The organism is Limnohabitans simekii (SeqCode) (genome assembly GCF_965234735.1).
GTDB lineage: Bacteria > Pseudomonadota > Gammaproteobacteria > Burkholderiales > Burkholderiaceae_C > Limnohabitans > Limnohabitans simekii.
Map to the genome: position 1 here is coordinate 1 of NZ_OZ248542.1, position 55,177 is coordinate 55,177.

The window sequence follows — 55,177 nt, forward strand, 5'->3', positions numbered from 1 at the left end:
GAAGATGGATTGCGACAGTACATTCATTACTACAACCACGAGCGCATCAGGAGCAAATTAAAAGGGCTGAGTCCTGTGCAATACAGAACTCAGCCATCTTTGGGTTAACCGCCCGTTTCAACTGTCCAACTAATTGGGGTCAGTTCAACGCGGGGCTTTTTTGGTTGGGTGAGGGACTTTAAGCCGCCGTCAAGCCAGCCGGTGGTGTGCTGGTGGCGCGGCCTTTGTAGTCGGTCCAGCACTGGCGGGTGAAGTCGTACAGCTTGCAGTCGCGAGCGGTTTGAAAATACCAGCGCCAAGAGAACGGCTGCACGATGATGCGCCCGGGCAGCAAGGTTTCCAGCTTGGTTTGCGCTTGCTTCAAGCGGTACAGCGGAATGCTCATGTCCACATGGTGGGCGGTGTGCTCCATGATGTGGTGCATCAGGGCGCCAATTTTCAGTGGGAATGTGAGGTGCACCGTGGTGGACACGAAGGGCTGGGCTTTGGCCCAAGCGCTGCGGTCATCGTGCCAAGACACTTTCACATGGGTGTGGTGCACATAGACCACGAAGCCAATCATGCCGCACCAGAACAAGAACGGCACGACAAAACTGCAAAACAGCAACCACAGCACCGACTGGTTGGTGGCCAAAGCGGCGAAAACGATGCCGCCAATCCACAAGGCGGCAAAGGCGGTGATCAGCCAGCTGTCGCGCACAAAAATGGGGCGGCGAGTGGGCATTTCTTTGGCGGTGGGGAAGACCATTTTTTTCCACCAAATTTCAATCATGTAGTACAGACCGGGTGCCCAGCCACTGCGGTAGATGCGGTCCAACAAACGACCCATCCAAGACAGCTTGGCAAATTCTTCCTGTGTGAGCGGGGCCCAAACAAAGTCGAAACCTTTGAGGTTGGTGTAGCCGTGGTGCACCACGTTGTGGCCGATGTCCCACAAGCTGTAAGTGGTGAGCGAGGGCAGGAAGGCAATGCGGCCCAGCCATTTGTTCAGGCCGCGGTGGGGTGTCAGGCTTTGGTGGCAAGCGTCATGGCCAATGATGAACAAGCGGCCAATGGTGAAACCCATGGCCACGGCGCACAACAATTTGGCCCACCAGGCTTCAAAGAACACGGTGCCGGCCAAAAAACCGGCCCAAATGGCGTAATCCATCAGCAGCAAGGCGATGGCGCCAAACGTGACGCGGTCAGACAAAGGCACCAGCCACTCGCGGATCACCTTGCGGTGCGGCATGGGTTCGTCAATAGGAATGGGTTGTTCAAGGTTGGTCATAAAGCAGGTGCTTTGGCGCACCAAAAAAGGGGTAATGCGCAAAGAAAAGCAAGTTTGTTGTTTTTCTCAGTCCGTGGGGGCGATTGTAGCCAGTTGAGGCCCGCCGGGACCAACCCCTACCAGCGGGCGGGCAATCGCTTGCGAACCCGGTAAACCTTGTCGGGCTCGCGCACCACATAGCCGCCCATGACCAACTCTTTCAGCAAACGGCTGACCATTTCCCGACTGCAACCAATGTGCTGCGCCATCTGGGCGTGGGTCATGGCCGGGGCTGCACACCAAGCCTCGCGTTCAGCCTCTTGGCGCTGCAACAAGGCGCTGAGTCGGCTGTAGGCGTCGGAAAACAAGGCCAGCCGGGTGGTTTCGGTGGCCATGCGCACCCGCTGCAAGGCCAGTTGCAAGACATCCAGTGCCAGCCCGGGGTTGTGGCGCAACACGGCCAAGGCGGCATCGCGGCTGACCACGGCGCAGACCACCGGTGTCAAAGTGACCACGCTGGCGCAATGCGGCCCTTCATCCAAAGCCAGCGCACCCACCAAGTGCCCGGCACCCACCACGGCCAAGGTGATTTCGCGCGGCTTGCTGTCGTCAGAAAGCGCATATTCCCGCAGCCGCCCACTCAACACCACATAAAGCACATGGCCGCTGTCGCCTTGCTGAATCAACAAGGTGCTTTTGCGGTAATGGCGCACTTGACCTTGCCGCGCCAGCATTTGCAAGCCCGGCAGATGCTGGCCATGAATCAAGGTGTCAAAGCTGAAACTGTCGATGTTCATGGCTGCACTTTAGTGTCAGATACCCTGGCCATGTGTCAGCCCCACTTTCGCAATGCGTGAGTGCGACTCGCGCTGACCGACCCCGCCCAACCAAGCCAATCTGACTTGTCAGCGTGTGACAATAGCGGCTCATTTCAAGGACTTCCATGCCGCTGCACGCCACCAAAATCGTTGCCACCCTCGGCCCCGCTTCCAGCGATCTGGCGGTACTGGAGCAAATGATCAAAGCCGGTGTGAATGTGGTGCGCTTGAATTTCAGCCACGGCCAAGCGCAAGACCATGTGGACCGTGCCAACCTGGTGCGCGAAGCGGCCAAGCGGGCCGGCAAGGTGGTGGCGATCATGGCCGATTTGCAGGGCCCCAAAATCCGCGTCGGCAAATTCGCCCAGGGCAAAGTCATGCTGGAAAACGGTGCCAAATTTGTGCTGGACGCCTCGCGCACCGAGCCCGGCGATTTGCAAGGCGTGGGCTTGGATTACAAAGAATTGCCGCGCGATGTGAAAGCTGGCGACTTGCTGCTGCTCAATGACGGACTGATTGTGCTCACCGTCGACGCCGTCAAAGGCGAGCAAGTCCACACCACGGTGAAGATGGGCGGCGAACTCTCCAACAACAAAGGCATCAACAAACAAGGCGGTGGCCTGACCGCACCTGCCCTCACGGGCAAAGACATGGAGGACATCAAAACCGCCATGGCCTTTCAAGCCGACTATGTGGCGGTGAGTTTCCCGAAAAGCGCCACCGACATGGAAATGGCCCGCCAGTTGTGCAACGTGGCCGCCGAGCCGTTCAAACACAAGCCCGGGCTGATTGCCAAGATCGAGCGCTTTGAAGCCATTCCCCACTTGGAAGACATTTTGCGTGCCAGCGACGGCATCATGGTCGCGCGGGGCGACTTGGCGGTCGAGGTGGGCAACGCAGCCGTGCCCGCGCTGCAAAAGCGCATGATCAAAATGGCCCGCGAGATGGACAAAGTGGTGATCACTGCCACGCAAATGATGGAGAGCATGATCACCAACCCGGTGCCCACCCGCGCCGAGGTGAGTGACGTGGCCAACGCCGTGCTCGATGGCACCGACGCCGTCATGCTGAGTGCCGAAACCGCTGTTGGCAAATACCCCTTGGAGACAGTGCTGCAAATGGCTCAGATTTGCAAAGCCGCCGAAGAGGCCGAAGACGTGGCGCTGGACGCCGACTTCACCGGCAAGCAGTTTCAGTTCATCGACCAAACCATTGCCATGGGCGCCTTGTTCACCGCGCACCATTTGGGCGCCAAGGCCATCGTGGCCCTCACTGAATCGGGCTCCACGCCTTTGTGGATGAGCCGCCACCGCATCCACATTCCCATTTACGCCCTGACCACCACCGAGCGCACCCAACGCCGCATGGCGCTCTACCGCAATGTGCACGCTTTGCTGATGGACACTTGCACCGATCGAGATGCCGCTTTGGCCCAGGCCGAAGTGCATTTGAAAAAACGTGGCATCGTCAACGCCGGCGATGTGTATGCCATCACCTGTGGTGAACCGATGGGCTCACCCGGCGGCACCAACATGCTGAAAATCAGCCGCGTCGTCTAATTTTTTTAGTTTTCAAGGACTTGTTTCATGGCTTTAGTTTCAATGCGCGAACTCTTGGACCATGCCGCCGAAAACGGCTATGGCATCCCCGCTTTCAATGTGAACAACCTCGAGCAAGTGCAAGCCGTCATGGCTGCGGCTGATGAAGTGGGTGCGCCCGTCATCCTGCAAGCCAGCGCGGGTGCACGCAAATACGCCGGCGAGCCCTTCATCAAACACCTGATTCAAGCGGCCACCGAGTCTTATCCCCACATTCCTTTGGTGATGCACCAAGACCACGGCACGTCGCCCGCCATTTGCCAAGGCGCCCTGAACCTGGGTTTTGGTTCGGTGATGATGGACGGCTCCCTCATGGAAGACGGCCAAACACCTTCAAGCTTTGACTACAACGTGAGCGTCACACAAAAAGTGGTGGCCATGGCCCATGCCATCGGTGCCACGGTGGAAGGCGAACTCGGTTGCTTGGGCTCGTTGGAAACCGGCGAAGCGGGCGAAGAGGACGGCGTGGGCGCAGTGGGCAAACTCGACCACAGCCAAATGCTGACCGACCCCGAAGAGGCGGCGCAGTTTGTCCAAGCCACGCAACTCGATGCTTTGGCGATCGCCATTGGCACCAGCCACGGCGCCTATAAATTCACGCGCCCGCCCACCGGCGACGTGTTGGCCATCAGCCGCGTCAAAGCCATCCATGCCCGCATCCCCAACACGCATTTGGTGATGCACGGCTCGAGCAGCGTGCCCCAAGACCTGCTGGCACGCATCAACCAATTCGGCGGCAAGATGAAAGAAACCTACGGCGTGCCGGTGAGCGAGATTCAAGAAGCCATCAAACACGGTGTGCGCAAGATCAACATCGACACCGATGTCCGCTTGGCCATGACCGCCGCGGTGCGCCAATTCTTGGCCGAAAACCCCGAGAAATTTGACGCCCGCGAATGGCTCAAGCCCGCCCGCGAAGCCGCCAAAGCGATTTGCAAACAGCGCTACCTCGAGTTCGGCTGTGAAGGCCAAGGCAGCAAAATCAAGGGCACGCCTTTGCAAATGATGGCGGCCAAATACCAACAAGGTTTGTTGGCGCAATTGGTGCACTGATCACCAAGATTTGGTGACATATACACAAAAAATGTGTATAAAATCCCCTTCTCTTTGAACAGGAGGAGCACCATGGAAACCCGCACCAACATTGTTTTGGATGACGAATTGGTCCACCAGGCCATGCTTCGCGCTGGCGTCAAAACCAAAAAAGCGGCCATCGAAGCCGCCCTCAAAGCCTTCATCCGCAAGCCCGACTACAGCGCCATCACGGCCTTGCGCGGCAGCGGCGTGCTGGCCGACGACTATGACCCGAATGAAGCCTTCGCCCTGCCTTCTGGGTTCAGTTTGATGGCCGCTGAAGCGCCGCCTGCCAAGACCAAGCGACTGGCCAAACGCCCGTGAGCAACCCTGTCTTGATCGACACCTCGGCCTGGGTCGAGTACTTGCGCGCCACCGGCTCGCGGCACGACCTGGCCGTGGCCAGCGCTTTGCGTTCACCGCAAGGTGTGCTGATGCCCGCCGTGGTGTTACAAGAAGTGCTGCAAGGCGCACGCTCGCCCAGCCACTTCATGGCCTTGCAAACGGCACTCGAAGCCATCGATGTCTTTGAGCCTGAAGACTGGCCTCATTTGCACGCGCAAGCGGCCTTGCTGTATGCGCGGTGCCGTTGGCAAGGCTTGACGGTGCGCAACCCGACCGACTGTGTGGTGGCAGCCTGCGCTTTGGAAGCTGAGTTGCCTTTGCTGGCGCGAGACGCCGACTTTGTGCACCTGCAACGCATTGCACCCGCTTTGCAATTGATGTAAGCCCCGCCCTCGCCCGACAATGCTTTTTTGAAAACAGCCCCATGAACCCCACCCTGCACACCCACACCCTCGGCTCTCTTCCTTTGCTGGCTCGCGGCAAGGTGCGCGATAACTACGCCGTGGGCAACGACCGCATCCTGATGGTGGCCTCGGACCGCATCAGCGCGTTTGACGTGGTCATGGGCGAGCCCATCCCCGGCAAGGGCGCATTGCTCACGCAAATGGCGCTGTTTTGGTTCGACAAACTTGGCCACATTTGCCCCAACCACCTGACCGGCGACGCGCCCGAAACCGTGGTCTCGGATGCCGAAAAACCCTTCGTGGTGCAACGCTCGATGCTGGTGCGGCGCTTGAAACCCATCCCAGTAGAGGCCGTGGTGCGCGGCTATTTGGCGGGCAGCGGGTGGAAGGAATACCAAGAGAGCCAATCGGTGTGCGGCGTGCCGCTGCCCGCGGGTTTGAAGAATGCGTCTCGCTTGCCCGAACCGATCTTCACGCCCGCCGCCAAAGCCGAGATGGGCGAGCACGACGAGAACATCAGCTTTGAGCAAGTGGTGGCCATGATCGGCCCCGACTTGGCCGAGCGCATCCGCAGCATCAGCATTGCCCTGTATGAAGCGGCTTATGACATTGCAGCGGCCAAAGGCATCTTGATCGCCGACACCAAGTTTGAATTTGGCTTGAGCCCCGAGGGCACCTTGGTGCTGATGGACGAGGTGTTAACGCCCGACTCGTCACGCTACTGGCCCGCTGATGCCTACCAAGAAGGCGCCAACCCACCGAGCTTTGACAAACAGTATTTGCGCGACTGGTTGGAAACCGCGCAAATGAACGGCGCGGCTTGGAACAAACAAGCACCTGCGCCCACATTGCCTTCCGAGGTGATTTCGCTCACGGCGGACAAATACCAAGAGGCGTGGGCGAGGTTGAAGAATTAATCAGCTCAGGCGGTTATCAACGCCGCCGATTTGATTCATTGCTTTTCCATGTGCGCCCTTTCTTGGTGAGTGGGTGATTGGATCATCAAAAAAGTGATCAGTACTTCACCTCTGCAAACTTCGGGCGGCTTAATCTAGACATCTTTCCCTCCAAAGGATGTCCATCCAAGCGCGGGTGAACTCTGATTTTTGCCCCTACAATAAATGCCGCTTTACTTCTTTATCTTTGATCCAGACAAAGACCGTCGAAACGTCTTGAAACATGGTTTGTCATTGCGCGAAGGTATTGCGGTTTTTACTTCGCCCCACAAATTGACGCTCGCATCTGCCAGGGTGGGCGAAGATCGTTTGATGGATATTGCTGATGTGCATCAGCTGGTGTTGATATTGGTTTACGTCGAGCGGTCTGCACAAATCAGACTCATCTCTTTACGTCCAGCTTCGAAACAAGAAAGGTTGCTGTATGCCAAATGGAAAAACAAAGCTTAAAACTCAGCCTGTTCGACTTATGGGCCCACGCAAGCCCGCAGTGCCCCAAAGCATTCCCTGCGATGCCGCGTCAGATTTGTACGACCCGAATGACCCGGCCGCGGTGGATGCCTTTTGGCAAACGGCAAGCATCAAGCGTGGGCGGCCTGCCGCCGTTGTGAAGCGACCCACTTTGAATATGCGGGTGGATGCTGATGTGTTGGAGGCTTTCAAAGCCACAGGCCCGGGTTGGCAAACCCGCATCAACGCTGTGTTGGTCAAAGCGGTTCGAAAAGGTCTTTGACGCCCATACTTTGACTCAGTTCAAGGCCATGCTCAAACGGCGGCGGTACTTGGACACCAACTCGGCTTGCGGGTCTTCCAGGGCCGTGGCTTTGCCGGTGAGTTCAATGCCACCGGCGGATTTGCCGGGCACGGGCTGATCACCTTTGGCCTTGGGCGGGGTCAACAACTCCAAAATCGCCACGATGTTTTTACGCGCAGCCTCTTCCGCCCAGGTTTTGTCGCGCATCACAATTTCCAGCAACTCGTCCATGGCCGCGGTCCATTCGGCTGAGGCCATCAACAAACGCGCCTTGGCCAAGCGGGTGTCGAAATCGCGTTTGTTCTTTTCAATCAGCGCATCGAATTGGTCCAAGGTCCATTGCGCACGCTCGTCGGTGGTGGCGAAGTGCAGCGCTTCCCACCAGTGCTTCAAAGCTTCAAAACGCAGCTGCAACGGGATTTGCACCAGCGCGGGTGCCAAGGCGGCTTTGGCCTGGTCCAACTCGCCCATGGCCATCAAGAGCTTGATGTAATCAAAACGGGCGTCATCGTTGCCAGGGTTCATGGCCAAGGCTTCTTGCAATTTGGCCAGCGCTGTGCTGGTGTCGCCTTGCGCCAGCAAGGCTTCGGCTTCACTCAGGTCTTCTTGCGCGATCATCTCGCCCTCACTGGGCAGGTGCTTGTCTAAAAATTCACGCACCTTGACTTCGGGCAAAGCACCCATGAAACCATCGGCGGGCTTGCCGTCTTTGAGCAAAACGCAGGTGGGGATGCTGCGGATGCCAAAAGCTTGCGAGAGTTGCTGCTCGTCATCCGAGTTGATCTTCACCAACTTGAAGCGGCCTGCGTATTCCACTTCCAGTTTTTCCAAGATGGGGCCTAAGGATTTGCACGGGCCGCACCACGGTGCCCAAAAATCCACCAACACAGGCACTTGGGTGGAAGCGGCAATCACTTCGGCTTCAAAATTGGCAACGGTCACATCAATCATGGGGGTCGGTTCCAGGGGAATAAAATCAGCTCACCAACACGCCAAAGCTCAAACGAGCCTTGGCATTCTGTCAACGCATAAGCTTACCCGCAGTTCACTGCCTCTTCATCATGAACCCCATTCTTGTCGGTGTGGTCATGGGCTCCAGCTCTGACTGGGACACCATGCAACATGCCACCCAGATCTTGCAAGACTTCGGCATTGGTTTTGAGGCCCGGGTGGTGTCAGCGCACCGCATGCCCGACGACATGTTTGCCTATGCCGAAGCCGCGCACGGACGCGGCCTCAGAGCCATCATCGCGGGGGCTGGCGGTGCGGCGCATTTGCCAGGCATGTTGGCCGCTAAAACCACGGTGCCCGTGTTGGGCGTGCCGGTGGCCAGCAAGCATTTGCAAGGCGTGGACTCCTTGCACAGCATCGTGCAAATGCCCAAAGGAATTCCAGTGGCCACCTTCGCAATTGGTGCAGCAGGCGCGGCCAACGCGGCCTTGTTCGCAGTGGCCCTGTTGGCGCATGACAACCCCAAACTGCAGCAAGCGCTGCAAGCGTTTCGCCAACAACAAACCGACGCCGCACGTGCCATGACCGTGCCGCCTGCACTTTGAAAACCTTGTTGCCAGGCGCCACCTTGGGCGTGTTGGGTGGCGGTCAATTGGGCCGCATGTGGAGCCACGCGGCACAAGCTTTGGGCTACCGCACCGCTGTCCTTGACCCCGATGCACACAGCCCGGGAGGCTTGGTCAGTCATCTTCATGTGGCGGCCGATTACCTCGACCCTGTGGCCTTGCAACAGATGGCCGCGCAATGCCAGGCCATCACCACCGAGTTTGAAAATGTGCCTGCTGAAGCCTTGCGCCAATTGGGCTTGAGCTTGCCTTGCGCACCGGGTGCCCAGCCGGTGGCGGTGGCGCAAGACCGTGCAAAAGAAAAAGCACACTTTGTGGCTTGCGGTGTGCCTGTGGCCCCGCATGCAGTGCTGCACAGTGAAGCCGACTTGGTTTCGGTGTCCCCAGCTTTATGTCCCGGCATTTTGAAAACCACACGCTTGGGCTATGACGGCAAAGGTCAGGTGCGGGTGACGTCGCTTGCTGACTTGCCCGCCGCATGGAAGCAGCTGCAAAGCGCTGGCCCCGCTGTGTGCATTTTGGAAAAACGCCTGCCCTTGGCCGCAGAATGTTCTGTGGTGTTGGCGCGGGGCTTTGATGGTCAGATGGTGCACTTGCCGGTGCAGGTGAATTTGCACCGAGACGGCATCTTGGCAGTGACCGAGGTGTTTGCAAACGCCTTGCCTGCCGCCACCGAACAACAAGCCTTGAAAGCGGCCCATGAGGTGGCGCGCGGCTTGAACTATGTGGGTGTGCTGTGCGTCGAGTTTTTCTTGCTGCAAGACGGCCCTGAACGTGAGGCCTTGGGCCCACTGGTGGTGAACGAAATTGCACCGCGCCCTCACAACAGCGGACACCACAGCATCAACAGTTGCGATGTGTCGCAGTTTGAATTGCAGGTGCGTTGCATGGCCGGTTTGCCATTGGTACAGCCACGCTTGCACAGCCCCAGCGTCATGCTGAACCTGTTGGGCGACTTGTGGTTTGCACAAGGTGACCAAGCCATTGAGCCGCCTTGGCCGCGCGTGTTGGCTTTGCCTGGTGTGCATTTGCACCTGTATGGCAAAACCCAAGCACGCGAAGGTCGCAAGATGGGCCACCTCGCGGTCACGGCCGCCACGCCCGAAGCGGCCAAGCAAGTGGCCCTGCAAGCCGCCGCCATCTTGGGTATGGCTGCGTGGTGAAAACTTCATCGGATGCGGTGCTGCAAGCCGCCCACGTGTTGTCACAAGGCGGCTTGATTGGTTTGCCCACTGAAACGGTCTATGGCCTGGCAGCTGATGCTTTGAACCCGCAAGCTGTAAGTGCTATTTTTCAAGCCAAAGGCCGACCCGCAGATCACCCGCTCATCGTGCATGTGGTCGATGCGGCGCAAGTGGCTTTGTTTGCGCAGGATGTCCCTGAATTTGCCGTGCACTTGATGACGGCGTTTTGGCCCGGTCCTCTGACGCTGATCTTGCCGAAAAAAAGCGGTGTGGCCGATGCTGCTGCCGGTGGCCACCAAACCATTGCGCTGCGCTGCCCTGCACACCCGATGGCGCAAGCGGTGTTGCAAGCGGCACAAAGCTTGGGCGTTCAAGGTGTGGCGGCCCCCAGCGCGAATCTGTTTGGCAGCGTCAGCCCCACCACAGCCGCGCATGTGCGCGAAGCATTTCCATCGCTCTTGGTGTTGGATGGCGGCGCGTGTGATGTGGGCATCGAATCCACCATCGTCGATTGCAGCCGTGGTGCGCCGGTGTTGTTGCGCCCGGGCATGCTGAGCTTGTCGCAGCTCTCTCAAGCCTGTGGTGTGGCCGTGTTGAATTCAACCAGTCTTGAAACCACGTCAGCAACTTCTGCTGATGCCTTGAACGAACAAACCCCCGCAGCACCGGGCAGCTTGGCGTCGCACTATGCACCGCGTGCGCGGCTGCGATTGCTGTCGGCTGATGAGATGCTGTCCCGCTTGCCACGAGTGGCGGTGCAAGTGGCGTTGTGGACCCGCTCTGTGTTGGATGTGCCTGCGGGTGTTTGGTGGGTGAAGATGCCCTCGGATGCAGCGCAGTGCGCCCATGAATTGTTTGCGCAGCTGCGGGCCATGGATGCCAAAGGTGTGCAAGAGATTTGGGTCGAGACGCCGCCTGAGGGCGAGGCCTGGGATGGTGTGCGGGACAGGTTGCAGCGGGCAGCGGCTTTGAAGTGAAGTGTCAGCGCCCAGCCGCCCAGTCGATCAAGGCGTCCATCACCGGCCTGCCTTGGTTCGCGTTCGGGTGGTTCAGCATGGCCACCAGCACAAAGCGCTGGCCGTTTTGTCCGTCCACATAGCCCGCAATGCCCATGCTGTCGCGCAAACTGCCGGTTTTCAGGTGGGCACTGGCGCTGCTTTTGCTGCGCTTGAGGGTGCCGTCCACGCCGGTGAGCGGCAGTGAGGCCATCAGTTCTGGCATGAAGGACTGCAACCAGGTCCATTGCAGCAAACGCGCCAAGGTGTGGGCGCTGATACGCATTTCCCGGCTCAAGCCTGAGCCCTTGTCGATCAAGGGTGGTTCGCCGCCGATGCGGTCACGCCACCACACCTCCATCACCTCTTTGGCCGCAAGGGGTGTGGCTTGACCGCGTTTGTGCGCGGCCAGAGTCAAGAACAACTGATCGGCCATGACGTTGTTGCTGAACTTGTTGATGTCGCGCACCACCTCGCCCAACGTGGCGGACTCTGCAAAAAACACCGGCTTCAAGGCTGTGGGGACGCTGCCATCGCGCACGCTGCCACTGAGTTGACCGCCGAGTTGTTGCCACATACCCAACACCGCGCGGGACGCAAATTGATCAGGGTCGGCATACGCCACAGGCCAGAGTTTGTCGCTGCAGCTGGCTGGAAATCCACCCATGAATCGAATGCTCAAGGGGTTGCCAAACTCGGGCTTCAAACTGGCGCGGTAATCGGCGCAGTCACCTCCCATCAAGGGCACACTGGCTTGCAATTGCACCCCAGCCAGCGGGGGCTCCCAATGCACCCGCGCCACTTTGTGCGCCGGGTCGGGCACGAAGTGAAACATCAGCGACTTGTAGTTCAGCAGCAGCGCATCTGGTGCGGCGTTGTAGGGGCGCAGGGGTTCGCCATCAAAACTCGCCGGGTCGTGCGGCGGCAATGCAAACAAGCTGCGGTCGAGCACGATGTCGCCTTGAATCTGCCGAATGCCCAGGCCTTGCAAGCGGCGCAACAGCAACCAAAGTTGCTCCACCCCCAGCTTGGGGTCGCCACTGCCTTGCAAATAAACCTGTCCGTGCCACACATCGCCGCGCAACTGCCCCTCCAAATACACCGGGGTGCGCCAAGTGAAGGCCGGGCCCAACATGTCCAGCGCCGCACTGGTGGTGACCAACTTCATGAGCGATGCTGGGTTGCGCGGTACATCGGCCTGGTGTTGCAAGCGCGGCGTGCCGGGCGCAGCCACCGGCCACACCACCACGCTGAGCGCGTCCCGCGGCAACTTGGCGCGTTGTAAAGCGTCTTCAACGGCGGGTGGCAAACTGGTTTGACCCTGGGCGGCACCTAGCCCACACAAGAGCGATAAGACCATGCCGACAAAACGGCTTGTCTTGATTGCATTGGGCTTGCAAGCGAAATGGGGTGAGGTCGGCGTTGGTGTCATGACCCGATTATGAAACTGTGCTTGGCGCTTGCCACGGATAATCCACGGATGCCAGCTCTCATTCAACGCCTGCGGCAATTACCCCCGCAAACCATCGGCCTGTTGGCCGCGGTCATCACAGTCTCTATTTGGAGCGCCTTCATCGTCATTGCACGTGCCTCGGCCTCGGGGCATTTGCTACCGCTGGACATTGCCTGGGCACGCATCATGGGCGCCAGCATCGTGTTGCTGCCTTGGGCTTGGTGGCTGAATCGCCAAACACCTGACCGGCCCTCTGGTTCTTTCGGCGGACTCTCGCCGCTGCCCTTTCGAACCACCGTGATCGTGGGTCTGTTTGGAGGTTTGAGTTATTCGATGTTCGCCTACAGCGGCTTTTTCTTTGCACCTGCGGCCCATGGCTCGGTCTTGATGCCTGGGTTTTTGCCAGTGTGGACAAGTTTGTTGGCGCTGGCTTTGTTAGGCGAGCGCTTGCATGGCAACCGGTTGATGGGTTTGGCCCTCATCATCAGCGGCGGGATGTTGGTGGGCGGCAGCAGCATGTTGCATGCGTTTGATGGTGGCAGCTTGTGGCTGGGCGATGTTTTGTTTTTGTGCGCCAGTTTTTGCTGGTCCACCTACAGCGTGCTGAGCCGTCGCTTCAACCTGCAAGCCATCCCCGCCACCATCGCCATCACTTGCTTTGCGTTTTTCAGTTTTGTGCCGCTGTACACCGTGTTGGCTTGGCTACAAGTTGTGCCCAGTCATTTGTTCACCGCGCCTGTCTCAGAAGTCTTGTGGCAGGCGCTGTTTCAAGGCGGCGGTTCGGTGGTCATTTCGGGCATCACCTTCACGCAAATGATCCGCCACTATGGGCCTGTGCGCTCGACCATGATCACCTCCTTGGTGCCCGGCTTGTCGGCCTTGGGTGCGGTGGTGTTTTTAGGTGAACCGCTGGGCTGGCACTTGCTGTTGGGCCTGTCTCTGGTGACCGGCGGCATTTTGTTCGGTGTGCAAAAGGCACCCGCGGTGTTAGCCAAAGCATGAAGTTCTTGGCGATTGAGACCAGCACCGAGCGGCTGTCGTTGGCCGTGCAAAACGACGGGCACATCTGGGCCTTTGAAGGCGCAGGCGGCGCACAGTCTTCGGCCGCGCTGATTCCCGCCGTCATGGATTTATTGCAGCAAGCGAACCTGTCCTTGCCAGATTTGAACGCTATCGCCTTCGGTCGCGGCCCCGGGGCTTTCACGGGTTTGCGCACCGCCTGTGCCGTGGCACAAGGTTTGGCCCTGGGCGCAGATTTGCCGGTGCTGCCCATCGACACCTTGCTGTGCGTGGCTGAAGCAGCTCGCACAAGTTCTGAACGGGTATTGGTGTTGATGGATGCGCGCATGCAACAGGTGTATGCGGCGGCGTATGAATGGCAAGACGCGCAATGGCATTGCGTTCAAGCACCGCAATTGCTCTATCCTGCGGCTGTGGCATTGCCTGATGGCTGGACGCCGTCAACATGTGTCATCGCTGGCAATGCATTGACTTCTCCAGATTTACAAGACGGCCTGCAACACTTACACACCTCTCAAGCACTGAAGGCCGCGCTTTGGCCGCAAGCCACGCCCATGCTGCGATTGGCCCATGCGGCGTGGCTTCGCGGCGACGCCGTGGATGCTGATCAAGCACTTCCCGTTTATGTGCGCGATCAAGTCGCGCTCACCACGGCCGAGCGCTTGGCTTTGAAAGCTGCTGCGGCATGAAATCTCCTGTGGCCATGCAAGCACACCATCTGCCTGATGTGCTGCGCGTCGAGCAGTCAGCCTATTCGCACCCGTGGACGCATGGCAACTTCATCGACTCCATCGCTTCGGGCTACCACTTGCCTTTGTGGCTTGAACAAGACCAGATCGCTGCTTACCTGGTAGCGATGCGCGGTGTCGACGAAGTGCATTTGCTCAACCTCACCGTGGCGCCAGATTTCCAGCGCCAAGGTTGGGCGCGGATGCTGTTGCAGCATTTGCGTGACTGGAGCATTGAACGCGGTGCCCACAATCTGTGGTTGGAAGTGCGGGCCAGTAACCTGCGGGCCATTCAGGTGTATCAAGCCCATGGTTTCACCACCGAGGGTTTGCGCCGAGACTACTACCCTGTGCACATGGGACGACGCGAGGACGCGGTGGTCATGTCTTTGCAGTGGTAAGGTTGCCGCCATGAACGCTCCACTCGATCCTCGGCAACGCGCCATGCTGGCCGAAATGGGTGTGCGTGTGTGGGCACCGATACCGACACCCGCTGCTGAGATCCAGACACCTGATCTGCCTTTGTCGCCCTTGCCCGACGGTTTGGCCGACAAGGATTGGGCGACCTTGAAAGAGGCCGCTGCGAGCTGCCAAGCCTGTGGTCTGTGCCAAGGTCGTCACCACAGTTTGTTTGCCAGTGGTTCTGTCGTTCAAGGTCCTGCGGATTGGCTGATCGTTGGCGACGCCCCCACCGATGCCGAGGACTTGGCGGGCGAGGCCTTTGTGGGCGAAGAAGGTTTGTTGTTCGACGCGATGCTGCAAGCCATGGGTTTGTCACGCAAAACCGACGTTGCAAACCCAGCTTCTTTGGTGATCACCAGCGCCGTGAAATGCCATCCGCCGGACAATCGCAAGCCGACCGCTGATGAAATCAAACAATGCAGCGCTTTTTTGCAACGGCAAATTGCACTGTTACAGCCCAAAGTGATCTTGGCCCTGGGTCGCTTGGCCGCACAAACATTGTTGCAAGACAGCTTGGGCGATGCGGCCAGTCAACCCTTGGGTAAATTGCGCGGCCAGGTGCACCAGGTTTCAGGCCGCCCGCTGGTGGTGAGTTACCACCCGGCTTATTTGTTGCGCAGTCCGTCGGACAAGGGCAAGGCTTGGGCGGATTTGATCTTGGCCCTGCAGCAAGTGCGTCCCATCAGCGCTTAGTGCCTCTGCGCAGCTTGGCAACTGCAACCCAGAACAGCCCCTGCCTACAATCTGACGCATGAACTTCACCGACATGCTGCAACACGCGAGCCACCGCCAACAATCTCTGCTGTGCGTGGGCTTGGACCCTGAGCCCAGCCAATTCCCACAGCATTGGCGCGGCGACAGCCAACGCATTTTTGATTTTTGCGCCCAGATTGTGGACGCGACACACGACTTGGTGTGTGCATTCAAGCCGCAAATCGCGTACTTCGCGGCGCACCGCGCAGAGGACCAGTTGGAGCAATTGATCGCTCACATTCGAGCTGTGGCGCCGCATGTGCCGGTGATTTTGGATGCCAAGCGTGGGGACATTGGCTCCACAGCGGCGCAATATGCCGTGGAAGCCTTTGAGCGCTATGGTACAGATGCGGTCACACTGTCGCCCTTCATGGGCTTTGATTCTGTCGCGCCCTATTTGAAATACCACGGCAAAGCTGCGTTCTTGTTGTGCCGCACGTCCAACCCGGGGGGCGACGATTTTCAAAACCAACGATTGGCTTCGGTTGAAGGTCAACCCTTGCTTTATGAACACATTGCACGCTTGGCGCAAGGGCCATGGAATTTGAATGGTCAATTGGGTTTGGTGGTGGGCGCCACCTACCCAGCAGAGATTGAGCGGGTTCGGGCACTGGCACCGACGCTGCCTTTGTTGATCCCAGGCGTGGGTGCGCAAGGCGGTGATGCCGCAGCCACCGTGAAAGCAGGTTTGCGTGCGACGAATGGTCAGGTGAGTGGCAACATCATCGTCAACTCTTCACGCGCGGTGTTGTATGCCTCTGATGGCCCGGATTTTTCACACGCGGCAAGAATGGCTGCTTTGCAGACCCGGGACGCATTGGCTGTGGCGCAGGCGGCCAACTTTGTTTGACACAAATCAAATATCTTTTGAAAACAGTTTTTATTTTAAAAACCCTGCTACTTTAAAAGCCAATTTATCTGGTGGACTAATGCGCGGCGCGGCCATTTAAGCTATGGTTTGAGGGTAACTATTAGAGTTTTCCATGTCAAACAGAGCCGGGTTTTTTGAATTGATCGCTAGAGTCAATGCAGTTGAAGATCGACACCACGAGGTGCTACCCGACATCAATGCCCAGTTGTTGCTGATGCGTGTGGCCATGGCCCACCATGCAGGCTCATCCATGAACGTGACCCAGGCCATGAACTTGGCTCACATCGGTTCGCCCGCCATGCTGCACCGCAAAATCAACGACCTGCTGAACCAAGGCTTGATTGAATTGACCTTTGAAGGCAACAACCGCCGCACCAAGTTTTTGGTGCCCACAAACCAAGCCTACGCCATCATTGACGAGCTGGCCGATGCCGCCGCCTCGGTCTATGAGACCGTCAACTGATCAGCGTTCAGTCAACAAGCGTTTCAAGTAACGCCCGGTCATGCTGGCCGGGTTGGCCGCCATATCTTCGGGTGTGCCGACGGCCACCACTTGGCCGCCGCCACTGCCACCTTCGGGGCCCATGTCGATCACCCAGTCGGCGGTTTTGATCACGTCCAGATTGTGCTCGATGACGACGATGGTGTTGCCCGCCTCCACCAACTGGTGCAACACCTTCAATAACAAATTGATGTCGGCGAAATGCAAGCCGGTGGTGGGCTCGTCCAAGATGTAGAGCGTGCGACCAGTGTCTCTGCGCGACAGCTCCAGGGCCAATTTCACGCGCTGCGCCTCGCCGCCACTCAAGGTGGTGGCCGCTTGGCCCAACCGGATGTAACCCAAGCCCACTTCCATCAAGGTTTGCAGCTTGCGTGCCAAGTTGGGCACGGCGCCAAAAAACGCCAGCGCATCTTCCACCGTCATGTTCAATATGTGCGCGATGTTTTTGCCCTTGTACTGCACCTCCAAGGTTTCGCGGTTGTAGCGCTCGCCGTGACAAACATCGCAAGGCACATAGACATCGGGCAAGAAGTGCATTTCCACTTTCACCATGCCGTCGCCTTGGCAGGCGGTGCAACGACCACCTTCCACGTTGAAGGAAAAACGACCGGCGCCATAGCCGCGTTCGCGGGCCATCGGCACCTCGGCCATCAACTCGCGCAAGGGCGTGAACAAGCCGGTGTAAGTGGCCGGGTTGGAACGTGGCGTGCGCCCAATCGGGGACTGGTCCACGTTGATGACTTTGTCGAAGTTGTACAGCCCCAAGATGTCGTCATGCGCTGCGGGTTCTTCATGGGCACGGTGAATTTGCCGCGCTGCTGCGGCGTACAAAGTGTCGTTCACCAAGGTGGATTTGCCCGAGCCCGACACGCCCGTGACACAGGTGAGCAGGCCCACAGGGAATTCAGCGTCCACGTGCTTCAAGTTGTTGCCACGTGCACCTAAAATGGTCAGGGATTGCTTGGCGCTGTTTGAAGTTGGCGCGACAGGCATGGCACCAAACACGTTTTTGCTGGGTGCAGCTTGTGGGATGGCGGGTTGTTGCAAAAGCCAAGAGCGCCGCTTTTTGGGCACCGCAATTTGCAAGGCGCCCGACATGTAGCGCCCCGTCAAGGAGTTGGGGTTGGCTTCAATATCAGCCGGTGTGCCCTGTGCCATGACACGACCGCCATGCACACCCGCACCCGGCCCCATGTCCAAGCAATGGTCGGCGGCGCGGATCATGTCTTCGTCATGCTCGACCACCAACACACTGTTGCCAATGTCGCGCAAATGTTTCAGGGTGTCGATCAATCGGTCATTGTCGCGTTGGTGCAAACCGATACTGGGCTCGTCCAACACATACATGACGCCTGTCAGGCCCGAACCGATTTGCGAGGCCAAGCGAATGCGCTGCGCTTCGCCGCCGGACAAAGTGTCTGCACTGCGTGACAAACTCAAATAAGTGAGGCCGACATCATTGAGGAATTTCAAACGGTTTGCAATTTCACGAATCACCTTGTCGCCAATATCGGCCTTGTTGCCTTGCAAATGCAGGTCTTGGAAATACGCTTGGCATTCGGCCAAGGTGATGTGGCTCACATCGTGCAAGGTGCGGGCTGACAAGCCTTCGCCCAAACGCACATGCCGTGCTTCCACACGCAGTCGGGTGCCTTCACATTCCAAACAGGGCCGGTGGCCACGGTAGCGCGACAACTCTTCGCGCACCAGCGCCGAGTCGGTGTCGCGGAATCGGCGCGTCATGTTGTTGACGATGCCTTCAAACGGATGCAGTTTGCTGGTTTTGCGCCCTGCTTTGGCACCGGATTCCAGCACATAGCTGAACTTGATTTCTTCCTCGCCCGAGCCAAACAACAGCACGTTTTGAATTGCTTCAGGCAGATTTTCAAACGGCGTTTCCAAATCAAAGCCATAGTGCTTGGCCAAGCTTTGCAGCATGGCGAAGTAATAAGCGTTGCGCTTGTCCCAGCCCTTGATGGCACCACTGGCCAAGCTGATGCTGGGGAAGGCGACGATGCGGGCGGGGTCGAAAAAAGTTTGCTCGCCCAAGCCTTCACACGCCGGGCAGGCCCCCAAGGGCGAGTTGAAAGAGAACAAACGTGGCTCGAGTTCGCCGATGGCGTAATTGCAATGCGGACAGGCAAAACGCGCATTGAAAGCCCGCTCGGTTTGGCTGTCCAAGTCCAGCACCACGGCGCGGCCATCGGCCAGGCGCAACGCGGTTTCCAAGCTCTCGGCCAAACGGGTGGCCATGTCTGGTCGCACCTTGAGCCGATCAACCACCACATCGATGTCGTGCTTTTCTTTTTTCTCAAGGGTAGGCAAGTCCGCCAACTCAACAACATTGCCATCGATGCGAAAACGCACAAAGCCCTGGGCCTGCATTTGGGTGAACACCTCGGCGAACTCGCCTTTGCGTTCACGCGCCACTGGGGCCATCACCATGATGCGGGTTTCTGGCGGCATGGCCAAGACCGCATCCACCATTTGCGCCACGCTGGAAGACTGCAAGGGCACACCGTGCTCAGGGCAATGCGGCGTGCCAGCACGGGCAAACAACAAACGCAGGTAATCGTGGATTTCAGTGACCGTGCCGACCGTTGAACGCGGGTTGTGGCTGGTGGCTTTTTGCTCGATGGCAATGGCTGGCGACAAGCCTTCGATCAAATCAACATCGGGCTTGTCCATGCGCTGTAAAAACTGCCGTGCATAGGCCGACAAACTTTCCACATAGCGCCGCTGCCCTTCGGCATACAGCGTGTCAAACGCCAAACTGGACTTGCCCGACCCCGACAACCCGGTGATGACCACCAGTTGGTTGCGTGGGATGTCGATGTCAATATTCTTCAGGTTGTGGGTGCGAGCTCCACGAATGCTGATCTGGCCGAACGCGCCTCGTCCTGCAAGGTGATGTGACAGGTAATTGGCGTCTTGGGGTGAGTTCACAGCGTTGGTGGTATCGATGGGCAACCTGCCATCATAGTCAAGCTGGGTTTCCAACAAGCCCGATTGGCAAAATGCCATCGGCTCAGAAGGGCGCTGTCAAGCAGCCTTTGTGGACTCAGTGCCCCGCCACATGCTCACCCTCCTTCAAGCGGTACTCGGTGCTGCAATAAGGGCACTTGGCATGGCCTTCATGCGAGAGGTCGAGGAACACTTTGGGGTGGGTGTTCCACAACTGCATGTCCGCCTTGGGGCTGGGGCAGAACACGCCGCCGTGGCTGTTCAAGTCTTTGGCCAGCAACTCGATGGTTTTCATGTCAAACCTTGGTCAGCCAATGGGCGTACTTGGGATTGCGGCCATTGACGATGTCAAAGAAGGCGCTTTGGATTTTTTCGGTGATCGGGCCGCGGCTGCCGATGCCAATCTCAATGCGGTCCAATTCGCGAATAGGTGTCACTTCTGCAGCGGTGCCGGTGAAGAAAGCTTCGTCGGCGATGTACACCTCGTCACGGGTGATGCGCTTTTGCACAATCTCGAGACCCAAATCTTTGGCGATGTGGAAGATGGTGTTGCGGGTGATGCCGTTCAAGGCGCCAGCCGACAAGTCGGGCGTGTAGATCACGCCACCTTTCACCACAAAAATGTTTTCACCCGCGCCTTCAGATACAAAGCCGGACGCGTCCAACAACAAGGCCTCGTCGTAACCGTCGTCCAGGGCTTCCATGTTGGCCAAGATGGAGTTGGTGTAATTGCTGACCGCCTTGGCCTGGGTCATGGTGATGTTCACGTGGTGGCGCGTGTAGCTGGAGGTTTTCACGCGGATGCCGCGCTTCAGACCTTCTTCACCCAAATACGCGCCCCAGGTCCATGCGGCCACCATCAGGTGAATCTGGTTGCCTTTGGGCGACACGCCCAGCTTTTGTGAGCCGATCCAAGTGAGTGGGCGCACATAGCCGCTTTTCAAATTGTTTTCCCGCACCACGGTGCATTGGGCGTCGTTCACCTGCTCAGGGGTGAATGGGATTTTCATGCGCAAAATTTTGGCGCTGTTGAACAAGCGCTCGGTGTGTTCTTGCAAACGGAAGATGGCGGTGCCTTGGGCCGTGTCGTAGGCACGCACACCCTCGAAAGCGCCGCAGCCGTAGTGCAGGGTGTGGCTGAGGACATGGATCTTCGCGTCACGCCAGTCGACCAGCACGCCGTCCATCCAAATTTTGCCGTCACGGTCGTGCATGGGAGGGGGCAGGGCGCTCATGAAAATCCTTTCGGGGAAGCACAAATGGAGACCGGCGATTCTAAGCGCCAGCCACTTTGTCCTCTTCCTCGGGGTGACGGCTCAAGACCCAATCCATCAAGCGGCCTTCTTGAAAGCTGCATTGCACTTCGCTCCCCGCCTCGTCCCGCCAAACAAACACCTCGGGCTGTTGGCCTTGAGGTGAATCCAAACGGCCCAAGCTGCCGGCCAAAGACAGCACTTGGAGCAAACGCAAACCGTTGTGCAACTGGGCATGGAACATCACCGCGTTGAGCACGGTGCCCATGGGCTGATCGGCGGCTCGCTGAAGACTCAACAGCAAACGGCTGGTGTGCTGCAGCAGCCAAAAAACAATGCCGCTGGCCACCAATGAAAAGCCCCACCAGCCAAAGGCTCGGAAGGACAAATACAAGAGCCCCGCCAGGGCGAAGGGTATCCATAGGTTGCGCCAGTTCATGGCCTCATTTTGGCACCCTCGCCGTCTTGGCGTTGTACTCGCCATTGGCCGCAGCTTGATGGCAGGTGACGCAAGACGCGCCATTGCTGACCGACGGTTTTTTCCAAACGGCGGCTGATACCTTGGGGTTGTTCATGTGGATCTTGGTCCACCAAGCGGATTGGGTGATGCGTTGTTGCGGCGGCTCTTCGGCCACCAACGGGAATGTGCTGGCATGGGCTTGCAGCCAGTTGGAAATCTCTTCCTGGGTATCGATGTTGATCATCACCTGGCTTGTGAAATGCTGAGGCATGGCGTCCATCAGTTTTTTCCACGAGGCTGCGGGCAACATGCCAGGGGGATACGCGAAGTGGCACACATTGCACTGCTGGGTGTAGGGCGTGAAGGCGGGCATGGGCACACGCACTTGCGCATGGGCCAAGCCCATCAGCAAGCTTGCCGCGCCTATCGCCCATTGTTTGGTGTTGGTCATGAATGCTCCCTTGAAGATGGAAGTTCCATTCTTGAAGCTTGGCCGACGCTTTGCCTTGATGCAAAACAAGAAAGCGGCTGAATGCTGATGCCAGACATGGCACACCCGTCGGCTGATTGACTGAGCCTCAAGCCCCTGAGCCTTTTTGGCGACTGAGCGCTTGTGCGGCTGACCTTAATCGAGTTGTCGCAGCACCGCCACCGCCTCGTCCACGCGCTCGACCGCATGGATGGTGAGGCCCTCGATGGGCTTTTTCGGCATATTGGCTTTGGGAATCAGGGCCACGCTGAAACCCAGCTTGGCGGCTTCTTTCAATCGTTCTTGGCCGCGCGGTGCAGGCCGCACTTCACCGGCCAAGCCCACCTCGCCAAACGCCAAAAAGCCGCGCGGCAGCGGCTTGCCACGCAAGCTGCTTTGGATGGCGAGCATCACCGCCAAGTCGGCAGCGGGTTCGCTGATGCGCACACCGCCCACGGCATTCACAAACACGTCTTGGTCCATGCACGCCACGCCAGCATGGCGGTGCAGCACGGCCAACAACATGGCCAAGCGGTCCCGATCGAGGCCCACACTCAAGCGGCGAGGGCTGGGGCCGCCACTGTCAACCAGTGCTTGGATTTCCACCAGCAAAGGCCGTGTGCCTTCCAGCGTCACCATGACGCAACTGCCAGGCACCGGTTCGGAATGCTGGCTCAAGAAAATGGCACTGGGGTTGCTGACGCCTTTCAAGCCTTTTTCGGTCATGGCGAACACGCCAATTTCATTCACCGCACCAAAGCGGTTTTTGATGGCCCGCACCAGCCGATAGCTTGAATGCGTGTCGCCTTCAAAGTACAACACCGTGTCCACCATGTGCTCGAGAACCCGAGGGCCTGCCAAAGCACCTTCTTTGGTGACATGGCCGACCAAGACCACGGTGGTGCCACTGGATTTGGCCAAGCGGGTCAGGTGGGCGGCGCATTCACGCACTTGGGCCACCGAGCCCGGGGCGCTGGTGAGCTGGTCGGAGTACACGGTTTGAATCGAGTCAATCACCGCCACTTGTGGCGACTGGGCTTGCAAGGTGGCGATGATTTTTTCCAGCTGGGTTTCGGCCAGCACATTCACTTGGCTGTGGTCCAGGCCCAAACGCCGCGCCCGCAAAGCCACTTGGGCGCCCGACTCTTCACCGGTGACATACAAGGTGTGTTGGCCGCTGCGCTGCAAACCATCCAAGGCTTGCAGCAGCAAGGTGGACTTGCCAATGCCAGGGTCGCCGCCAATCAACACCACGCCGCCCTCCACCATGCCGCCGCCCAAGACCCGGTCCAGTTCATCTTGCCCGGTGGGGGTGCGTTGCATGTCCTGCGCTTCGATGGCACTCAGGGCCATGACGGCCGAGGCGGGGGCCAAGCCTGCGCGTTCGCTGTAGCGGTTTTTGCTGGCGCTGCTGTCGCTGACCACCGACTCGACCAAGGTGTTCCAAGCGCCGCAGTGGGGGCATTTGCCCAGCCATTTGGGGCTGGTGCCGCCACAGTCGCTGCAGCTGAAAAGGGTTTTGTCTTTGGCCATCCGAGGATGATACGGCTGGGGCTTGGGCGACAATGTGCGCTGTTCACCTTCGCAAAGCTGTTTTGTCAGACCACACCCCCTCCACCGCCGCGCCCCCCGAGCGCATGACTGCCGACGAACGCCGCTCGGCTTTCTCTTTGGCCAGCATTTACGCGCTGCGCATGTTGGGCCTGTTCATGGTGATGCCCGTGTTCATGCTCGAAGCACGCCAGTACGAAGGCGGGTCCGACCTGTCCAGCGTTGGTTTGGCCATGGGTGTCTATGGTCTGGTGCAAGCGCTGCTTCAAATTCCTTTTGGCATGGCCGCCGACCGCATTGGTCGCAAGCGAGTCATTTACATGGGTCTGGCCCTGTTGGCCTTGGGCAGCGTGGTGGGTGCGCTGGCCACCAGCGTCACCGGCTTGGCCTGGGGCCGCGGCTTGCAAGGCGGTGGGGCTATTTCTGCGGCGGTCACGGCCTTGCTGGCCGACCAAACCCGCGACGAAGTGCGCACCAAAGGCACCGCATTGGTGGGTGCCAGCATTGGCCTGATGTTCGCGCTCAGCCTGGTCTTGGGCCCCTTGCTGTCGGGCTGGGGCGGCCTGCCAGCCATTTTTGCGGTGACCTTTTGGATGGCCTTGGCCGGTGTATTGATCGTGCGTTTTTGGACGCCCCCCGAGCCCGCCCTGCCCGACGCCTCTGAATCCAAACACAGCCTGTGGGGCTTGCTGGTGCACCCCGATTTGATCCGATTGAATTTTGGTGTGTTCGCTTTGTACGCCGTGCAATTGGCCTCTTGGGTGGCGATTCCCGCCCTGCTGATCCAAGCCGGTGTGCCCCAAGACGACCACGGCTGGGTGTATTTGCCTGCGGTTTTGCTGTCCTTCGTGGTGATGGGTTTGACGCTTTTTCCCATGGAGCGGCGTGGCCAATTGCGCCCGCTCTTTTTGTGCAGCATCGGCTTGGTGATGCTGGTGCAAGCCGCTTGGGGCTGGATGACGTTGGGGCAACCCCAGCTTTGGGTGTTGGGTTTGTTGCTGTTTTTGTTTTTCTGCGGCTTCAATGTGTTGGAAGCCAGCCAACCCAGCTTGGCTTCCAGGCTGGCGCCAATGGGCTCGCGCGGCGCGGCCTTGGGCGTTTACAACACCTTGCAGTCCTTGGGCATTTTTGCCGGCGGCGCCTTGGGTGGTTTGTTGCTCAAGTCGGTCGGCGCCATGGGCGTGTTTGCGGCCAGCACCGGCCTGATGCTGGTTTGGCTGCTGGTGGCTTGGGGCACCCATTACGTGCACAAATCACCAATCGGCGCGGTCACAGCACACAGTCGCTGAAGGCCAGCTGCCCGCATAATCTGTTGACATCTCCACACCGAACTCTAGAGGAACCACCATGGCAAGCGTGAACAAAGTGATTTTGCTGGGCAACTGCGGGCGCGACCCCGAGGTGCGTTATTTGCCCAGCGGCCAGGCCGTGGCCAATGTGTCCATCGCCACCAGCACCAAGCGCAAAGACAAAAACAGCGGCGAAATGGTCGAAGAAACCCAATGGCACCGCATCACCTTTTACGACCGCTTGGCTGAAATCGCTGGCGAGTATGTGAAAAAAGGCCGTCCTATTTACGTGGAAGGCCGCTTGAAATACGGCTCGTACACCGACAAAACCACGGGCCAAGAAAAAGCCACGGTGGACATCATCGCCACCGAACTGCAACTCTTGGGTGGCCGCGAAGGCATGGGCGGCCCCTCGGAAGACGGCGGCGGCAACCGCGCCCCCGCCCGCAGTGCGCCTGCTTCTGCACCTCGCGCATCTGCCCCCGCCGCTGCCAAGTCGGGCTTTGACGACATGGACGACGACATTCCGTTTTGAGTGTTGAGCCTCAGGCTTGGGGCACAACTCAAAAGTGATGAACCCCCTATTCAAGTCGACAGCCCTTGCATCAAGCCCCGCTCATGAACTGACCCCAATTAGTTGGACAGTTGAAACGGGCGGTTAACCCAAAGATGGCTGAGTTCTGTATTGCACAGGACTCAGCCCTTTTAATTTGCTCCTGATGCGCTCGTGGTTGTAGTAATGAATGTACTGTCGCAATCCATCTTCGAGACGCTCCACACTGTCGAATTTGTTCAAGTAGAAGAATTCTGTCTTTAGCGTGCCAAAGAAACTCTCCATAGCCGCGTTGTCAAGACAGTTGCCTTTTCGGGACATGCTCTGGGTCAGTCCACGCTCGGCCAGTTGGCGCTGCCAGGCAGGCATCTGGTACTGCCAGCCCTGATCCGAATGTAGCAGCGGTGCATCTTCCCCCTTTAGCTTTGCCAGCGCCTTTTTGAGCATGTTGCTGACCAGCGGCATCCGTGGGCGTCTTTGCGTCTCATAAGCCACGATCTCTCCGTTGTACAGGTCTAGCACTGGCGAGAGGTAGAGTTTGTCCCCTCGGACGTTGAATTCGGTCACATCGGTCACCCATTTCTGGTTGGGCCGATCTGCCTGGAACTGACGATCCAGAACATTGGCCACTTTGACATTGAACTGCCCCCGCCAGGAACGGTATTTCTTGGGGCGAACCAGCGACTTCAGGCCTAGCAGTTGCATCAAGCGCTGCACAGTCTTGTGGTTGACCTGTGATCCCGCATTGCGCAACTCATCCGTGATGCGCCTGTAGCCGTAGCGCCCTTTGTGGCGATCGTAAATGGCCCCAATGCTGGCCTTTAGCCCAGCGTACTTGTCGCCAGCTTGCTGTGCCTTGACTTGGTAGTAGAACGTGCTGCGTGAGAGTGCGGCAATTTTGAGCAAAGTGGTCAGTGGGTAGTGCTGCCTTAGTTCGATCACGGCCTGCGCTTTGGCCGCGCAGCCTGCTTCTTGGCTCGAACCAAGGCATCCAACTTTTTTAGGTAGGCCACCTCCGCGCGCAGGTACTCGTTTTCCTTGCGCAGCTCTTCTGATGTGCGCGCCTGTGGTGCCTGCTGCGTAACAGGCTCGGGAGTCTGTGATGGTTTCATGTCTTTCGGGCGTCCTCTGGGCTTGGGCTGCAATGCCTCCAAGCCGCCTTCATGGTACAGGCGCTCCCAGCCAGAAATAACCCCCGTACCCCCGCGCAGATCAAACAACGTCACCACTTGACGGTAAGAGAGTTCCTCTTGCCACATTTGTTGCAAGACAGCAAGCTTAAACTGCGCGCTGTAGCGACTCGATTTGCGACGCAATCCTGCGTCCCCGTGCTGGCGGTACTTGTCTACCCACAGACGCACCATCGCTTGATCGATGCCGTGTTTGGTACCAAGCGCTCTGTAGCCGCCAATGCCTGTCAGGTATTCCTGAACTACTTGTTGCTTGAATCTCTCGTCATATCTCGCCATGAAAAACACCCCAAAGGTTGGACTGGTGTCCAGCTTTTGGGGTGCAGTTCACTGCGGGGCTTTTTGTTGCCTGAGCCGTTTTCAGCCCGCAGCCCGCTTCATCAAAATCTCAAACGCGGGCAGGGTTTTGCCCTCCAGCACTTCCAGGAAAGCGCCCCCGCCAGTGGAGATGTAGCCGATTTGGGGCTCAATCCCGTACTTGGCGATCGCCGCCAAGGTGTCGCCGCCACCGGCGATGCTGAAAGCGTCGGAGTCGGCAATCGCGTGCGCCACCACCTTGGTGCCGTTCTCAAAAGCCGCGAACTCGAACACGCCCATCGGGCCGTTCCAAACGATGGTGCCCGCCACTTTCAGTTGCGTGGCCAAACGCGCCGCAGTGTCGGGGCCGATGTCCAAAATCAGGTCGTCGTCGGCCACCTCGGTGGCTTTTTTCACCGTGGCCGTGGCGTCTGCGCCAAAAGATTTGGCGCACACCACATCGGTGGGGATCGGCACTTCCGCGCCACGCGCCTTCATGGCCTCGATCACCGCTTTGGCTTCGCCCACCAGATCCGGCTCGGCCAAGGACTTGCCAATCTTCATGCCCGCGGCCAGCATGAAGGTGTTGGCGATGCCGCCACCCACGATCAGTTGGTCCACGTTCTTGGCCAGCGCTTGCAAGATGGTGAGTTTGGTGCTGACCTTGCTGCCCGCCACGATGGCCGCCAGCGGGCGCTTCGGGTTGGCCAGCGCCTTGGTGATGGCGTCAATCTCAGCCGACAACAGCGGCCCGGCGCAAGCGATCGGGGCGAATTGCGCGATGCCGTAGGTGGTGCCCTCGGCGCGGTGCGCGGTGCCAAAGGCGTCGTTCACATAAATGTCGCACAGCGCAGCCATTTGTTGGGCCAGGGCTTCGTTGTTCTTTTTCTCGCCCTTGTTGACCCGGCAGTTCTCCAGCATCACCACTTGGCCGGGGGCCACCGTCACGCCGCCGACCCAGTCGGCCAGCACGGGCACGTCGCGGCCCAGCAACTCGCCCAAGCGCTTGGCCACGGGCGCGAGGGAGTCTTCGAGTTTGAACTCGCCTTCGGTCGGGCGGCCTAAATGACTGGTGACCATGACGGCGGCACCGGCGGCCAGGGCCATTTGGATGCAGGGCACGGAGGCGCGGATGCGGGTGTCTTCGCTGATCTGGCCGTGGTCGTCAAATGGCACGTTCAGGTCGGCGCGGATGAAGACGCGTTGATCCTTGGCGCGGCCTTGAGCGCACAGATCGGCGAAGCGAATGATGTTCATGGGGTTTGTCTCCGTATGAATTTTTCATGACATTTTAGGCGGAGGGGGTGGTGGCGTTTTTGAAATGAAAACCAGTAATTGGGGTCAGATTCCAATTGTTTCGAAACCTCACTTTACTAATTGGGGTCAGATTCCAATTAATTCACGCCTGCTTGCCGAGCACGGTGGGCTCGTCCGCCGCTCACCGCCGCAAGCGGCAACGTTCGCTACGCGGGCCGACCCACCATGTTCGCAAGCTGAAGTAGCTTGATTGGTTGCCCAAATGGCTGAAAGCGTTTTTTTGAAATCCGTGCGACCTTCTGCCGAAACATCACTTCAGAGCCAAAACAATTGGAATCTGACCCCAATTAACGTCTGTCAAACTGATGTGAATATTCTGCGCCGAGTGATACAAGAAATCGGCAAATCTTTGAAATCATGTATCATAAAAACGGCTGAAAGCACCGTCCAGTATGACCACCCCCTCAAAACAAGGGGTTTTGACGCACCCCCCAAACTGCCTGTTTGGACAGCGCCAACGCCCGACTTGGGGCGCCCCAGACTACCAACCCAGCCCGATGTGCAGCGGCAAATACACTGCCATGCCGACCACGATGGTGCCCAGCACCGCCTGCCCCTGGCCGCGCCGCCAAAAGTAAAAGGCCGCGCCAGCCGCCGCGCCAAAAATCCGGCCATCGCGCCAATCGGTGATCAAAGCGCCTTGGCGCATCACGATTTCCGGAATGATGACGGCGCTCAAAGCGGCAATCGGCGCGTACCGCAAGCCCCGATCAGCCCAGGTCGGGAAAGGCAGCTCTTTTTTGAACATGAAGAAAAAACTGCGGGTCACCAGCGTCACCCCGCCCAAGGCGGCTACCAGCAGAAACACACCAAAGTCACTCATCGCCGCTCCTTGCCCGCCCATCGGCTGCTTTCTAAAAGCAAACACACCGCCACCGCCGCAGCGATGGCCACCACGATGTTGAGTTTCAAAGGCAGGGCGAAGACTGCCACGGCTGCTGCGCCGGACACGCCCGCCGAGACCCGGCGCAAGCGGCTGTCCGACAGCGAGCACATGACGCCAACCAAGGCCAAGACACCGGCAAAGCCCAAGCCCCATTGGGTAGGAATATGGCTGGCTGTGAACACGCCGACCAAGCTGGAAATCTGCCAGCCGATCCAGTTTAAAAAGCTGTTCCCGGACAAATACGCCATCTCAGCGCGCTGCCCTGCAGGGTCTGAAGCCGGTTGGGGAAAGCGGCGTGTGAACATCACGTAGCTCATGTCTGCAGTGATGTAGCCCAGACACAAGCGCTGCCAGCGCGGCCAGCACATGAGGTAGTGGCGCAGGTGCATGCTGAACACCACAAAGCGCAAATTCACACAAAAAGCAGTGGCCAACACCACCCCAAAAGGCGCTCCAGCGACCAACATGGGGGTGACTGCCAGTTGCGAGCTTCCGGCATAGACCAACACCGTCATCGCGGTGGCCACCTCGACGCTCAAGCCCGACTGCACCATGGCCACACCGGTCATCAGCCCCCATGCCCAGATACCGGGGGCCACGGAAGAAATATCGCGCATGCCCTCCTTGAAGGCGGGGTGTTTGTAATTGGCAGGGTCGAAAAACATGAAGCCGCTCAGGCGCCCAACACCAGACCTTGCAAGCCGGGGTGGCTGTGCAAAAAGTCTTGGGCGCTGATGCGTTTGCCACCAGGCAGCTGCACTTGGAGGATGCGCAACACGCCTTGGCCGGTGGCCACCAGCAGCTGGTCGGCCTGGGCTTGCACAACGGTGCCGGGGGTGGCTAAATCCAGCGCAGCATCCGATGGGTTTTGCAGCACGGTGCCGGGTGCAGTGGCGGTTGGGCCCAGACCTGCATCGTGTGCAGGCCGTTCAGCCGCCACCTGCGCCGACCAAATCTTCAAGACTTGGCCGCGCAGCAAGGTGTGCGCCCCCGGAAACGGATCGAAGGCGCGGATGCGTTGCGACAAGGCAAGCGCGGGCAGCGCAAAGTCCAGCAAGGCTTCGTCTTTCAAAATTTTCGCGGCGTAGCAAGCTCCTTGCGTGGGTTGTGGCGTGGCTTTCAACGCTGGCCACTCGGCCAAGCTTTGCACCACGAGCCGCGCACCCAACGAGGCGAGTTTGTCGTGCAGCGTGATGCTGGTGTCGTCAGGCGCGATCGGCAAGGCTTCGCGCAACAGCACCGCACCCGTGTCCAGGCCTTCGTCCATCTGCATGATGCACACACCCGTCTGTGCGTCCCCGGCTTCGATGGCGCGTTGAATCGGCGCGGCACCGCGCCAGCGCGGCAGCAAAGAAGCATGGATGTTCAAGCAGCCCAAGGGCAGGCTTTGCAAAGTCCAGGCAGGCAGCAGCAAACCATAGGCCACCACCACCATCAGCTCAGCTTGTGCAGCAGCGATGGCTTGTTGCGCTTGCAAAGCTTCGTCGGGGTGTTTGCCGTCCAAACGCAAGCTGGTCGGTTGGCACACAGGCATGCCGTGCGTCAAAGCGTATTGCTTCACGGCCGAGGCTTGCAGTTTCATGCCGCGACCGGCGGGGCGATCCGGTTGGGTCAGCACCAAGGCGATGTCATGGCCAGCTTGGTGCAATGCGGCCAGCGCCGATTGGGCAAACGCCGGGGTACCGGCGAACACGATGCGCATTTAAGAGCGCTCGGCTTCGCGCTGGGCTTTGAGCAGCTTGCCTTTGATGCGCATGCGTTTGAGCGGCGACAGGTACTCGACAAACACCTTGCCCATCAGGTGGTCCATTTCGTGTTGCAAACACACGGCCAACAAACCGTCGGCCTCGAAAACTTTCAGTTCACCGTGCTCGTTCAAGGCTTGCACCTTGACGCGCTCGGCGCGTTCGACGCCGTCGAAGATGCCCGGCACCGATAGACAGCCTTCTTCGTTTTTCACCCGCTCGGGGCTTTGCCACAGCAACTCGGGGTTGATGAGCACCATGGGTTGATCCCGCTCTTCAGAGACATCGAGCACCACCAAACGTTGGTGGAAATCCACTTGGGTGGCGGCCAGGCCCACGCCTTTGGATTCGTACATGGTTTCAATCATGTCGGCAGCCATTTGGCGGATCTGATCGGTGACCTCGGCCACCGGCTTGGCGACGGTGTGCAAACGCGGATCGGGGAAGGAAAGAATGGGGAGTAAAGCCATGGCGATATTGTCGCTTTTTTGAAAACCCCGGGTGCAGTGCCAGCTTCAAAAACAGGAAGCCGCACTGTCACCCAAGTGCCTCGCGTGTTTTTAAGCTGAAGCCTGATTCACTCTTTGTGCACACGCCATGAACGCCTCACTCAGCGCCCGCGCCGCCCGCCTTGACGCCTTGCCCGAATGGGCATTGTGGCTGCGCCTGTCGCAAACCCCCAGCGTCGGCCCGCAAACCTTGCGCCAACTCTTGCAAGCTTTTGGCTCGGTGCAAGCCGTGCTGGCGCAGTCGCCACAGGCCTTGCAACAAGTGCTCAGCCACGCACAAGTGCAGGCCTTGCAACTTGAGCCGCCCGATTGGCTGGCACTGTGCACCCGCACCCAGGCCTGGCTGTCGCAAGCGGCTGAGGGTGTGCAACACGCGGTCTGGACTTGGGGCGATGCGCAGTACCCGCCGGGATTGTTGGCACTGGACGACCCGCCACCTTTGTTGTTTGTCCAAGGTCAACTCGAGCGTTCTTGCAACACCAGCGTAGCCATCGTGGGCAGCCGCAACCCCACCGCGCAAGGCCGCGACAACGCGCGGGCCTTCGCGCACAGTTTGCAAACAGCGGGCTGTTGTGTGGTGTCGGGTTTGGCGCTGGGCATCGATGGCGCGGCGCACCAAGGCGCTTTGCAAGCGGCGAATCCGTTCACCTGCGCCACCATCGCCGTGGTCGGCACCGGCTTGGACCAGGTCTATCCACGCGCCCACCAAGGTTTGGCCCGGCAAGTCGCGCAACACGGTTGGCTGCTGAGTGAATTAACGCCAGGCACACCCGCCATTGCCCACCATTTCCCGCGCCGCAACCGCTTGATTGCTGGTTTGAGCTCGGGTGTCTTGGTGGTCGAAGCCGCGTTGAAGTCGGGCTCACTCATCACCGCCGACATGGCCTTGTCGCAAGGCAAAGAGGTGTTTGCCGTGCCGGGGTCTATTCACTCGGCGTTGTCACGCGGCTGCCATGCCTTGTTGCGCCAAGGCGCGAAGTTGGTGGAAACCGCGCAAGACGTGTTGGAAGAATTGCCCTCGCAACTTCAGGTCGATACCGATGATGCGCCGCCTGCTCACGCGCAGCCGCAAGGCGCCACCGAACACGCCTTGTGCGCTGCGCTGGGCCACGACCCGCAAAGCTTGGACGTGTTGTTGGTGCGCAGCCAGCTGGCCTTGGAAGACGCGCTGGTGGCTTTGCACGAACTAGAGAGTCGCGGTGTGCTGGCGCGCTTGCCCGGTGGTTTGTACCAGCGCATTGGCGCTTGAGCAAAGACCCTTGTGGGCGCTGTGTTGGCCCCGGCCATGGCCTTGAAACCAAGGCCCTTGTTGAGGTGCAGAACCACGCATGAAACAGCCAAAATTTATTTTCAAAGGGGCGCAGAAAACAGGTTATATTGCCCCCCATGTTCGATGTCCTTGTGTATGTCTACGAGCACTACTGGCGCGGCGAAGCGTGTCCAGAGTTGCCTCTGCTAAGCCGCAAACTCAGCGCCGCTGGCTTCGACGCCGACGAAATTGAACAAGCCCTGTCTTGGCTGGCCGGTCTCAACATCGCCGCCCAAGCCGACATCATCCACGTGGGCCACAGCAAACCTGGTTTGCAACCCGCCTACGTGCAATCCCCCCTCAGCATGCGCATCTACTCGGACGCCGAGCAACAGCATATCGGGGCCGATGGTTTGGGTTTCCTCACCTTCATGGAAGGCGCGGGCGTGTTGCCAGCGCAAATGCGCGAGATCGTGGTGGACCGCGTCATGGCCGTGCCCAACTACCCGGTCAGTCTCGATGATTTGAAAATCATCGTGCTCATGGTCTATTGGAGTGCGGGCATCGAGCCCGATGCCTTGGTGCTTGATGAGCTGTGTGACGATCAATCGGCTCGTGTAGCGCACTGAGTCAGTCAGCTCATCAAAAAAGGCACCCACGGGTGCCTTTTTTGTTGGATAGCGTGGTTTAAACCACCGCGCCCGAGTTCGGGTCGTTCGGGTCTTCCTCTTCTTTTTTGCCCGTGAATTTGATCAGGTCTTCGCGGCGAATACCCAACCACATGGCGATGGAGGCTGCCACAAACACCGAGGAGTAAATGCCAAACAAAATACCAATGGTCAGCGCCAAGGCAAAGTAGTGCAGGGTGGCGCCGCCAAACAAAAGCATGGACAACACCATGAGTTGGGTTGAGCCGTGGGTGATGATGGTGCGGCTGATGGTGGAGGTGATCGCGTTGTCAATGATTTCCACCGTGTTCATTTTGCGAAAGCGGCGAAAGTTCTCGCGCACCCGGTCAAAAATCACCACCGACTCGTTCACCGAATAGCCCAGCACGGCCAACACCGCGGCCAACACGGGGAGCGAGAACTCCCACTGGAAATAGGCAAAAAAGCCCAAGATGATGATCACGTCGTGCAAGTTGGCGATGATGCCCGCCACAGCATATTTCCATTCGAAGCGGATGGCCAAGTAAATCATGATGCCCACCACCACAAAGGCCAGGGCTTTCAAGCCATCGATGGCGAGTTCGTCGCCCACCTGGGGTCCGACAAACTCGGTGCGCTTGAGTTCTGCGCTGGGGTCGGCTTCTTTCAAGGCGGCCATCACTTTGGTGCTTTGCTCGGTGGCGGTGCTGCCCTTCAAGGCGGGCATGCGGATGAGCACATCACGCGCTGAGCCAAAGTTTTGCACCTGCACATCGTTGATGCCCAGCTTGGCAATCCGCTCGCGCATCGGGTCAAGCGCCACCGGTTGTGCAAAGCTGACCTCCATCAAGGTGCCGCCCGTGAACTCCACGGACAGATGCAAGCCGCGGCTGAAGAGGAAAAACACCGCCGCCAAAAAGGTGATCAACGAGATGGCATTGAACACCAAGGCATGGCGCATGAACGGAATGTCTTTGCGGATTTTGAAAAATTCCATGGTCTGCTTTCAGTCGGCTTTGGCTTTGGCGATCACATCGCGGGTGGACGCGTCAGGGCGCCAGATGGTGCCGATGGACACAGATTGCAAACGTTTTTGGCGGCCATACCAAAGGTTGACCAGGCCGCGCGAGAAAAACACCGCCGAGAACATGCTGGTGAGAATGCCCAAGCAATGCACCACCGCAAAGCCGCGCACCGGCCCCGAGCCAAAGGCCAGCAAGGCCAAGCCTGCAATCAGGGTGGTGACGTTGGAGTCGAGGATGGTGGACCAAGCGCGGTCATAGCCGATGTGGATCGCGGTTTGCGGTGCGGCACCGTTGCGCAATTCTTCGCGCACCCGTTCGTTGATCAGCACGTTGGCGTCAATCGCCATGCCCAGCACCAGTGCCATCGCCGCCATGCCGGGCAGCGTGAGGGTGGCTTGCAGCATGGAGAGCACGGCCACCAGCAACAACAAGTTCACCGCCAGCGCAATGCTGGAGATGACGCCAAACAGCATGTAATAAAAGCACATGAACACCGTGACGGCGACAAAGCCCCAGGTGACCGAGTCAAAACCTTTGGCGATGTTTTCAGCGCCCAGGCTTGGACCAATGGTGCGCTCTTCGATGATGTCCATGGGCGCAGCCAACGAACCAGCACGCAACAACAAGGCGGTGTCAGCCGCTTCGGTGGTGGTCATTTGACCGGAGATTTGCACCCGACCGCCGCCAATTTCGGTGCGGATCACAGGCGCGGTGACCACTTCACCCTTGCCTTTTTCAAACAACAAAATGGCCATGCGCTTGCCGACGTTTTCACGCGTGACATCTTTGAAGATGCGAGCGCCTTTGGCGTCCAAAGTGAGGTGCACCGCGGCTTCTTGGGTTTGGTTGTCAAAGCCGGGCTGCGCGTCTGTGAGGTTTTCACCGGTCAACAGCACTTGCTTTTTCACCACCACGGCTTGGCCATTGCGTTCCAGGTATTTCTCGGTGCCAAACGGCACCATGCCACTGCCAACCTCGGCCAAACGTGCATCACTGCTGTCGTCGACCATGCGGATTTCAAGGGTCGCCGTGCGGCCCAAGATGTCTTTGGCTTTGGCGGTGTCTTGCACGCCGGGCAACTGCACCACGATGCGGTCCAGGCCTTGCTGCTGAATGACCGGCTCGGCCACACCGAGCTCGTTGATCCGGTTGTGCAGCGTGGTGATGTTTTGCTTGAGCGCTTGGTCTTGTACGCGCTTGGCCGCTTCGGGCTTCAAGACAGCGTTCAATTGATAGATGTTGTTGACGGGGGTGACCGTGGCGAGCAAATCGGTGAACTGCTCTTGTATCAAGGCCAATGCCGCATCAGCTGCAGCTTGATCATTGAAACTGATGGCCACGCTTTGCTGTTCACGCGAGATACCGTTGTGGCGGATGGTTTTTTCACGCAAGGCGCTTCGCAAGTCCCCGGCCAAGGCTTCTGCTTTTTTGGACAGCGCGGCTTGCATATCGACTTGCAACATGAAGTGCACTCCGCCGCGCAAGTCCAAGCCCAGGTACATGGGGGCGGCTTTCAAACTGGCCAACCAAGCGGGGGTGCGGGGAATCAGATTCAGGGCCACCACGTAGTCTGGGTTGTTGGCGTCTTGGTTCAAGGCACGTTGCGTCACATCTTTGGCTTTGAGTTGTTCATCCGTGTTCTCAAAACGCAGCTTCAAGGAGTTGGCCTCCAAGCTGATGATGGAAGGCTTGAGGTTGGCCGCTTTCAAAGCGTCTTCCACCTTGGCTTGTGTCGCCAAATCGAGCTTGATGCTTGCACGACCAGGCGAGACTTGAACAGCCGGCGCCTCACCAAAAAAATTGGGCAGCGTGTACAAACTGCCCAGCAACACCGCGGTGACCAGCACCACGTATTTCCAGAGTGAATAGCGATTCATGGGGTTTACTTGATCGAGCCCTTGGGCAGCACTTGCACCACCGCGGCGCGCTGCAGTTGCACGGTGACGCCATTGCCTACATCGAGGCCTATTTGTTGCTCGCCGAGTTGTGAAATCTTGCCCAGCATGCCGCCGGTGGTGACCACTTCATCGCCTTTGGCCAGCGCTTCCAGCATGGCCTTGACCTCTTTTTGGCGTTTCATTTGGGGGCGAATCATGACGAAATACAGCACCACGAACATCAGCACCAAGGGCAACATGCTCATGAGGGATGACGACAAGTCGCTGGCTGGGGCTGCGGCGGGTGCGGTTTGGGCAATGGCTGAAGACATGAACACGACAATTCTCCTTTGAAGGCAACCGGCGATTGTATGCGGATGGGTTTTGCGCGGCTTCGTGCTTCAAGGTATAGGTAGGTTGCCCATGAGGTCAAGCTGAAGGTGCCCGTGCAGTCACGCCAAAGTCCCTTGTGAAGTCACGCTCAAGACGCCTGTGAAGTCATGCTCAAGACGCCTGTGAAGTCACGCAAAAGCCACCCGCCATGGGGGCCCTTTTTGCTGGTCTTTCGCTCACAAAAAGGCCCCCAGGCCGTGTGGCTTTGAAGAGCTGATCTTGGTTGGCGGGGTGTTGCGACAAAGCTGGGTTGGGTTGTTGAACTAGCGGCAATAAATGCTATTGATGAATGAAAATATGGTCATTTAATAATTTCAAATAGTTAATATTTAAGCTTGTTTGAATTTGATCGATGTTGTTTTAAATCTCGTGGAAAGGTGCTGAGATGGTTGGAAAAATCATCAAATCTACAAATGCAAATGCAGATGATTCGGTCAGCAGCCTGATCCTGACGCTCAGGTCTTCACCTGTATTGATCGATACGGACTTGGCAACTCTTTATGGCGTCACAACCAAAGCGCTAAATCAGGCGGTTCAACGAAATACAGAGAGGTTTCCGCAAGGTTTTAAATTTCAGCTCAGCTTGGAAGAAAAAAACGAACTGGTCACAAACTGTGACCGGTTCAACAGGCTCAAATATTCCAGCACCCTGCCCCATGCATTCACTTAGCAGGGCGTGGCGATGTTGTCCGCTGTCTTACGCAGCCAAACGGCTATCCAAACCAGCATTTCCATCATGAATGCGTTTGCGGCCATGCGGCAGTTCGTTCAAACAAACGGGGCTTTGCTGCAACGCATGGATGCTCTGGAGATTCATCATTTGGCGCTGGCGCAAGACACGCACACCAAATTTGAAAAAGTATTCACTGAACTGGCTGATAAAAACAAACTCAAACCTGCACAAGGGGTGTTTTTTGGACTGGATAACAGCGCCTTGAAGGTCATGGACCGAGTTAGAGAGCTACTGAAATAAATGGAGGCTGGAGCGTGCGGGTTTCACAGAGGACTGAAGCCACTTCCCTGGGCTGATCGCGGCGGGTCGGCCCGCGTAGCGAACGTTGCCACGCAGTGGCGGTGAGCGGCGGACGAGCCCGCCAAGGTCAGCCTCAAGAATGTGGCTTCAACTCAAATGCGGCCCAATCAAGCCCGCAATCTCAAACATCCCCACACTGTCCTTGCCAAACACCGCTTTGAGCTTGGCGTCGGCGTGGATGGTGCGTTTGTCATTCGGCTCATGCAGAAGTGAAGTGCGCTTGCAGACCACGGCGGGGCGAAGGCGAGCCAACGGGTGCATAGCCCAAACGCGTCCACATTTGCACCGTGGCGGTGCTGTCCTTGCCAACCAAGAGCTCATGAATGGCTTTGTAGTTGTTGGTCTGCTCGGGGTATTCCTGCAAGGCCTGAGACAAGGGATGCATGCGCAGGCCCAAGGCGGTGGCGGCCAGTTGCAAGCGCACATAGGCACGCCCACACAGCATTTGCGTGCGGCGGCTGTTGTCCGAGGTGGAGAGCCATACACAAGCGGGGGTGGTTGACATTTTGTCGTTGAACTCGCTGATTTGCCCCTTGATGGCAAAGCTGTCGGGCTCTGAAGGCTTGCTGCGGTCAAACAAATTCAGCGCCACCAAGCCACGAACCATGGGAGTGTTGAGCGAAATTCCATCCCTGTGTTGGGCGATTTCTTGCGGACCCACACGCAGCACTTTGTAGGACTCGAGCAAGGTATGGGGCGTTTGCATTTCAATGCGCCAGGCGTCCATGGCGATGGCGCGGTGTTGTTGCATGCTGGCTTCCTCGCTTGTCACCAGCCCCAACTGCACCGGAAAGCCCTTCACGCTGTCGGCCAAGGTTTGACGGGCTTGTGCGTTGGGGATGCGGTTTTCATAAACGCCACGGTGGGTATGCCGATTGAAAATGTGCGCAAACAAGGGGTCGGTTTTCACGCCATCGTCTTTGGCCAAACGGATCAGGGCGGTGGGGCGGCTGTCGGGGGTTTTGGCGTCAAACTCGCCTTGCGGGAACATGCTGATGTCTGCACGGTAGCCCCGCTCGTTGGCCGCTATTTGCAAAAGCTCTAGAAAAGTACCTTGGCTGATGACCAACTGACGCGACCAAGGGTCGGTTTCGGGTAGCAAGCGGCGCAGATCCAAGCGCAACACGATCGTGTCAGGGGTGTCCAAATCAACCAACCAAGATTGCAGGTTGTGCGCATGGGGTGCCAGCAAAGCGTGTGAAATGGCCCAGCGGCGAATGTCCATGTCCGCGGCGGGCGGGCGCCATGCTGCGATCGCTTCTGGCGGCAAGTCAGAGCTGCAACCCGGCAGGCTGCTGAGGGTGGCGGCGGCGATCAAGCCGCCACCGCTGATGCGTAAAAACTGGCGTTTATTCATGGGCTTGTCTCCAGCGAAGGTATTGAGGTGAATGAATTGTGATTAGCAAGCTGAAGTTGCACAATTGCATAAACGTGTAACTCAGGTATTCATGTATGAATGAAGGCAGCTTCAATTGGTCTTTGATCCCGTCGTTTTTGGCTGCGCTGGAGCAGGGCAGTTTGATGGGCGCCGCACGGCAGACCGGGATCAGCCAACCGACCTTGGGGCGTCACATTGCAGAGTTGGAGCAACAGTTGAATGTGGTGCTGTTTGAGCGCACAGGCCGAGGCTTGCAAGCCACGCCGCATGCACTGGCGTTGGCAGAGGCAGCGCAAACCATGCATGCCGGCGCAGCCAGTTTTTCGCGCTTGGCCATGGGCAGCACGACAGGTTTGCAGGGCCTGGTTCGCATCACAGCCAGCCAGCCTGTGGCGTGTTTTTTACTGCCACCCCTGTTGGCCGCCATGCGCCAAACCTTGCCGGAGATCACGGTGGCGCTGGTGGTCAGCAACAACGTCAGCAACTTGTTGCGCCGCGAAGCCGATATTGCGCTGCGCATGGTGCGCCCTGATCAAGCCAGTTTGTTCGCCAAGCGCATCGGTCACATCGGCATTCAGGCCTGCGCGCACAGAGACTATTTGGAGCGCAGAGGCTTGCCGCAACAAGCCCAGGATCTGCTGGCGCACGATTTGATTGCGGGTGACCAAAACAGGGAAGTGGACTTGGGCTTTGAGGCACAAGGTTTCCCCGCCGAAGACCTGCACTTTGCAGTTCGCAGCGATGACTTGATTGCCCAGTGGGCAGCTGTCAAAGCAGGATCAGGCATTGGTTTCGTGCCAGACTATTTGGTGCGCAATGAGCCCACAGTCAAAGTGGTCCTGCCCTTTTTAGAAATGCCTCAGTTTCCCATTTGGCTGACAGTTCACCGTGAATTGCAAACCAGCGCACGAATCCGTGCGGTTTATGATTTTTTAGCGCAACAAGTGCCACGGTGTTTGCAAAGCTCGCCATGAATCTGCTACGGTCCCACAGTTCCCCATGCTTGCGTCTACAGACCCAGGGTTCACCCATCACCTCAAATGCGGCCCAATCAAGCCCGCAATCTCAAACATCCCCACCGAGTCCTTGCCAAACACCGCTTTGAGTTTGGCGTCGGCTTGGATGGTGCGCTTGTCTTTCGGGTCTTGCAGGCCCTGTTCTTTGATGTAGTCCCACAGCTTTTTCATCACCTCGGTGCGGGCCACCGCCTCTGAGCCGATGACCGCGGCCAAGGCGGCGCTGGGCGCTTTGCCTGCAGCGGCTTTGCGCGGTGCTTTGGGCTTGGCTTCTTTGGCGGGCTTGGCGGCTTTTTTCGCAGCAGGTGTTTTCTTGCCGGGCATGGTTTTGCCCGCTGCTTTGGCCAGGGCGCGGGTGGTGGGTGCGCCGCCTTTTTTCGGGTACTTGCTGGGCTCGAAGGCGAAGCTCACCTTGCCAGCCTCGGCGTCGTAGGTCAGGTAAGCCTTAAAGGCGCGGCGGGTTTTGTTGGACACGAATTTTTCCAACAAATCGGTTTTGCCCTCGGCAAGCAGTTTCTTCACTTGGTCGTGCTCGATCACCTGTTGCAAGATGACGCGGCCGGTTTTGAAGTCGCAGCTGGGCGTGGGTTGGGCGTTGGTGGGCACGGCTTTGCTGCACACGTAGTTGGCGCCGTGTTCGTGCACCGCACTGCCGCACTTGGGGCAAGCGCCCAAGGTTTCAGCGTCGCCAAACTCGACGATCTCGCCGCTCTCGGCGTTTTTGTCGTCGCCGAAATCAAACTCCAGCTTCCAGTTTTTTTCTTCTTCGTTGTATTTCAAAGCCATCTCGGCGGTGAACGGCCAACCGGCTTTGGAGCGGAAGCCTTCCAGCGGACCGATTTTTTTGTCGCGCATGAATTGCTCCACCTCTTCCAACTCAAAGGTGCGTCCTGCCGGTGTTTTGCCAAAGGAGAAGCCGCAGCCAGGGCCTTCAATCTCACCTTCTGCATTCGTCTTGGCCACGGCGCCGGGCAAGCCGATGCAGGTGTAGCGGCGGTAGTTTTCTTTCACCACGCCGCCGCAAGTGGGGCAGGGGGTGGTCAGGGTGGCGTAGTCGCCGGGGATGGTGTCGCGGTCGTATTCCTTGGCCTTTTTCACCATGCGCCCGGTCATCTCGGCGATGTCTTGCATGAAGGCTTCGCGCGACAGCTGGCCCTTTTCCATTTGCGACAGCTTGAATTCCCAGTCGCCGGTCAGGTCGGCGCGTGACAACTCTTCCACGCCCAAGCCGCGCAACAGCGTCATCAGCTGAAACGCTTTGGCCGTGGGGATCAATTCGCGGCCATCGCGCAGCATGTATTTTTCGTTCAGCAAGCCTTCGATGATGGACGAGCGTGTGGCGGGTGTGCCCAAGCCTTTTTCTTGCATGGCTTCGCGCAGTTCATCGTCTTCCACTTGTTTGCCCGCGTTTTCCATCGCACCCAACAAGGTGGCCTCGGTGTAGCGGGCCGGGGGGCGGGTTTTCAAACCCTTGGGCTCGGCCTCACTCACTTGGGGTTGTTCGCCTGCATTCAGTTTGACCAAAATCTTGCCGGATTCTTTGTCCTCTTCTTCGTCCACTTCTTTGCCATAAATGGCTTGCCAACCGGGCTCGACCAAGACACGCCCTGTGGTTTTGAAGTGGTGCGTTTTACCGGCAGCGGCGACTTGGCTGATGCGGGTGGTGTCCATGAACTGCGCGGGTGGATAGAACACGGCGATGAAGCGGCGCACCACGAAGTCGTAGAGTTTTTGCTCGGCGTCTGACAAACCGCTGGGCGCTTCAAGCGTGGGAATGATGGCAAAGTGATCGCTGACCTTGCTGTTGTCGAACACTTTTTTGCTGGGCTTGATGTAGCCCTGAGAAATGGCGGTTTTGGCAAACGGGGCCAGGTGCCCCATCTTGCTGTTGGCCAGCATCTGCATGGTCTCTTTCACCGTGGGCAAATAGTCTTCAGGCAGGTGCTTGGAATCGGTACGCGGGTAGGTCAGGGCCTTGTGGCGCTCGTACAGGCTTTGCGCCAGCGACAACGTGGTTTTGGCCGAGAAACCAAAGCGGCCGTTGGCTTCGCGCTGCAAGGTGGTCAGGTCAAACAAGCCGGGGCTGCCTTTGCTGCTGGGCTTGCTTTCTTCGGACACCGTGGCAATTTGGTGTTGCACCGCTTGCGCAATCGCTTGCGCCTCGGCCAGGCTCCAGACCCGGTCTTCTTTGATTTCTTTGTCGTCAGCGTTCGCTTTGTGGGTGGGGTTGAACCATTTGCCCGCATAGGCACCTGCTTGGGCTGCAAAGCTCGCGTGGATTTCCCAATAGTCGCGGCTGATGAATTTGCGAATCAGTTCTTCGCGCTCCACCACCACACTGAGGGTGGGCGTTTGCACCCGACCAACGGTGGTGAGGAAGAAGCCGCCATCGCGGGAGTTGAACGCGGTGAAGGCGCGGGTGCCGTTGATGCCGACCAACCAATCGGCTTCGGAGCGGCTGCGGGCGGCGTCGGCCAAGCCCTGCATTTGCGAGGCGGTGCGCAGGCTGTCAAAGCCGTCGCGGATGGCTTGCGGCGTCATCGATTGCAGCCACAGGCGTTTCACCGGTTTGTCCAAGGGCTTTTTGCCACCGGCGTACTGCTCGATCAATCGGAAGATGAGTTCACCCTCACGGCCCGCGTCACAGGCGTTGATGATGGCGCTCACATCTTTGCGCTTGGCTTGCTTGACCACGGCGGCCAAACGCGATTTGGTTTTCTCCACCGGCTTCAAATCGAAGTAGGGTGGGATGACCGGCAGGTGCGCAAAACTCCATTTGCCGCGTTTGACGTCGAATTCTTCGGGCGCTTGGATTTCCACCAAGTGACCCACGGCACTGGTGACCACATAGCCGTCACTCTCAAAGTGATCGTCATGCTTTTCAAACTTGCCTGCCGTGGGCGTCAAGGCGCGAACGATGTCTTGGGCCACAGAGGGCTTCTCGGCGATGACCAGCGTTTTACTCATGCGATTTTTCCTTGTCTACAATCCGTCGTCTCGCGCGCACGCGCGCACATGTACGTATTCAACTTACCAGAGTTTTCAACTTGACCTCCACCATCCCAGCGCCTGCCAGCGGCAAACGCATTGAAGTACGGCGCTCAGGCGTGCATGGCAAAGGGGTGTTTGCCCTGGTGCCCATCGCCAAAGGCGAGATCATCATCGAATACATCGGCGAGGTCATCAGCTGGAAAAAAGCCCTCAAGCGCCATCCCCACGACCCCAAAGACCCGAACCACACCTTCTACTTTCACATCGACAAAAAACACGTGATTGACGCGCTGCACGGCGGCAACGACGCGCGTTGGATCAACCATTCTTGTGAGCCCAATTGTGAAGCAGACGAAGCCGGGGGCCGCATCTTCATCCGCACCCTGCGCAAATTGAAGGCTGGTGAAGAGCTGAATTACGACTATGGCTTGGTCATCGACGAGCCCTACACCCCGTCCTTGCTGGCCGATTACCCCTGCCGCTGCGGCGCACCCATGTGTCGGGGCACCTTGCTTTCGCCCAAGGACTGAGCTTGTTGCCGCCCGATTGGTTGATCGAGAAGCGGGATGAAATAGCCTCCACCAACAGCGAGCTCATGCAGCGCGCCCGCGCGGGCGACATCCGACCCACCTTGCTGGTGGCCAAACACCAAACCGCAGGACGGGGTCGCTTGGGCCGCCAGTGGCAAGACCGCCCTGGCGACGCCTTGATGTTTTCTTTGGGCCTGCCCCTGGACCCGGTGAACTGGTCGGGCTTGTCCTTGGCGGTGGGCCTGAGCATCGCCAACAGCCTGGACCCTGACCACCGTTTCAAGCTGGGTTTGAAATGGCCGAACGACCTGTGGCTGGGGCCGCTGTCTCAAGCCCGCAAGCTGGGCGGCATCCTGATTGAAACCGCGGTGCTGGCTGGGGTGGCGCAAGCCTCGCGTTATGTGGTGGTGGGTGTCGGCATCAATATCAAAGCGCCGCCCTCGGAGGGCCTGTCCATGCCTGCCGTGGGCTGGGCCGAGGTGCAAGCGCAGGCCACCACCGACAGCCTGCTTTCTGCGATCTTGTTGCCCTTGGTGGCCCATATTCAACGCTTCGAGCGCGAAGGTTTTGCGCCCTTACAAGCCACCTACGCTCAGCGTGATTTATTGCAAGGCCAAGCACTGGCTTTGTCCAATGGTGTGACAGGCGTGGGCGCAGGCGTGGACGCGCAAGGCGTGTTGCAACTCGACACCGCGACAGGCCGCGTGGGCGTGGCCAGTGACGAGGTCAGTGTGCGACCGGGGGCGGTGGCATGAACAAATGGGGCTTTCGTTTGTGCATCGCTTTGCTGCTGCTGAACCTGTGGTTTTGGGCCTGGTCGGGCGGGCATTTGCGCCGCTTGGGTTTTGGCCCCACCGACCCACGCGAGCCGCAACGCTTGGAAAACCAGGTGCGGCCTGAGGCGCTGCAGTTGTTGCCCAACCCGAACAAGCCTTGAACAAACCCGCCGTCACCCGCGCATTCGGGTGAGCCGACAAGTGGTGGCTGACAGCGCGGCGCTCAGGTTCAGCGAAAGCCCACCCGGTCGAGCATTTGTTGAACCTTCACTTGGTTCATGCCCACCACATTCACAGGCAACTGCTCGCTCTTGAAGTTGTCGCCACCCATGGCTTGCAAGGCCGGGTTGTTCAGCTTCAAACCCTTGACCACGGGCCACTCATTGTTGCCGTCGGCAAAATAGGTTTGGGCTTGAGCGCTGACCAGGTATTTCAAAAATTTCAGGGCGTTCTCAGGGTGCTTGGCATGACGCGCCACAGCCCCACCCGCGATGTTCATGTGGGTGCCCCAACTGGCTTGGTTGGGAAACACCACACCCACCCGGTCAGCGATGGCTTTGTCTTCGGGCGTGTTGCTGCGCAGAATGCGTGCCAAGTAATACGAGTTGACCAAGGCCACGCCACATTCGCCACTGGCCACGCCTTTGATCTGATCGGTGTCGCCGCCTTTCGGGCTGCGGGCCATGTTGGCCACCAAGCCTTTGAGCCAAGTTTCGGTGGCCGCAGGCCCCAGGTGCTCCATCATGGCGCCGAACAAGGACAGGTTGTAAGGGTGTGAGCCAGAGCGCACACACAAGCGACCGGCCAAGCGCGGATCGGCCAATTTTTCATAGGTGTCGACATCCGCTCGGTTGAGCTTTTGTTTGTCGTACACGATCAAGCGGGCCCGCGTGGACAGGCCAAACCACATGCTGCCCTCGGCGCGGGCTTGCGACCGCAAATGCTTGGGGACCGCTTTTTCCAATTCGACAGACTTCACTGGGGCAAAGAGTTGATCGACCTCGCCCTTCCACAACCGAGATGCATCGACCAACAAAATCACATCGGCTGCTGACGCGCTGCCCTCGGCTTTCAGTCGCGCCAAGATGCCAGCGTCATCCGCATCCACCCGGTTGATGCGGATGCCCGTGGCCTGGGTGAAATTGGCGTACAAAGCCTCATCGGTGGCGTAATGCCGGGCCGAGTACAGGTTCAAAACGGGCTCTTCCGCTTGGGCTGGCGCCATGGCCAATGTCAAAGCGGCTGCAAAGCAAGCTGTCAATGCAAGCTTCAAGCGCAGACGGATGCGCAACAAGGAACGAAAAATCATGACCAAGCTTTCGATGCGAATAAACCCTGACTGTAGCTCAAATAGGAATTATTCGCATTTGATAGGGTCATGATGGCCGCCATGCAGGCCTGGTGACTTCAGGTCGGTTGACGCAGGGCGCGGCTGAGCAACAGGACCGGCAGCAAACCGACCAGCACCAGCGCCAATGAGGGCAAGGCCGCCTCGCCCAAGCGTTCATCCCGCGCCAATTGATAAGCCACCACCGCCAAGGTGTCGGTGTTGAAGGGTCGCAACACCAGCGTGGCCGGCAACTCCTTCATCACATCGACCCAGACCAGCAGGAGTGCAGCCAGTGTGGCCCGGTTCAGCAATGGCCAATGCACACGGGCGAACAAGGCCCAACCATGGGTGCCCAGCATGCGGGCGGTTTCATCGGTTGCACTGGAAATGCGGCTGTATCCACTTTGCACGCTTTGCAAGGCGACCGCGATGAAGCGCACCAGATACGCCCAGACCAAGCCCAAGATGGTGGCGGTCAGCCAGTAACCGGCTTGGCTCTGGGGCCAGTGGGTTTGCAACCAGCTCACCGGCCACAGCAGACCCACCACGATGACCACCCCCGGGATGGCATAGCCCAAGCCCATGATTTGGGTGCTCAAGAGACGCCAGCGGCTGGGCTGGACCCTGACGCCATAGGCGAACAAGAGGGCACAGGCCACGGCCAACACAGCGGTGATGCCACCCAAGCGCAAGCTGTTCCAGGTCCAAGCCATGAAGGAAGGCCAAGGCACATGTTGGGTTTGACTGTTTTGCCATAGCGCATGGAACATGATGAGCAAGGGCGCGACAAAGCCCAGCAAAATGGGCATCAGGCACAAAACAAAGGCCAACAGCGCCGACCATGAGCGCAAGCGCAGGGGTTGTGATTCACGTGTGTGCGAGCTCAATCGGGCATTGACAAAACGCAGCCGCGATTGGGCGCGAAACTCGAGCCAAAGCATCAAGCCAACCAGCACCAACAAAACGGTGGACAGTTGAGCCGCCGCCCAGCGGTTGTCCATCACCAGCCATGACTTGTAAATGCCAGCGGTGAAAGTTTGCACGCCAAAATAACTGCTGACGCCAAAATCCGCCAAGGTTTCCATCAAGGCCAGCGCAACACCTGCCGCAATAGCCGGACGGGCCAAGGGCAAGGCCACGCGCAAAATGCGATGCATCAAGCCCAAGCCCAGCAAACGCGCCGCTTCCATCAATTGCGGGGCACGCTCGTTCAAGGCGGTGCGGGTGAGCAAATACACATAGGGGTACAAACTGAAGCTGAGGACCGCGGCGGCACCCCACAGGCTTCGCACGTCCGGCCACAACGCGCCTTGCCAACCAAAAGCCTGGCGCAGCTGGGTTTGCAGTGGCCCGCTGAATTGCAAGAAATCGGTGTAGGCATAAGCCACCACATAAGCGGGCATGGCCAGCGGCAACAACAAGGCCCACTCCAAGGTTTTGCGCCCAGGAAAGTCAAACAAACTGACGGCTGCGGCAGTGACGCTGCCCATGCTGATCACCCCCAGACCAACGCCCAAGCAGAGCAACAAACTGCTGAACAAGTAATCCGGCAAGACCGTTTGCGACAGCGCTTGCAGCACTTGCGCCGAGCTGGCATCCCATTGGGTCCAAGCGGCCAACACCATCAACACAGGCAAGGCCAACAGCAAGGTGAGCAAACCGCGAAAACCAGAAAGTAAGAGCATGTGTTGTGCCAGAAAGCACGCGAGAAAAATGAAAACAGATTGTAGGACGCGGGTTTGCAAGACCGCCTGCCTACAATCCCATCCATGTACCTCGATGTTTCTCATTTGCAAGTGCACTATCCTGGACGCGCCAAGCCTGCGGTCAGCGATGTGAGCTTTGGCTTGGCCCAAGGCCAAATGGGTGTGTTGATTGGGCCCTCAGGCTGTGGCAAAACATCCTTGTTACGCGCGGTGGCAGGGCTCGAGCGTGTCAGCCATGGCCGCATCAGCATGGCGGGTCATGACATCAGCACCCCCGAACACCACACCGCACCCGAGCACCGCCGCATTGGCATGGTGTTTCAAGATTACGCTTTGTTTCCGCACCTGGACGTGGCACGCAACGTCGGCTTTGGTTTGTCCGACTGGCCCGCCGCGCAACGCCAAGCGCGGGTGCAAGAGATGCTCAGCTTGGTCGGCTTGGAGGCCTTGGGACGCAGCCAAGCCCACGAGCTTTCCGGTGGACAGCAGCAGCGTGTGGCCTTGGCGCGCGCCTTGGCACCCGAGCCGAAATTGTTGCTGCTGGATGAACCGTTCTCGAATTTGGACATCGATTTGCGCGAGCGCTTGGCCCATGAACTGCGGGATATTTTGAAAAAAGCGCAAATCACCGCCTTGTTTGTCACCCACGACCAAATGGAAGCCTTTGCTTTGGGCGATTTGATTGGGGTGATGCATGACGGTCAATTGCATCAATGGGATGACGCCTATCAGCTCTACCACCGGCCCAGCACCCGCTTCGTTGCCGAGTTCATCGGTCACGGCGTGTTCGCCCCCGCCCATGTCGTGCAAGAAGACGCCCACTGGTTGCTGCAAACCCCACTGGGTGAATTGGATGATGTCGCTGACGATTTAGCGCAATGCCAAGGCGTGGCAGACGGCGACTGCGAAGTGCTGCTGCGGGCGGACGATATTGTTCATGACGATGAAGCGCCGGTGAAAGCCCAAATCGTGCGCAAAGCCTTTCGCGGCTCCGAGTTTTTATACACCCTGCGCTTGGACAGTGGCCAACATGTCATGGCCCATGTCCCCAGTCACCATGACCACCATATTGGTGAATGGATCGGCATCCGCTTGCAAGCCGATCATGTGGTGGTGTTTAGCAAAGCCGCGTGAGGCCCTGGTTCAGTTGAAATCGACGGTCACCGCTGGGTCACCAGGCAAGCCCAAGTACTGCAACTGAATGCTCATGCCCGATTGGCTGGGCACCGGCGGCAAGAACCCACCCAAGCTCAACAGATCACCTTTTTTCAAGCTGATGCCTTCTTTTTTCAGGGCCTTGGCCAGCCACATGGCCGCATTCAAAGGGTGGCCCAGCAAATCGCTGCCTTTGGCCCGGCCAAACTCTTTCGCTTGCGGGCCGCGGTCGCTCATCACCACCGTCATGTTGGCCAAGGCGTCAGCAAAAGCCTGGGTGTTTTGCACCGGTACTTCAGCGCCCAGCACGCCACCCTTGAAGCCAAGGTTGGCCGCCAGCAAAGCATTGCCGGAGAACTTGCCCTCCATCATCAAGTCGGGCAATTCAAGGAAGGGGATGACCGATTCCAAGCTGGCCAAAGCCTCCAGCGGGGTATTGGCCTCGGCCAAGCGAGCGTCCTTCACCTCGACCAGCATGTCGGCCTCAAAGGTGGGGCGAGCGCCAAATTGGGCCGGTACGACCGCAATGATGTCGATCATGTTGCGGTTGAACATGTAGGCCCATTTCGGACCATCCATGCCAAAGTTTTTTTGCGATGCTGGGCTGGTGAAGCCTGCTTTGTAGCCAATGCGGTCACCCAAATACTTGGGCAATTTGGCTGCCAATTTGTGTTTGGCGCAATCGGCATCGGCGGCGCTGATGTCATTGCCAAAACCGGCGCTGAGTTGTCGTTTGCTGAAGTTGGCGAGGAAAGCGTCCACTTGGGCGTCGCTCGGGCAAGCGGCATGCACAGCAACAGACAAGGGCAACAGGCACAACAGGGTGATTATTTTTTTCAAGGAGACTTCTCACTAGGTTGGTGGGGTGGGGTTGAACAAAATACCAAAACACGCACCTGGCAGTGCTTGTTCCGGGTGGGTATCTGCCAGGCTGATTTTGGCTTGGTGTTTCTCGGCAATTTCTTGCACGATGGCCAGGCCCAAACCCGAGCCATCGGCCTCGGTGCCCAAGGCCCGGTAAAACGGCTCGAACACACGCTCGCGCTCTGCCAGCGGAATCCCTGGGCCCGAGTCCTCCACCTCGAGCAACCAGCCGGTGCTGGCCGCGCCGCTCACACGCGCCGTCACCACGCCCGGCTTGGCCTGCGTGGAAGGGGTGTAGTTGATGGCGTTGTCAATCAGGTTGCGCACCATTTCTTTCAGCAGTGTGGGGTTGCCTTGAATCAAGGCACGGGTGTCGTCTGGCCCTTCAAAGCCGAGGTCGATGTGGCGCTCCATGGCGCGGGGCAAGGAGTCTTTCACCACGTCCATGGTCAGGGCGGCCAGGTCGCAGGTTTGCATCGCCACGGGGGCGCCACTGCTCTCGGCCCGTGCCAAGGCCAGCAGCTGGTTCACCGTGTGGGTGGCACGCATGCTGGCGCGGCCAATTTGTTTCAAGGATTGTTTCAAATCGTCGGCGTTGGCGTCAGTGCGCTGCGCCAAATCGGCTTGCATGCGCAAACCGGCCAGCGGTGTTTTCAGCTGGTGCGCGGCATCGGCCAAAAAACGCTTTTGCGTGGCAATGGAACTCTGCAAGCGGTTGAGCAAATCGTTGATCGAGGAGACCAGCGGCAACACCTCGGTGGGCACCATGCTTTCATCCAACGGGCTCATGTCGTTGGGTTTGCGTTTGCGGATGCGGTCTTCGAGTTGATTGAGTGGTTGGATGCCACGCGCCAGGGCCAACCAAACCAACAACACGGCCAGCGGCAAGATGACAAACAGCGGCAGCATCACGCCTTGGATGATTTCTTGCGCCAGCACCGAGCGCTTTTCCAGGGTTTCGGCCACCTGCACCAGCACCGGTCGCGCCTCCGGGTCTTTCACCCGCACCCAGATGTAGGCCACTCGGATCGGCGTGCCTTTGAAGACATCGTCGCGCATGTGCAGTTCTTCGGTCACCAACTTCTCGTCGTCATTCGGTGGCGGCAGAGCCACTTCGCCGCTTAAAAACTCGCCCTGGGTGCCCATGACCTGGTAGTACACCTGGTCGGTTTCATCGGCGTGCAAGATGTTGTGCGCGGGTTGCGGCAACTGAAAATTCACACGCGGTTCGTCGCTGCGGACCAACTGCGCCAAGGCCTTGGCGTTGTGCCCCAAACCTTGGTCAAACGGCACCCGTGCAATGCCTTCGGCCACCAGCCAGGTCAGGCCAAAGGTGACCGCCCACAGCAGCAGCAGGGGTGTGAGCATCCAGTCGAGGATTTCGCCAAACAGCGAGTTTTGGCGGCGTTGAAACAGCTTCACCATGGCGGGGGCGTCAAAGGCTTGGGCACAGACGAGAACATGGCCAGAAGGCGTGAACGGTCAAGCAGGTGGTGGCGCAATTTTTTCCAAGCAATAGCCCAGGCCGCGCACCGTGGCGATGCGGATCGGTCCCTTTTCAATTTTTTTGCGCAGGCGGTGGATGTACACCTCGATCGCGTTGTTGCTGACCTCTTCGCCCCATTCGCACAAACGCTCCACCAACTGGTCTTTGCTGACCAAGCGGCCCACGCGTTGCAACAGCACTTCGAGCAAACCGAGTTCTCGTGCGGAGAGCTCGACCATGCGGCCGTCGATGGTGGCCATGCGCCCAGCTTGGTCGTAGACCAAGGGCCCGTGTTTGATGGTGGCGGTGGTGCTGCCCATGCCGCGGCGCGTGAGTGCACGAACCCGGGCTTCGAGTTCTTGCAGGCTGAAGGGCTTGGCCATGTAGTCGTCCGCGCCGTAGTCCAAGCCCTTGACGCGTTCTTCCACGCTGTCGGCCGCGGTCAGGATCAGCACCGGCATGCTGCTGCCTCGGGCCCGCAGGCGTTTCAAGACTTCGAGGCCGTGCATTTTGGGCAGGCCCAGATCCAGGATGATCAGGTCGAATTCATTCGAGGTCATGAGCGCGGCATCGGCCTCGCTGCCATTGGGCACATGATCAACAGCTGCACCCGAGGCGCGCAATGTGCGCAGCAGACCATCGGCCAACACCTGGTCATCTTCGGCGATCAATATGCGCATGCCCGCTCTCCTCAGCGCACGGCGCTGCGATTTCATTCTAGGTGCAGCGCTTGCGCTTGCGGCATGTCGGCCCGGTTATTGAGGGTTAACGATAGCCATTGGCATAGGCCTCCAGACCCAGGCTGACAACGGTGGCCACATCCGCGCCCACCGCTTGTCGAAACTCGGCTTCGGCTTGCGCCACGGCTTGCTCGAAACCGCGCAGCCAAGCCAAACCGGTGTCGGTGAACACGATGCGCTTGGCGCGGCTGTCCAGCGCATCCGGCCATCGCGCCACCAGCCCCCAAGCTTCGCATTGCGTGACCAGGTCGCCCATGGCTTGTTTGCTCATCGCTGCCATCGCCGCCAAGTCGTTCAAACGTGCGCCTTCCAATGGCAGGTGGCGCGTGATGTGGATGTGGGCGGCGCTCACCTTGTCACGCGCGGCCAAATTCGCCAGCGCCAGCGGCACCTCGATGTGCTGCGCCATCAGTTGCAACACGCGTTCATCAAAGCGGCGCATGGCGTGGCCCAGCAGCCGCCCGAGGTGGGCTTGCCGCCAGTCTTGCGCCGAGGGGAGGAGGTTGAAGCTCATGGTTGGTGTGGTGTACGAGGAGGTGTTTCAGGGGCACGGCAGGGTTTTGACGGCGCGGGTATATCGTAAGGCAAACTGACCAAAAAAGGCCTTTACAGATTTATATTCTGCGATAAAGTACTGTTCAAGCATCCAGCCTGTGGTTTAAAGCAGGTCAAGATGAACACCACAACCCATTGACCACAAAGGAGTTTTCCATGGACAACGTGAAAAGCATCGCCGCCGCCGGCGAAAAAGCCAAAGCCTTGCAAGCCGCCTTGGCCCAAATTGAAAAGCAGTTTGGCAAAGGCACCATCATGCGTTTGGGCGAGGGCGAAGCCATTGAAGACATCCAAGTGGTGTCCACCGGCTCGCTCGGTCTGGACGTCGCCTTGGGCGTGGGCGGCCTGCCGCGCGGCCGTGTCATCGAAATCTACGGCCCCGAGTCTTCCGGCAAAACCACGCTCACCTTGCAAGTCATCGCCGAGATGCAAAAAATGGCGGGCACCTGCGCCTTCGTCGACGCTGAGCACGCGCTGGACGTGCAATACGCACAAAAGCTGGGTGTCAACCTGCAAGACCTGCTCATCAGCCAGCCCGACACCGGCGAGCAAGCCCTTGAAATCGTCGACAGCCTGGTGCGCTCCGGCGCGGTCGACCTGATCGTCATCGACTCGGTGGCGGCGCTCACACCCAAGGCCGAGTTGGAAGGCGAAATGGGCGACTCCCTGCCTGGCCTGCAAGCCCGCCTCATGAGCCAAGCGCTGCGCAAACTCACCGCGCACATCAAGAAAACCAATTGCACCGTCATCTTCATCAACCAAATCCGCATGAAGATCGGCGTCATGTTTGGCAGCCCCGAAACCACCACCGGCGGCAACGCGCTCAAGTTCTACGCCTCGGTGCGTTTGGACATCCGCCGCACCGGCACCATCAAAAAGGGCGAAGAAGCCATCGGCAACGAAACCAAAGTCAAGGTGGTGAAAAACAAAGTGGCACCGCCCTTCAAAACCGCCGAGTTCGACATCTTGTTTGGCGAGGGCATCAGCCGCCACGGTGAAATCATCGACATGGGCGTCATCGCCAAAATCGTCGACAAGTCCGGCGCGTGGTACGCCTACCAAGGCGAAAAAATCGGTCAAGGCCGCGACAACTCCCGCGAATTCCTGCGCGAGAACCCCGAGTTGGCCTTCGAAATTGAAAACAAGGTGCGCGAGTCCTTGGGCATCCCCTTGCTGCCGCAAGAGGTGGAAGAGGCCAAACTGCAGGCCGTCAAGTGAGAAGCGCTGCGGTCCAGTGGCCGTTCAAGGTGATCCAGGGCGGGGCGGCCAGCCCTGGTCTGGTCAGCGCGGGCTCTGTTGCTGCCAGCAGTGGCCACAGTCACACCAGCGTGGGACGGGGGCGGGCACAGGCGGGCCCTGTTTCAGAGGTGCAGCACATGACCGAATCCTCCAACAGCAAAGATGCGCGGGCACCGAATGTCAAAGCCCGCGCGGTCAGCCTGCTTGCGCAACGCGAATACTCGCGCCAAGCGTTGCAAGAAAAACTCGTCAGCGAAAACGCCAGCCCCGAGGAAGTCGAGCAGGCCTTGGCCCAGCTCGAAGCCAAGGGCTTGGTGGACGACACCCGGGTCGCTGAAACCCTGGTCAACCGCCGCGCTGGCAAGTTGGGCGGCATGCGTTTGCGCCAAGAATTGCAGGCCAAGGGTGTCTCACCCGAGTTGGTGGCCGAGACCATGGCAGGTTTGAAAGGCTCCGAGCTGGCGCGGGCTTTGGCGGTTTGGCAGAAAAAATTCGGCCATGTTGCCACCGACGCCGCCACGCGCAACCGGCAAGCCCGGTTTTTGGCCACACGTGGTTTCTCCAGCGATGTGGTCAAGCAGGTGGTGGCGGGCGTCGAGGAAGACTGAAGTCACGCTTAAGCCTCGTCATTGGGGTCAGATTCCAATTAGTTGATTTAATTGGGGTCAGATTCCAATTATTTGGTTCTGAAGTCACGCTTAAGCCGCCCGCCATGGGGACTCATTTTTCTGGTCTTTCGCTCAAAAAATGGTCCCCATGCCGTGCGACTTTGAAGTGATGTTTCGGAGCAAGCTTGAATGGAGCCCGACAGAATGGGGGGCTGGTTTTTCGATCACCATTCAAGCTGCTTCAGCTTGACCGACGTGCTGGGTCAAACGCGTAGCGAACGTTGCAGCTCCGCTGCGGTGAGCGGCGTTTGAGCCCAGCGCGGCGGGCAAGCAGCCAAAGAATTGGAATCTGACCCCAATTACCAAAGACCAGAAAAATGAGTCCCCATGGCGGGCGGCTCAAGCGTGACTTCTTGTCCGCAGAGGAGATGTGACGGACCTCAAACCCCCAGCATCAGCCGCAGGTTCTGCACCGCCGCGCCACTCGCGCCCTTGCCCAGGTTGTCCAAGCGGGCCATCAGCACCACATGCCCATGCGCCTCGTTGGCAAACACCCGCAACTCCATGCGGTTGCTGTCGTTCAACGCCGTGGCGTCCAGCTTCAGGTCGGCAGTGGGCGGCAACACGCTCACACAGGGCTCGGCCACGTCGTTGGTTTGGGCGTAATGCGCTGCCAGTGCGTCATGCAAATCATGGGCTTTCACACCGGCTAAGGCCGACAAATGCAGCGGAATCTGCACCAACATGCCTTGCTTGAAGTTGCCCACACTCGGCACAAACAAAGGGCGGCAAGTCAAACCCGTGCAATGCATGATTTCCGGAATATGTTTGTGCTCCAGGCCCAGTGCGTAGGCCTCAAACAAGGGCGCGGTGCCCGCTTCATAGGCCTCGATCATGCTTCGCCCGCCGCCTGAATAACCGCTCACCGAGGGCAAGCACAAGGGGAAGTGGCGCGGCAACAAACCGGCGTCCATCAGCGGGCGGATCAGGGCGATGGCGCCGGTGGCATAGCAACCGGGGTTGGCCACCCGTTGGGCCTGGCGCACTTTGTCGGCCTGGCCCAAGGCCAGTTCAGGAAAACCGTAGACCCATTCGGCGTGGGTGCGGTGCGCCGTAGACGCATCAATGATGCGCGGCTGCCGGCCGCTCAATGCGTCGATCATGGCCACGGATTCACGGGCCGCATCATCGTGCAGGCACAAAATGACCAGGTCCACCGTGGCCATCAAGGCGGCTTTGGCCGCCGGGTCTTTACGCTTGTCCGGGTCGATGCTGACCAGCTCAATGCTTGGCAGCAGCGCCAAACGCTCGCGGATTTGCAAGCCGGTGGTACCGGCTTCGCCGTCGATGAAA

59 protein-coding genes (1 of these 59 cut by a window edge) are annotated in these 55,177 nt (G+C 58.7%); 30 read left to right on the top strand and 29 right to left on the bottom strand.

What is annotated here, in order from left to right:
* Positions 1-108: IS3 family transposase (locus AC8GFP_RS06435; RefSeq protein WP_506612295.1), on the top strand; the 108-nt coding region annotated here is incomplete at its 5' end.
* A gap of 70 nt (positions 109-178) precedes the next feature.
* On the opposite strand, the gene AC8GFP_RS06440 is transcribed toward AC8GFP_RS06435, so the two are convergent.
* Positions 179-1,270 carry a fatty acid desaturase gene (locus tag AC8GFP_RS06440; protein ID WP_506611432.1) on the bottom strand — a complete coding sequence of 364 codons (1,092 nt, stop codon included), beginning with the start codon at positions 1,268-1,270 and terminating at the stop codon, positions 179-181.
* A gap of 116 nt (positions 1,271-1,386) precedes the next feature.
* A complete protein-coding gene (locus AC8GFP_RS06445) occupies positions 1,387-2,046 on the bottom strand; it encodes a Crp/Fnr family transcriptional regulator (protein WP_506611434.1) in 660 nt (219 codons plus the stop codon).
* Positions 2,047-2,192: 146 nt separating this feature from the next.
* Between AC8GFP_RS06445 and pyk the strand changes: the two genes are divergently transcribed.
* The 7 genes from pyk (at position 2,193) to AC8GFP_RS06480 (ending at position 7,177) form a co-directional block, all read left to right on the top strand.
* On the top strand, positions 2,193-3,626 hold the full coding sequence (gene pyk / locus AC8GFP_RS06450; RefSeq protein WP_506611436.1) for a pyruvate kinase: 1,434 nt from the start codon (positions 2,193-2,195) through the stop codon (positions 3,624-3,626).
* A 27-nt stretch (positions 3,627-3,653) separates the two neighbouring features.
* Entirely contained in the window at positions 3,654-4,718 is a 1,065-nt protein-coding gene (fba, locus tag AC8GFP_RS06455; RefSeq protein ID WP_506611438.1) for a class II fructose-bisphosphate aldolase, read from the top strand.
* Between the two features lie 72 nt (positions 4,719-4,790).
* On the top strand, positions 4,791-5,063 hold the full coding sequence (locus tag AC8GFP_RS06460) for a type II toxin-antitoxin system VapB family antitoxin (protein WP_506611440.1): 273 nt from the start codon (positions 4,791-4,793) through the stop codon (positions 5,061-5,063).
* Complete coding sequence (gene vapC / locus AC8GFP_RS06465; RefSeq protein ID WP_506611442.1) at positions 5,060-5,467, top strand: type II toxin-antitoxin system VapC family toxin; 408 nt, start codon at positions 5,060-5,062, stop codon at positions 5,465-5,467. Before AC8GFP_RS06460 ends, vapC begins: the two co-directional genes overlap by 4 nt.
* Before the next feature lie 41 nt (positions 5,468-5,508).
* Positions 5,509-6,405: a phosphoribosylaminoimidazolesuccinocarboxamide synthase gene (locus tag AC8GFP_RS06470; protein ID WP_506611444.1), complete on the top strand. Its 897-nt coding sequence runs from the start codon at positions 5,509-5,511 to the stop codon at positions 6,403-6,405.
* A gap of 204 nt (positions 6,406-6,609) precedes the next feature.
* Positions 6,610-6,894 carry a BrnT family toxin gene (locus AC8GFP_RS06475; RefSeq protein ID WP_506611446.1) on the top strand — a complete coding sequence of 95 codons (285 nt, stop codon included), beginning with the start codon at positions 6,610-6,612 and terminating at the stop codon, positions 6,892-6,894.
* A 19-nt stretch (positions 6,895-6,913) separates the two neighbouring features.
* Positions 6,914-7,177, top strand: coding sequence for a BrnA antitoxin family protein (locus tag AC8GFP_RS06480; protein WP_506611448.1), 264 nt, complete (start codon positions 6,914-6,916; stop codon positions 7,175-7,177).
* Between the two features lie 15 nt (positions 7,178-7,192).
* Here AC8GFP_RS06480 and trxA read toward each other — a convergent pair whose 3' ends face one another.
* Positions 7,193-8,149 (bottom strand): thioredoxin, encoded by a 957-nt coding sequence (trxA, locus tag AC8GFP_RS06485; protein WP_506611451.1) that lies wholly within the window; start codon positions 8,147-8,149, stop codon positions 7,193-7,195.
* 110 nt (positions 8,150-8,259) lie between these two features.
* On the opposite strand from trxA, the gene purE reads away from it, so the two are divergent.
* From purE to AC8GFP_RS06500, 3 genes are read left to right on the top strand one after another with little or no spacing between them, the layout of a single operon-like run.
* Positions 8,260-8,754: a 5-(carboxyamino)imidazole ribonucleotide mutase gene (gene purE / locus AC8GFP_RS06490; protein WP_506611453.1), complete on the top strand. Its 495-nt coding sequence runs from the start codon at positions 8,260-8,262 to the stop codon at positions 8,752-8,754.
* The gene (locus AC8GFP_RS06495; protein ID WP_506611455.1) at positions 8,751-9,938 is read left to right on the top strand and encodes a 5-(carboxyamino)imidazole ribonucleotide synthase; all 1,188 of its coding nucleotides are present in this window, start codon (positions 8,751-8,753) and stop codon (positions 9,936-9,938) included. Before purE ends, AC8GFP_RS06495 begins: the two co-directional genes overlap by 4 nt.
* Positions 9,932-10,936 carry an L-threonylcarbamoyladenylate synthase gene (locus AC8GFP_RS06500; RefSeq protein ID WP_506611457.1) on the top strand — a complete coding sequence of 335 codons (1,005 nt, stop codon included), beginning with the start codon at positions 9,932-9,934 and terminating at the stop codon, positions 10,934-10,936. The genes AC8GFP_RS06495 and AC8GFP_RS06500 overlap by 7 nt, the downstream gene beginning before the upstream one ends.
* A 4-nt stretch (positions 10,937-10,940) precedes the next feature.
* On the opposite strand, the gene dacB is transcribed toward AC8GFP_RS06500, so the two are convergent.
* Entirely contained in the window at positions 10,941-12,314 is a 1,374-nt protein-coding gene (dacB, locus tag AC8GFP_RS06505) for a D-alanyl-D-alanine carboxypeptidase/D-alanyl-D-alanine endopeptidase (RefSeq protein ID WP_506611459.1), read from the bottom strand.
* A gap of 120 nt (positions 12,315-12,434) precedes the next feature.
* Here dacB and AC8GFP_RS06510 point away from each other — a divergent pair, with 120 nt between their 5' ends.
* The 6 genes from AC8GFP_RS06510 to AC8GFP_RS06535 all read left to right on the top strand — a co-directional run bounded on the left by AC8GFP_RS06510 (position 12,435) and on the right by AC8GFP_RS06535 (position 16,704).
* Positions 12,435-13,409: a DMT family transporter gene (locus tag AC8GFP_RS06510; protein ID WP_506611461.1), complete on the top strand. Its 975-nt coding sequence runs from the start codon at positions 12,435-12,437 to the stop codon at positions 13,407-13,409.
* Complete coding sequence (gene tsaB, locus AC8GFP_RS06515) at positions 13,406-14,116, top strand: tRNA (adenosine(37)-N6)-threonylcarbamoyltransferase complex dimerization subunit type 1 TsaB (RefSeq protein ID WP_506611463.1); 711 nt, start codon at positions 13,406-13,408, stop codon at positions 14,114-14,116. Before AC8GFP_RS06510 ends, tsaB begins: the two co-directional genes overlap by 4 nt.
* Entirely contained in the window at positions 14,113-14,556 is a 444-nt protein-coding gene (rimI, locus tag AC8GFP_RS06520) for a ribosomal protein S18-alanine N-acetyltransferase (protein ID WP_506611465.1), read from the top strand. The genes tsaB and rimI overlap by 4 nt, the downstream gene beginning before the upstream one ends.
* 10 nt (positions 14,557-14,566) lie before the next feature.
* Positions 14,567-15,310: a uracil-DNA glycosylase gene (locus AC8GFP_RS06525; RefSeq protein ID WP_506611467.1), complete on the top strand. Its 744-nt coding sequence runs from the start codon at positions 14,567-14,569 to the stop codon at positions 15,308-15,310.
* Positions 15,311-15,368: 58 nt separating this feature from the next.
* Positions 15,369-16,220 carry an orotidine-5'-phosphate decarboxylase gene (pyrF, locus tag AC8GFP_RS06530; protein ID WP_506611469.1) on the top strand — a complete coding sequence of 284 codons (852 nt, stop codon included), beginning with the start codon at positions 15,369-15,371 and terminating at the stop codon, positions 16,218-16,220.
* A 133-nt stretch (positions 16,221-16,353) separates the two neighbouring features.
* Complete coding sequence (locus tag AC8GFP_RS06535) at positions 16,354-16,704, top strand: hypothetical protein (RefSeq protein ID WP_506611471.1); 351 nt, start codon at positions 16,354-16,356, stop codon at positions 16,702-16,704.
* Here the strand turns inward: AC8GFP_RS06535 and uvrA are convergent, their stop codons facing one another.
* From uvrA to radA, 6 genes are all read right to left on the bottom strand, one after another.
* Positions 16,705-19,767: an excinuclease ABC subunit UvrA gene (uvrA, locus tag AC8GFP_RS06540; RefSeq protein ID WP_506611473.1), complete on the bottom strand. Its 3,063-nt coding sequence runs from the start codon at positions 19,765-19,767 to the stop codon at positions 16,705-16,707.
* 37 nt (positions 19,768-19,804) lie between these two features.
* Positions 19,805-20,002 (bottom strand): zinc-finger domain-containing protein, encoded by a 198-nt coding sequence (locus AC8GFP_RS06545; protein WP_506611475.1) that lies wholly within the window; start codon positions 20,000-20,002, stop codon positions 19,805-19,807.
* Between the two features lies 1 nt (position 20,003).
* The gene (locus AC8GFP_RS06550) at positions 20,004-20,942 is read right to left on the bottom strand and encodes a branched-chain amino acid transaminase (RefSeq protein WP_506611477.1); all 939 of its coding nucleotides are present in this window, start codon (positions 20,940-20,942) and stop codon (positions 20,004-20,006) included.
* A gap of 40 nt (positions 20,943-20,982) precedes the next feature.
* Positions 20,983-21,399, bottom strand: coding sequence for a glycerate kinase (locus AC8GFP_RS06555; protein WP_506611478.1), 417 nt, complete (start codon positions 21,397-21,399; stop codon positions 20,983-20,985).
* 4 nt (positions 21,400-21,403) lie between these two features.
* The gene (locus AC8GFP_RS06560) at positions 21,404-21,871 is read right to left on the bottom strand and encodes a diheme cytochrome c (RefSeq protein ID WP_506611480.1); all 468 of its coding nucleotides are present in this window, start codon (positions 21,869-21,871) and stop codon (positions 21,404-21,406) included.
* A gap of 174 nt (positions 21,872-22,045) precedes the next feature.
* Positions 22,046-23,422, bottom strand: a complete 1,377-nt coding sequence (gene radA / locus AC8GFP_RS06565) for a DNA repair protein RadA (RefSeq protein WP_506611481.1) — start codon at positions 23,420-23,422, stop codon at positions 22,046-22,048.
* Between the two features lie 104 nt (positions 23,423-23,526).
* On the opposite strand from radA, the gene AC8GFP_RS06570 reads away from it, so the two are divergent.
* Both AC8GFP_RS06570 and AC8GFP_RS06575 read left to right on the top strand, forming a co-directional pair.
* Positions 23,527-24,729 carry an MFS transporter gene (locus tag AC8GFP_RS06570; RefSeq protein WP_506612297.1) on the top strand — a complete coding sequence of 401 codons (1,203 nt, stop codon included), beginning with the start codon at positions 23,527-23,529 and terminating at the stop codon, positions 24,727-24,729.
* 58 nt (positions 24,730-24,787) lie between these two features.
* Positions 24,788-25,264 (top strand): single-stranded DNA-binding protein, encoded by a 477-nt coding sequence (locus AC8GFP_RS06575; RefSeq protein ID WP_506611483.1) that lies wholly within the window; start codon positions 24,788-24,790, stop codon positions 25,262-25,264.
* A 123-nt stretch (positions 25,265-25,387) separates the two neighbouring features.
* Here the strand turns inward: AC8GFP_RS06575 and AC8GFP_RS06580 are convergent.
* The 6 genes from AC8GFP_RS06580 to def form a co-directional block, all read right to left on the bottom strand.
* A protein-coding gene (locus AC8GFP_RS06580) for an IS3 family transposase (protein ID WP_506611485.1) occupies positions 25,388-26,751 on the bottom strand; the annotation gives its coding sequence in 2 pieces (ribosomal slippage) (positions 25,388-26,274 and positions 26,274-26,751; 1,365 coding nt in all).
* Positions 26,752-26,832: 81 nt separating this feature from the next.
* On the bottom strand, positions 26,833-28,026 hold the full coding sequence (locus AC8GFP_RS06585) for a phosphoglycerate kinase (RefSeq protein WP_506611486.1): 1,194 nt from the start codon (positions 28,024-28,026) through the stop codon (positions 26,833-26,835).
* 541 nt (positions 28,027-28,567) lie between these two features.
* Entirely contained in the window at positions 28,568-28,909 is a 342-nt protein-coding gene (locus AC8GFP_RS06590) for an AzlD domain-containing protein (protein ID WP_506611488.1), read from the bottom strand.
* On the bottom strand, positions 28,906-29,637 hold the full coding sequence (locus AC8GFP_RS06595; protein WP_506611490.1) for an AzlC family ABC transporter permease: 732 nt from the start codon (positions 29,635-29,637) through the stop codon (positions 28,906-28,908). Before AC8GFP_RS06595 ends, AC8GFP_RS06590 begins: the two co-directional genes overlap by 4 nt.
* An 8-nt stretch (positions 29,638-29,645) precedes the next feature.
* On the bottom strand, positions 29,646-30,674 hold the full coding sequence (fmt, locus tag AC8GFP_RS06600) for a methionyl-tRNA formyltransferase (protein WP_506611492.1): 1,029 nt from the start codon (positions 30,672-30,674) through the stop codon (positions 29,646-29,648).
* Positions 30,675-31,187, bottom strand: coding sequence for a peptide deformylase (gene def / locus AC8GFP_RS06605; protein ID WP_506611493.1), 513 nt, complete (start codon positions 31,185-31,187; stop codon positions 30,675-30,677).
* Positions 31,188-31,314: 127 nt separating this feature from the next.
* Between def and dprA the strand changes: the two genes are divergently transcribed.
* Both dprA and AC8GFP_RS06615 read left to right on the top strand, forming a co-directional pair.
* Entirely contained in the window at positions 31,315-32,475 is a 1,161-nt protein-coding gene (dprA, locus tag AC8GFP_RS06610; RefSeq protein WP_506611495.1) for a DNA-processing protein DprA, read from the top strand.
* 137 nt (positions 32,476-32,612) lie between these two features.
* Positions 32,613-33,104, top strand: coding sequence for a Smg family protein (locus AC8GFP_RS06615; RefSeq protein WP_506611497.1), 492 nt, complete (start codon positions 32,613-32,615; stop codon positions 33,102-33,104).
* A 58-nt stretch (positions 33,105-33,162) separates the two neighbouring features.
* Here the strand turns inward: AC8GFP_RS06615 and secF are convergent, their stop codons facing one another.
* The 3 genes from secF to yajC are packed head-to-tail and all read right to left on the bottom strand — an operon-like array spanning position 33,163 to position 36,362.
* Positions 33,163-34,119: a protein translocase subunit SecF gene (gene secF, locus AC8GFP_RS06620; RefSeq protein ID WP_506611499.1), complete on the bottom strand. Its 957-nt coding sequence runs from the start codon at positions 34,117-34,119 to the stop codon at positions 33,163-33,165.
* 9 nt (positions 34,120-34,128) lie between these two features.
* Positions 34,129-36,024, bottom strand: a complete 1,896-nt coding sequence (gene secD / locus AC8GFP_RS06625; protein ID WP_506611501.1) for a protein translocase subunit SecD — start codon at positions 36,022-36,024, stop codon at positions 34,129-34,131.
* Positions 36,025-36,029: 5 nt separating this feature from the next.
* On the bottom strand, positions 36,030-36,362 hold the full coding sequence (yajC, locus tag AC8GFP_RS06630) for a preprotein translocase subunit YajC (RefSeq protein WP_506611503.1): 333 nt from the start codon (positions 36,360-36,362) through the stop codon (positions 36,030-36,032).
* 440 nt (positions 36,363-36,802) lie between these two features.
* Between yajC and AC8GFP_RS06635 the strand changes: the two genes are divergently transcribed.
* Together AC8GFP_RS06635 and AC8GFP_RS06640 are read left to right on the top strand one after the other, a co-directional pair.
* A complete protein-coding gene (locus AC8GFP_RS06635; RefSeq protein ID WP_506611505.1) occupies positions 36,803-37,087 on the top strand; it encodes an ORF6N domain-containing protein in 285 nt (94 codons plus the stop codon).
* 12 nt (positions 37,088-37,099) lie between these two features.
* Positions 37,100-37,390 carry a hypothetical protein gene (locus tag AC8GFP_RS06640; protein ID WP_506611507.1) on the top strand — a complete coding sequence of 97 codons (291 nt, stop codon included), beginning with the start codon at positions 37,100-37,102 and terminating at the stop codon, positions 37,388-37,390.
* A 147-nt stretch (positions 37,391-37,537) separates the two neighbouring features.
* Here the strand turns inward: AC8GFP_RS06640 and AC8GFP_RS06645 are convergent, their stop codons facing one another.
* Together AC8GFP_RS06645 and AC8GFP_RS06650 are read right to left on the bottom strand one after the other, a co-directional pair.
* The gene (locus tag AC8GFP_RS06645; RefSeq protein ID WP_506611509.1) at positions 37,538-37,681 is read right to left on the bottom strand and encodes an SWIB/MDM2 domain-containing protein; all 144 of its coding nucleotides are present in this window, start codon (positions 37,679-37,681) and stop codon (positions 37,538-37,540) included.
* Entirely contained in the window at positions 37,650-38,807 is a 1,158-nt protein-coding gene (locus AC8GFP_RS06650; RefSeq protein WP_506611511.1) for an Acg family FMN-binding oxidoreductase, read from the bottom strand. The genes AC8GFP_RS06645 and AC8GFP_RS06650 overlap by 32 nt, the downstream gene beginning before the upstream one ends.
* 95 nt (positions 38,808-38,902) lie before the next feature.
* Here AC8GFP_RS06650 and AC8GFP_RS06655 point away from each other — a divergent pair, with 95 nt between their 5' ends.
* Positions 38,903-39,802 (top strand): LysR family transcriptional regulator, encoded by a 900-nt coding sequence (locus AC8GFP_RS06655; protein WP_506611513.1) that lies wholly within the window; start codon positions 38,903-38,905, stop codon positions 39,800-39,802.
* 57 nt (positions 39,803-39,859) lie between these two features.
* Here AC8GFP_RS06655 and AC8GFP_RS06660 read toward each other — a convergent pair whose 3' ends face one another.
* Complete coding sequence (locus tag AC8GFP_RS06660) at positions 39,860-42,811, bottom strand: DNA topoisomerase III (RefSeq protein ID WP_506611515.1); 2,952 nt, start codon at positions 42,809-42,811, stop codon at positions 39,860-39,862.
* A gap of 80 nt (positions 42,812-42,891) precedes the next feature.
* Here AC8GFP_RS06660 and AC8GFP_RS06665 point away from each other — a divergent pair, with 80 nt between their 5' ends.
* Genes AC8GFP_RS06665 through AC8GFP_RS06675 form a run of 3 tightly spaced genes read left to right on the top strand, consistent with a single transcriptional unit; the run spans position 42,892 to position 44,302 of the window.
* Positions 42,892-43,365: an SET domain-containing protein gene (locus tag AC8GFP_RS06665; RefSeq protein WP_506611517.1), complete on the top strand. Its 474-nt coding sequence runs from the start codon at positions 42,892-42,894 to the stop codon at positions 43,363-43,365.
* A 2-nt stretch (positions 43,366-43,367) separates the two neighbouring features.
* Entirely contained in the window at positions 43,368-44,120 is a 753-nt protein-coding gene (locus tag AC8GFP_RS06670) for a biotin--[acetyl-CoA-carboxylase] ligase (RefSeq protein WP_506611519.1), read from the top strand.
* Positions 44,117-44,302 carry a hypothetical protein gene (locus tag AC8GFP_RS06675; RefSeq protein ID WP_506611521.1) on the top strand — a complete coding sequence of 62 codons (186 nt, stop codon included), beginning with the start codon at positions 44,117-44,119 and terminating at the stop codon, positions 44,300-44,302. The genes AC8GFP_RS06670 and AC8GFP_RS06675 overlap by 4 nt, the downstream gene beginning before the upstream one ends.
* A gap of 68 nt (positions 44,303-44,370) precedes the next feature.
* On the opposite strand, the gene AC8GFP_RS06680 is transcribed toward AC8GFP_RS06675, so the two are convergent.
* Both AC8GFP_RS06680 and AC8GFP_RS06685 read right to left on the bottom strand, forming a co-directional pair.
* Complete coding sequence (locus AC8GFP_RS06680) at positions 44,371-45,366, bottom strand: extracellular solute-binding protein (RefSeq protein ID WP_506612299.1); 996 nt, start codon at positions 45,364-45,366, stop codon at positions 44,371-44,373.
* A gap of 182 nt (positions 45,367-45,548) precedes the next feature.
* Positions 45,549-47,156 carry an ABC transporter permease gene (locus AC8GFP_RS06685; protein WP_506611523.1) on the bottom strand — a complete coding sequence of 536 codons (1,608 nt, stop codon included), beginning with the start codon at positions 47,154-47,156 and terminating at the stop codon, positions 45,549-45,551.
* 84 nt (positions 47,157-47,240) lie between these two features.
* On the opposite strand from AC8GFP_RS06685, the gene AC8GFP_RS06690 reads away from it, so the two are divergent.
* On the top strand, positions 47,241-48,311 hold the full coding sequence (locus AC8GFP_RS06690; protein WP_506611525.1) for an ABC transporter ATP-binding protein: 1,071 nt from the start codon (positions 47,241-47,243) through the stop codon (positions 48,309-48,311).
* Between the two features lie 9 nt (positions 48,312-48,320).
* Here AC8GFP_RS06690 and AC8GFP_RS06695 read toward each other — a convergent pair whose 3' ends face one another.
* The 4 genes from AC8GFP_RS06695 to AC8GFP_RS06710 form a co-directional block, all read right to left on the bottom strand.
* Positions 48,321-49,172, bottom strand: a complete 852-nt coding sequence (locus AC8GFP_RS06695) for a 2-keto-4-pentenoate hydratase (protein WP_506611527.1) — start codon at positions 49,170-49,172, stop codon at positions 48,321-48,323.
* A 12-nt stretch (positions 49,173-49,184) separates the two neighbouring features.
* Entirely contained in the window at positions 49,185-50,618 is a 1,434-nt protein-coding gene (locus tag AC8GFP_RS06700) for a sensor histidine kinase (protein ID WP_506612301.1), read from the bottom strand.
* A 60-nt stretch (positions 50,619-50,678) separates the two neighbouring features.
* On the bottom strand, positions 50,679-51,362 hold the full coding sequence (locus AC8GFP_RS06705; RefSeq protein ID WP_506611529.1) for a response regulator transcription factor: 684 nt from the start codon (positions 51,360-51,362) through the stop codon (positions 50,679-50,681).
* An 85-nt stretch (positions 51,363-51,447) separates the two neighbouring features.
* The gene (locus AC8GFP_RS06710; protein WP_506611531.1) at positions 51,448-51,936 is read right to left on the bottom strand and encodes a MarR family winged helix-turn-helix transcriptional regulator; all 489 of its coding nucleotides are present in this window, start codon (positions 51,934-51,936) and stop codon (positions 51,448-51,450) included.
* A 197-nt stretch (positions 51,937-52,133) separates the two neighbouring features.
* Here AC8GFP_RS06710 and recA point away from each other — a divergent pair, with 197 nt between their 5' ends.
* Positions 52,134-53,195 (top strand): recombinase RecA, encoded by a 1,062-nt coding sequence (gene recA / locus AC8GFP_RS06715; RefSeq protein WP_506611533.1) that lies wholly within the window; start codon positions 52,134-52,136, stop codon positions 53,193-53,195.
* Positions 53,192-53,824, top strand: coding sequence for a recombination regulator RecX (gene recX, locus AC8GFP_RS06720; protein WP_506611535.1), 633 nt, complete (start codon positions 53,192-53,194; stop codon positions 53,822-53,824). Before recA ends, recX begins: the two co-directional genes overlap by 4 nt.
* 440 nt (positions 53,825-54,264) lie before the next feature.
* Here the strand turns inward: recX and argC are convergent, their stop codons facing one another.
* On the bottom strand, positions 54,265-55,177 hold the 3' portion of the coding sequence (argC, locus tag AC8GFP_RS06725; RefSeq protein ID WP_506611537.1) for an N-acetyl-gamma-glutamyl-phosphate reductase. Its footprint extends 11 nt past the window's final position; only the last 913 of its 924 coding nucleotides appear in the window; the start codon falls outside the window, past its right edge — the gene reads right to left on this strand; the stop codon is at positions 54,265-54,267.

Bases quoted from the DNA above. Each gene is read 5' to 3' on its own strand.
- AC8GFP_RS06440 (WP_506611432.1), bottom strand. From the start codon at position 1,270: ATGACCAACCTTGAACAACCCATTCCTATTGACGAACCCATGCCGCAC.
- AC8GFP_RS06445 (WP_506611434.1), bottom strand. From the start codon at position 2,046: ATGAACATCGACAGTTTCAGCTTTGACACCTTGATTCATGGCCAGCAT.
- pyk (WP_506611436.1), top strand. From the start codon at position 2,193: ATGCCGCTGCACGCCACCAAAATCGTTGCCACCCTCGGCCCCGCTTCC.
- fba (WP_506611438.1), top strand. From the start codon at position 3,654: ATGGCTTTAGTTTCAATGCGCGAACTCTTGGACCATGCCGCCGAAAAC.
- AC8GFP_RS06460 (WP_506611440.1), top strand. From the start codon at position 4,791: ATGGAAACCCGCACCAACATTGTTTTGGATGACGAATTGGTCCACCAG.
- AC8GFP_RS06470 (WP_506611444.1), top strand. From the start codon at position 5,509: ATGAACCCCACCCTGCACACCCACACCCTCGGCTCTCTTCCTTTGCTG.
- AC8GFP_RS06475 (WP_506611446.1), top strand. From the start codon at position 6,610: ATGCCGCTTTACTTCTTTATCTTTGATCCAGACAAAGACCGTCGAAAC.
- AC8GFP_RS06480 (WP_506611448.1), top strand. From the start codon at position 6,914: ATGGGCCCACGCAAGCCCGCAGTGCCCCAAAGCATTCCCTGCGATGCC.
- trxA (WP_506611451.1), bottom strand. From the start codon at position 8,149: ATGATTGATGTGACCGTTGCCAATTTTGAAGCCGAAGTGATTGCCGCT.
- purE (WP_506611453.1), top strand. From the start codon at position 8,260: ATGAACCCCATTCTTGTCGGTGTGGTCATGGGCTCCAGCTCTGACTGG.
- dacB (WP_506611459.1), bottom strand. From the start codon at position 12,314: ATGGTCTTATCGCTCTTGTGTGGGCTAGGTGCCGCCCAGGGTCAAACC.
- AC8GFP_RS06510 (WP_506611461.1), top strand. From the start codon at position 12,435: ATGCCAGCTCTCATTCAACGCCTGCGGCAATTACCCCCGCAAACCATC.
- tsaB (WP_506611463.1), top strand. From the start codon at position 13,406: ATGAAGTTCTTGGCGATTGAGACCAGCACCGAGCGGCTGTCGTTGGCC.
- rimI (WP_506611465.1), top strand. From the start codon at position 14,113: ATGAAATCTCCTGTGGCCATGCAAGCACACCATCTGCCTGATGTGCTG.
- AC8GFP_RS06525 (WP_506611467.1), top strand. From the start codon at position 14,567: ATGAACGCTCCACTCGATCCTCGGCAACGCGCCATGCTGGCCGAAATG.
- pyrF (WP_506611469.1), top strand. From the start codon at position 15,369: ATGAACTTCACCGACATGCTGCAACACGCGAGCCACCGCCAACAATCT.
- AC8GFP_RS06535 (WP_506611471.1), top strand. From the start codon at position 16,354: ATGTCAAACAGAGCCGGGTTTTTTGAATTGATCGCTAGAGTCAATGCA.
- uvrA (WP_506611473.1), bottom strand. From the start codon at position 19,767: ATGGCATTTTGCCAATCGGGCTTGTTGGAAACCCAGCTTGACTATGAT.
- AC8GFP_RS06545 (WP_506611475.1), bottom strand. From the start codon at position 20,002: ATGAAAACCATCGAGTTGCTGGCCAAAGACTTGAACAGCCACGGCGGC.
- AC8GFP_RS06550 (WP_506611477.1), bottom strand. From the start codon at position 20,942: ATGAGCGCCCTGCCCCCTCCCATGCACGACCGTGACGGCAAAATTTGG.
- AC8GFP_RS06555 (WP_506611478.1), bottom strand. From the start codon at position 21,399: ATGAACTGGCGCAACCTATGGATACCCTTCGCCCTGGCGGGGCTCTTG.
- AC8GFP_RS06560 (WP_506611480.1), bottom strand. From the start codon at position 21,871: ATGACCAACACCAAACAATGGGCGATAGGCGCGGCAAGCTTGCTGATG.
- radA (WP_506611481.1), bottom strand. From the start codon at position 23,422: ATGGCCAAAGACAAAACCCTTTTCAGCTGCAGCGACTGTGGCGGCACC.
- AC8GFP_RS06570 (WP_506612297.1), top strand. From the start codon at position 23,527: ATGACTGCCGACGAACGCCGCTCGGCTTTCTCTTTGGCCAGCATTTAC.
- AC8GFP_RS06575 (WP_506611483.1), top strand. From the start codon at position 24,788: ATGGCAAGCGTGAACAAAGTGATTTTGCTGGGCAACTGCGGGCGCGAC.
- AC8GFP_RS06585 (WP_506611486.1), bottom strand. From the start codon at position 28,026: ATGAACATCATTCGCTTCGCCGATCTGTGCGCTCAAGGCCGCGCCAAG.
- AC8GFP_RS06590 (WP_506611488.1), bottom strand. From the start codon at position 28,909: ATGAGTGACTTTGGTGTGTTTCTGCTGGTAGCCGCCTTGGGCGGGGTG.
- AC8GFP_RS06595 (WP_506611490.1), bottom strand. From the start codon at position 29,637: ATGTTTTTCGACCCTGCCAATTACAAACACCCCGCCTTCAAGGAGGGC.
- fmt (WP_506611492.1), bottom strand. From the start codon at position 30,674: ATGCGCATCGTGTTCGCCGGTACCCCGGCGTTTGCCCAATCGGCGCTG.
- def (WP_506611493.1), bottom strand. From the start codon at position 31,187: ATGGCTTTACTCCCCATTCTTTCCTTCCCCGATCCGCGTTTGCACACC.
- dprA (WP_506611495.1), top strand. From the start codon at position 31,315: ATGAACGCCTCACTCAGCGCCCGCGCCGCCCGCCTTGACGCCTTGCCC.
- AC8GFP_RS06615 (WP_506611497.1), top strand. From the start codon at position 32,613: ATGTTCGATGTCCTTGTGTATGTCTACGAGCACTACTGGCGCGGCGAA.
- secF (WP_506611499.1), bottom strand. From the start codon at position 34,119: ATGGAATTTTTCAAAATCCGCAAAGACATTCCGTTCATGCGCCATGCC.
- secD (WP_506611501.1), bottom strand. From the start codon at position 36,024: ATGAATCGCTATTCACTCTGGAAATACGTGGTGCTGGTCACCGCGGTG.
- AC8GFP_RS06635 (WP_506611505.1), top strand. From the start codon at position 36,803: ATGGTTGGAAAAATCATCAAATCTACAAATGCAAATGCAGATGATTCG.
- AC8GFP_RS06640 (WP_506611507.1), top strand. From the start codon at position 37,100: ATGTTGTCCGCTGTCTTACGCAGCCAAACGGCTATCCAAACCAGCATT.
- AC8GFP_RS06650 (WP_506611511.1), bottom strand. From the start codon at position 38,807: ATGAATAAACGCCAGTTTTTACGCATCAGCGGTGGCGGCTTGATCGCC.
- AC8GFP_RS06655 (WP_506611513.1), top strand. From the start codon at position 38,903: ATGAATGAAGGCAGCTTCAATTGGTCTTTGATCCCGTCGTTTTTGGCT.
- AC8GFP_RS06660 (WP_506611515.1), bottom strand. From the start codon at position 42,811: ATGAGTAAAACGCTGGTCATCGCCGAGAAGCCCTCTGTGGCCCAAGAC.
- AC8GFP_RS06675 (WP_506611521.1), top strand. From the start codon at position 44,117: ATGAACAAATGGGGCTTTCGTTTGTGCATCGCTTTGCTGCTGCTGAAC.
- AC8GFP_RS06680 (WP_506612299.1), bottom strand. From the start codon at position 45,366: ATGGCGCCAGCCCAAGCGGAAGAGCCCGTTTTGAACCTGTACTCGGCC.
- AC8GFP_RS06685 (WP_506611523.1), bottom strand. From the start codon at position 47,156: ATGCTCTTACTTTCTGGTTTTCGCGGTTTGCTCACCTTGCTGTTGGCC.
- AC8GFP_RS06690 (WP_506611525.1), top strand. From the start codon at position 47,241: ATGTACCTCGATGTTTCTCATTTGCAAGTGCACTATCCTGGACGCGCC.
- AC8GFP_RS06705 (WP_506611529.1), bottom strand. From the start codon at position 51,362: ATGCGCATATTGATCGCCGAAGATGACCAGGTGTTGGCCGATGGTCTG.
- AC8GFP_RS06710 (WP_506611531.1), bottom strand. From the start codon at position 51,936: ATGAGCTTCAACCTCCTCCCCTCGGCGCAAGACTGGCGGCAAGCCCAC.
- recA (WP_506611533.1), top strand. From the start codon at position 52,134: ATGGACAACGTGAAAAGCATCGCCGCCGCCGGCGAAAAAGCCAAAGCC.